At 44.7% G+C, this 57671-nt stretch carries 53 protein-coding genes (1 of these 53 cut by a window edge); 26 read left to right on the top strand and 27 right to left on the bottom strand.

Going from position 1 to position 57671, the window contains the following annotated elements; translation table 11 throughout:
* Window positions 1–164: the 3' portion of a metalloprotease TldD gene (gene tldD / locus VTH8203_RS01320; RefSeq protein ID WP_096992011.1), read on the top strand. 1276 nt of this gene lie to the left of the window's left edge; 164 of the gene's 1440 nt are visible here — the last part of the coding sequence; the start codon falls outside the window, past its left edge; its stop codon occupies window positions 162–164.
* A 63-nt stretch (window positions 165–227) separates the two neighbouring features.
* Here tldD and VTH8203_RS01315 read toward each other — a convergent pair whose 3' ends face one another.
* Window positions 228–1604, bottom strand: a complete 1377-nt coding sequence (locus VTH8203_RS01315) for a PhoH family protein (protein ID WP_096992010.1) — start codon at window positions 1602–1604, stop codon at window positions 228–230.
* A gap of 489 nt (window positions 1605–2093) precedes the next feature.
* Between VTH8203_RS01315 and rapA the strand changes: the two genes are divergently transcribed.
* From rapA to VTH8203_RS01300, 3 genes are read left to right on the top strand one after another with little or no spacing between them, the layout of a single operon-like run.
* Window positions 2094–5003, top strand: a complete 2910-nt coding sequence (gene rapA, locus VTH8203_RS01310) for an RNA polymerase-associated protein RapA (RefSeq protein ID WP_096992009.1) — start codon at window positions 2094–2096, stop codon at window positions 5001–5003.
* A gap of 59 nt (window positions 5004–5062) precedes the next feature.
* Window positions 5063–5800, top strand: coding sequence for a bifunctional tRNA pseudouridine(32) synthase/23S rRNA pseudouridine(746) synthase RluA (rluA, locus tag VTH8203_RS01305; RefSeq protein WP_096992008.1), 738 nt, complete (start codon window positions 5063–5065; stop codon window positions 5798–5800).
* Window positions 5801–5832: 32 nt separating this feature from the next.
* Complete coding sequence (locus VTH8203_RS01300; RefSeq protein ID WP_096992007.1) at window positions 5833–6795, top strand: D-2-hydroxyacid dehydrogenase; 963 nt, start codon at window positions 5833–5835, stop codon at window positions 6793–6795.
* Between the two features lie 36 nt (window positions 6796–6831).
* On the opposite strand, the gene VTH8203_RS01295 is transcribed toward VTH8203_RS01300, so the two are convergent.
* The 4 genes from VTH8203_RS01295 to argR all read right to left on the bottom strand — a co-directional run bounded on the left by VTH8203_RS01295 (window position 6832) and on the right by argR (window position 12041).
* A complete protein-coding gene (locus VTH8203_RS01295) occupies window positions 6832–7272 on the bottom strand; it encodes a universal stress protein (protein WP_096992006.1) in 441 nt (146 codons plus the stop codon).
* 125 nt (window positions 7273–7397) lie between these two features.
* On the bottom strand, window positions 7398–10013 hold the full coding sequence (locus VTH8203_RS01290; RefSeq protein WP_096992005.1) for a TRAP transporter permease: 2616 nt from the start codon (window positions 10011–10013) through the stop codon (window positions 7398–7400).
* Window positions 10014–10267: 254 nt separating this feature from the next.
* Window positions 10268–11236 (bottom strand): TAXI family TRAP transporter solute-binding subunit, encoded by a 969-nt coding sequence (locus VTH8203_RS01285; protein ID WP_096992004.1) that lies wholly within the window; start codon window positions 11234–11236, stop codon window positions 10268–10270.
* Between the two features lie 334 nt (window positions 11237–11570).
* Complete coding sequence (gene argR / locus VTH8203_RS01275) at window positions 11571–12041, bottom strand: transcriptional regulator ArgR (protein WP_096992003.1); 471 nt, start codon at window positions 12039–12041, stop codon at window positions 11571–11573.
* A gap of 326 nt (window positions 12042–12367) precedes the next feature.
* On the opposite strand from argR, the gene mdh reads away from it, so the two are divergent.
* Complete coding sequence (gene mdh, locus VTH8203_RS01270; protein WP_096992002.1) at window positions 12368–13303, top strand: malate dehydrogenase; 936 nt, start codon at window positions 12368–12370, stop codon at window positions 13301–13303.
* A 105-nt stretch (window positions 13304–13408) separates the two neighbouring features.
* Window positions 13409–13600, top strand: a complete 192-nt coding sequence (locus VTH8203_RS01265; protein WP_096992001.1) for a hypothetical protein — start codon at window positions 13409–13411, stop codon at window positions 13598–13600.
* Window positions 13601–13658: 58 nt separating this feature from the next.
* On the opposite strand, the gene ispB is transcribed toward VTH8203_RS01265, so the two are convergent.
* Window positions 13659–14630, bottom strand: coding sequence for an octaprenyl diphosphate synthase (gene ispB / locus VTH8203_RS01260; protein ID WP_096992000.1), 972 nt, complete (start codon window positions 14628–14630; stop codon window positions 13659–13661).
* Window positions 14631–14902: 272 nt separating this feature from the next.
* Between ispB and rplU the strand changes: the two genes are divergently transcribed.
* The 7 genes from rplU (at window position 14903) to folA (ending at window position 19969) form a co-directional block, all read left to right on the top strand.
* Window positions 14903–15214 (top strand): 50S ribosomal protein L21, encoded by a 312-nt coding sequence (gene rplU / locus VTH8203_RS01250; protein ID WP_006074830.1) that lies wholly within the window; start codon window positions 14903–14905, stop codon window positions 15212–15214.
* A 21-nt stretch (window positions 15215–15235) separates the two neighbouring features.
* Entirely contained in the window at window positions 15236–15493 is a 258-nt protein-coding gene (gene rpmA, locus VTH8203_RS01245) for a 50S ribosomal protein L27 (protein ID WP_004409945.1), read from the top strand.
* 268 nt (window positions 15494–15761) lie between these two features.
* The gene (gene cgtA, locus VTH8203_RS01240) at window positions 15762–16928 is read left to right on the top strand and encodes an Obg family GTPase CgtA (protein WP_096991999.1); all 1167 of its coding nucleotides are present in this window, start codon (window positions 15762–15764) and stop codon (window positions 16926–16928) included.
* Window positions 16929–17146: 218 nt separating this feature from the next.
* Complete coding sequence (locus tag VTH8203_RS01235; RefSeq protein WP_244181125.1) at window positions 17147–18121, top strand: FUSC family protein; 975 nt, start codon at window positions 17147–17149, stop codon at window positions 18119–18121.
* 108 nt (window positions 18122–18229) lie between these two features.
* The gene (locus VTH8203_RS01230; protein ID WP_096991998.1) at window positions 18230–18997 is read left to right on the top strand and encodes a threonine/serine exporter family protein; all 768 of its coding nucleotides are present in this window, start codon (window positions 18230–18232) and stop codon (window positions 18995–18997) included.
* Entirely contained in the window at window positions 18997–19470 is a 474-nt protein-coding gene (locus tag VTH8203_RS01225; protein WP_167385768.1) for a threonine/serine exporter family protein, read from the top strand. Before VTH8203_RS01230 ends, VTH8203_RS01225 begins: the two co-directional genes overlap by 1 nt.
* 19 nt (window positions 19471–19489) lie before the next feature.
* Window positions 19490–19969 (top strand): type 3 dihydrofolate reductase, encoded by a 480-nt coding sequence (folA, locus tag VTH8203_RS01220; RefSeq protein WP_096991996.1) that lies wholly within the window; start codon window positions 19490–19492, stop codon window positions 19967–19969.
* Window positions 19970–20015: 46 nt separating this feature from the next.
* Here folA and VTH8203_RS01215 read toward each other — a convergent pair whose 3' ends face one another.
* From VTH8203_RS01215 to lptD, 6 genes are all read right to left on the bottom strand, one after another.
* Window positions 20016–20822 carry a symmetrical bis(5'-nucleosyl)-tetraphosphatase gene (locus VTH8203_RS01215; protein WP_096991995.1) on the bottom strand — a complete coding sequence of 269 codons (807 nt, stop codon included), beginning with the start codon at window positions 20820–20822 and terminating at the stop codon, window positions 20016–20018.
* Between the two features lie 8 nt (window positions 20823–20830).
* Window positions 20831–21211: a Co2+/Mg2+ efflux facilitator ApaG/CorD gene (apaG, locus tag VTH8203_RS01210; RefSeq protein WP_096991994.1), complete on the bottom strand. Its 381-nt coding sequence runs from the start codon at window positions 21209–21211 to the stop codon at window positions 20831–20833.
* A gap of 92 nt (window positions 21212–21303) precedes the next feature.
* On the bottom strand, window positions 21304–22110 hold the full coding sequence (rsmA, locus tag VTH8203_RS01205; protein ID WP_096991993.1) for a 16S rRNA (adenine(1518)-N(6)/adenine(1519)-N(6))-dimethyltransferase RsmA: 807 nt from the start codon (window positions 22108–22110) through the stop codon (window positions 21304–21306).
* A complete protein-coding gene (gene pdxA / locus VTH8203_RS01200; protein WP_096991992.1) occupies window positions 22107–23093 on the bottom strand; it encodes a 4-hydroxythreonine-4-phosphate dehydrogenase PdxA in 987 nt (328 codons plus the stop codon). Before pdxA ends, rsmA begins: the two co-directional genes overlap by 4 nt.
* Entirely contained in the window at window positions 23083–24387 is a 1305-nt protein-coding gene (gene surA / locus VTH8203_RS01195) for a peptidylprolyl isomerase SurA (protein ID WP_096991991.1), read from the bottom strand. Before surA ends, pdxA begins: the two co-directional genes overlap by 11 nt.
* A 73-nt stretch (window positions 24388–24460) precedes the next feature.
* The gene (gene lptD / locus VTH8203_RS01190; RefSeq protein WP_096991990.1) at window positions 24461–26785 is read right to left on the bottom strand and encodes an LPS assembly protein LptD; all 2325 of its coding nucleotides are present in this window, start codon (window positions 26783–26785) and stop codon (window positions 24461–24463) included.
* 159 nt (window positions 26786–26944) lie between these two features.
* On the opposite strand from lptD, the gene djlA reads away from it, so the two are divergent.
* Window positions 26945–27793, top strand: coding sequence for a co-chaperone DjlA (gene djlA / locus VTH8203_RS01185; RefSeq protein WP_096991989.1), 849 nt, complete (start codon window positions 26945–26947; stop codon window positions 27791–27793).
* The gene (locus VTH8203_RS01180) at window positions 27793–28335 is read left to right on the top strand and encodes a DUF924 family protein (protein ID WP_096991988.1); all 543 of its coding nucleotides are present in this window, start codon (window positions 27793–27795) and stop codon (window positions 28333–28335) included. The genes djlA and VTH8203_RS01180 overlap by 1 nt, the downstream gene beginning before the upstream one ends.
* 41 nt (window positions 28336–28376) lie before the next feature.
* Here VTH8203_RS01180 and VTH8203_RS01175 read toward each other — a convergent pair whose 3' ends face one another.
* From VTH8203_RS01175 to leuA, 5 genes are all read right to left on the bottom strand, one after another.
* Window positions 28377–29168: a DUF547 domain-containing protein gene (locus VTH8203_RS01175; RefSeq protein ID WP_096991987.1), complete on the bottom strand. Its 792-nt coding sequence runs from the start codon at window positions 29166–29168 to the stop codon at window positions 28377–28379.
* A gap of 116 nt (window positions 29169–29284) precedes the next feature.
* Entirely contained in the window at window positions 29285–29887 is a 603-nt protein-coding gene (gene leuD / locus VTH8203_RS01170; protein WP_096991986.1) for a 3-isopropylmalate dehydratase small subunit, read from the bottom strand.
* A gap of 13 nt (window positions 29888–29900) precedes the next feature.
* Complete coding sequence (leuC, locus tag VTH8203_RS01165) at window positions 29901–31301, bottom strand: 3-isopropylmalate dehydratase large subunit (RefSeq protein WP_096991985.1); 1401 nt, start codon at window positions 31299–31301, stop codon at window positions 29901–29903.
* 60 nt (window positions 31302–31361) lie between these two features.
* Entirely contained in the window at window positions 31362–32450 is a 1089-nt protein-coding gene (gene leuB / locus VTH8203_RS01160) for a 3-isopropylmalate dehydrogenase (protein WP_096991984.1), read from the bottom strand.
* Window positions 32451–32569: 119 nt separating this feature from the next.
* Window positions 32570–34117 (bottom strand): 2-isopropylmalate synthase, encoded by a 1548-nt coding sequence (gene leuA, locus VTH8203_RS01155; protein WP_096991983.1) that lies wholly within the window; start codon window positions 34115–34117, stop codon window positions 32570–32572.
* Between the two features lie 401 nt (window positions 34118–34518).
* Between leuA and VTH8203_RS01145 the strand changes: the two genes are divergently transcribed.
* From VTH8203_RS01145 to VTH8203_RS01115, 7 genes are all read left to right on the top strand, one after another.
* Window positions 34519–35175, top strand: a complete 657-nt coding sequence (locus tag VTH8203_RS01145) for a TetR/AcrR family transcriptional regulator (protein ID WP_096991982.1) — start codon at window positions 34519–34521, stop codon at window positions 35173–35175.
* A 15-nt stretch (window positions 35176–35190) separates the two neighbouring features.
* Window positions 35191–36492: an efflux RND transporter periplasmic adaptor subunit gene (locus VTH8203_RS01140; protein WP_096991981.1), complete on the top strand. Its 1302-nt coding sequence runs from the start codon at window positions 35191–35193 to the stop codon at window positions 36490–36492.
* On the top strand, window positions 36489–39590 hold the full coding sequence (locus VTH8203_RS01135) for an efflux RND transporter permease subunit (protein WP_096991980.1): 3102 nt from the start codon (window positions 36489–36491) through the stop codon (window positions 39588–39590). Before VTH8203_RS01140 ends, VTH8203_RS01135 begins: the two co-directional genes overlap by 4 nt.
* Before the next feature lie 158 nt (window positions 39591–39748).
* Window positions 39749–40282, top strand: coding sequence for a phosphatase PAP2 family protein (locus tag VTH8203_RS01130; RefSeq protein WP_096991979.1), 534 nt, complete (start codon window positions 39749–39751; stop codon window positions 40280–40282).
* A 12-nt stretch (window positions 40283–40294) separates the two neighbouring features.
* Window positions 40295–41338, top strand: coding sequence for an MJ1255/VC2487 family glycosyltransferase (locus VTH8203_RS01125; protein WP_096991978.1), 1044 nt, complete (start codon window positions 40295–40297; stop codon window positions 41336–41338).
* Window positions 41339–41854: 516 nt separating this feature from the next.
* Entirely contained in the window at window positions 41855–42814 is a 960-nt protein-coding gene (gene leuO / locus VTH8203_RS01120; protein WP_096991977.1) for a transcriptional regulator LeuO, read from the top strand.
* A 204-nt stretch (window positions 42815–43018) separates the two neighbouring features.
* Complete coding sequence (locus tag VTH8203_RS01115) at window positions 43019–44830, top strand: AMP-dependent synthetase/ligase (RefSeq protein ID WP_096991976.1); 1812 nt, start codon at window positions 43019–43021, stop codon at window positions 44828–44830.
* Between the two features lie 64 nt (window positions 44831–44894).
* Here the strand turns inward: VTH8203_RS01115 and shyC are convergent, their stop codons facing one another.
* The gene (gene shyC / locus VTH8203_RS01110) at window positions 44895–46184 is read right to left on the bottom strand and encodes a peptidoglycan DD-endopeptidase ShyC (protein ID WP_096991975.1); all 1290 of its coding nucleotides are present in this window, start codon (window positions 46182–46184) and stop codon (window positions 44895–44897) included.
* A gap of 129 nt (window positions 46185–46313) precedes the next feature.
* On the opposite strand from shyC, the gene tyrS reads away from it, so the two are divergent.
* Window positions 46314–47501, top strand: a complete 1188-nt coding sequence (gene tyrS, locus VTH8203_RS01105) for a tyrosine--tRNA ligase (protein ID WP_096991974.1) — start codon at window positions 46314–46316, stop codon at window positions 47499–47501.
* A gap of 216 nt (window positions 47502–47717) precedes the next feature.
* Here tyrS and grcA read toward each other — a convergent pair whose 3' ends face one another.
* On the bottom strand, window positions 47718–48095 hold the full coding sequence (gene grcA, locus VTH8203_RS01100; protein ID WP_096991973.1) for an autonomous glycyl radical cofactor GrcA: 378 nt from the start codon (window positions 48093–48095) through the stop codon (window positions 47718–47720).
* Between the two features lie 372 nt (window positions 48096–48467).
* On the opposite strand from grcA, the gene nfo reads away from it, so the two are divergent.
* From nfo to VTH8203_RS01085, 3 genes are all read left to right on the top strand, one after another.
* Window positions 48468–49319 carry a deoxyribonuclease IV gene (gene nfo / locus VTH8203_RS01095; RefSeq protein WP_096991972.1) on the top strand — a complete coding sequence of 284 codons (852 nt, stop codon included), beginning with the start codon at window positions 48468–48470 and terminating at the stop codon, window positions 49317–49319.
* Between the two features lie 346 nt (window positions 49320–49665).
* Entirely contained in the window at window positions 49666–50340 is a 675-nt protein-coding gene (gene ung, locus VTH8203_RS01090) for a uracil-DNA glycosylase (protein ID WP_370739185.1), read from the top strand.
* 100 nt (window positions 50341–50440) lie between these two features.
* On the top strand, window positions 50441–50992 hold the full coding sequence (locus VTH8203_RS01085) for a hemerythrin domain-containing protein (protein WP_096991970.1): 552 nt from the start codon (window positions 50441–50443) through the stop codon (window positions 50990–50992).
* Between the two features lie 70 nt (window positions 50993–51062).
* Here the strand turns inward: VTH8203_RS01085 and VTH8203_RS01080 are convergent, their stop codons facing one another.
* The 8 genes from VTH8203_RS01080 to VTH8203_RS01045 all read right to left on the bottom strand — a co-directional run bounded on the left by VTH8203_RS01080 (window position 51063) and on the right by VTH8203_RS01045 (window position 57019).
* Window positions 51063–52250 carry a tetratricopeptide repeat protein gene (locus tag VTH8203_RS01080; RefSeq protein ID WP_096991969.1) on the bottom strand — a complete coding sequence of 396 codons (1188 nt, stop codon included), beginning with the start codon at window positions 52248–52250 and terminating at the stop codon, window positions 51063–51065.
* Window positions 52247–52873 (bottom strand): energy transducer TonB, encoded by a 627-nt coding sequence (locus tag VTH8203_RS01075; RefSeq protein WP_096991968.1) that lies wholly within the window; start codon window positions 52871–52873, stop codon window positions 52247–52249. The genes VTH8203_RS01080 and VTH8203_RS01075 overlap by 4 nt, the downstream gene beginning before the upstream one ends.
* On the bottom strand, window positions 52873–53277 hold the full coding sequence (locus VTH8203_RS01070; RefSeq protein ID WP_096991967.1) for an ExbD/TolR family protein: 405 nt from the start codon (window positions 53275–53277) through the stop codon (window positions 52873–52875). The genes VTH8203_RS01075 and VTH8203_RS01070 overlap by 1 nt, the downstream gene beginning before the upstream one ends.
* A complete protein-coding gene (locus VTH8203_RS01065; RefSeq protein WP_096991966.1) occupies window positions 53274–53852 on the bottom strand; it encodes a MotA/TolQ/ExbB proton channel family protein in 579 nt (192 codons plus the stop codon). The genes VTH8203_RS01070 and VTH8203_RS01065 overlap by 4 nt, the downstream gene beginning before the upstream one ends.
* Window positions 53842–55200, bottom strand: coding sequence for a MotA/TolQ/ExbB proton channel family protein (locus VTH8203_RS01060; protein WP_096991965.1), 1359 nt, complete (start codon window positions 55198–55200; stop codon window positions 53842–53844). The genes VTH8203_RS01065 and VTH8203_RS01060 overlap by 11 nt, the downstream gene beginning before the upstream one ends.
* Window positions 55200–55982 carry a DUF3450 domain-containing protein gene (locus tag VTH8203_RS01055; RefSeq protein ID WP_096991964.1) on the bottom strand — a complete coding sequence of 261 codons (783 nt, stop codon included), beginning with the start codon at window positions 55980–55982 and terminating at the stop codon, window positions 55200–55202. Before VTH8203_RS01055 ends, VTH8203_RS01060 begins: the two co-directional genes overlap by 1 nt.
* A 294-nt stretch (window positions 55983–56276) precedes the next feature.
* Window positions 56277–56462 carry a (2Fe-2S)-binding protein gene (locus VTH8203_RS01050; RefSeq protein ID WP_158296036.1) on the bottom strand — a complete coding sequence of 62 codons (186 nt, stop codon included), beginning with the start codon at window positions 56460–56462 and terminating at the stop codon, window positions 56277–56279.
* Between the two features lie 38 nt (window positions 56463–56500).
* Window positions 56501–57019, bottom strand: a complete 519-nt coding sequence (locus VTH8203_RS01045; RefSeq protein ID WP_096991962.1) for a hypothetical protein — start codon at window positions 57017–57019, stop codon at window positions 56501–56503.
* Window positions 57020–57671 lie beyond the last annotated feature (652 nt).

The following is a 57671-nucleotide window of genomic DNA, read 5'->3' as shown; positions in this document are numbered from 1 at the left end:
TTGGCTCTGGTATCGAAGCGATGCAGCAAGTCTCTATGGTGGGTAATGACCTGAGTATCGACCGCGGTGTTGGCGTCTGTGGTAAGGCTGGGCAAAGTGTGCCAGTTGGTGTTGGTCAGCCAAGCTTGAAGTTAGATGCACTAACTGTCGGCGGTACTGACTAAGTTCACAAGTATAAAGCAAAAACTACCGTCATCCCCTTTTCAAGGGGATGACGTCTCAGCCACTTACAAGTTTTCCTCTGCAAATTCGGCCAATCTACTTCTTACCACACCATTTAAGTGAATGTTGGCACTGCCTCCGAAGTTCTTAAAGCGCTCAACCATATATGTTAACCCAGATGTTACTGGCGTTAAGTACGGGGAATCAATTTGTGCTAAGTTACCCGAGCAGACAATCTTAGTCCCCTCACCACAGCGAGTAATGATGGTTTTAATCTGAGAGGCTGTTAAGTTCTGGCACTCATCGAGTAAAACAAACGCATTTTGGATTGAACGTCCGCGCATGAAGTTAATAGATTTGAACTGAATGTTTGCTTTATCACAGATGTATTTCAGTGAGCCCTCAGTGCAGTGATCGTTCTTGTGTAGCGCTTCGAGTGTATCGGTAATGGCAGCCAACCAAGGCATCATTTTTTCTTCCTCAGTACCCGGAAGAAAACCGATGGACTCGCCGATGTCGGGTGTATTTCGGGTGACGATGATCTTATCGAACATACCTCTCTCTATCGTCATCTCTAGCGCTGCAGCCATAGCGAGTAGCGTCTTACCACTACCTGCGGCACCTGTGAGAATCACTAAATCGATATCAGGGTCGAGTAAAGCATCCATGGCCATGCCTTGGTAGATATTCTTAGGGCGAATGTCCCATGCTTGTCGACACAATAGGCGTTCTTGGCTCAGATCTCGAATTGTCACTTTATCACTATCAATGTCGGCTACTCGTCCAGCAAAATCACTACTATCATCGATCAAGTATTGATTGATAAACGTTGGGTCAATCGCGGCTCTGTCGAAAGTGTGATACGTCTTGTTGGCGAGGGTTTTGGTTTCCACCTCGTCGATATGTTCCCAAAACGCCCCTTCAGATTTTTGAAAACCTTTTGTGAGGTACTGAACATCATCGATTAGTTGATCAGTACGGTAGTCTTCAACAAAGCGAACACCAGCTCCTTTAGCTCTTAAGCGCATGTTGATGTCTTTAGTTACTAAAACGACTTCTCGAGGAGAGCGTTTATTTTGCAAGTAGAGCACCGCATTGAGAATCCGGTTGTCGCCTTCCTTGTCGGCGAAAGCTTTGACTGTTTCTTGCAGCACATAATCTGCCAATATTGAAATGGTTCCTGTTGCTTCCATTTGGTGAGAGAAGGGAATTCCTTCAGAAATTTCATCAGGCGTCGCTTCTTTAAAGATAACTTCAAGAGCTCTAATTGCGACGCGTGCATCACGAGCAACATCGCGTTTGCTGTCCTTAATGCGATCGAGTTCTTCAAGTACGGTCATGGGTATGACGACGTCGTGTTCTTTGAACGAAAAAATGGCGTGGGGTTCGTGGAGAAGGATGTTGGTGTCGAGAACGAAAAATTTACGGTCGGTATCGCCCATAGAGTCTCCTTGCCGCAACTGGCGTTTGTCCTTTGCGGTTAACTCGGATTGGGAACGAGTCAGACTGGGGTCAATGCTGGCTCGAACTTCCTATCCTAGTGAGTCAACCTTGCTACGTTCAATCGATGGTAAGTCTAATTGAACCTGATACCCTTGTATCCGATTTTAATATGTCTTTCGATAACATATTATTAACGTTTACAATTTAAGTATAAGTGAAAAAACTCACTTTGTTCTTTACATTTGCCACTATTTTTTTGCAGTTTGATGTCAGCCACGACAATGCAAAAAAAACTTTGGATTTCCTTGTAATTGGCGTGACCTACATCACGCCTTCGAGTAAGATTAGCGACCTTTCACCCCTGGGTGAAAATGAGCAATATTTGCTCTATCACCTACTATTATTTGGGCGGAGTTTTGTGCTTGGTTATCCACTGAGTTACCGCTGAATAGCTAAAAGATATCGATACGAGTTGAGGTAGTCTTTCTATGACATTTGCTTTAGGGCAGCGCTGGATTAGCGATACGGAAAGTGATTTAGGTTTAGGTACGGTCGTCGCATTGGATGCGAGAACAGTGTCTTTTATGTTTGCTGCATCAGAAGAGAATCGCGTGTATGCACGCAGTGATGCGCCAGTCACCCGAGTCATCTTTAATGTTGGCGACGTCATAGATAGCCAAGAAGGTTGGACACTTCTAGTTGAAGAAGTGCAAGAAGACCAAGGCGTATTAACGTATATCGGTACACGCCAAGATACTGAAGAGCAAGGCGTGATGCTACGTGAGATCTTCTTGAGTCATCAAATCCGTTTTAACAAGCCTCAAGACAAATTGTTTGCAGGTCAAATTGACCGTATGGACAACTTTGTATTGCGCTATCGTGCTCTCAGCAATCAATACGAACAGCATAGAAGCCCAATGCGCGGCCTTTGTGGTATGCGTGCCGGTTTGATTCCTCATCAGCTTTTTATTGCCCACGAGGTTGGTCGTCGTTACGCGCCACGTGTATTGCTGGCTGATGAAGTAGGCTTAGGTAAAACCATTGAAGCCGGTATGATCATTCACCAGCAAGTGCTGTCAGGTCGTGCTCAGCGTGTATTGATCGTAGTGCCTGAAACACTGCAGCATCAATGGTTGGTCGAAATGATGCGCCGCTTCAATTTGCATTTCTCTATTTTTGATGAAGAGCGCTGTATCGAGGCTTACGCGGAAGCGGATAACCCGTTTGATACGCAACAGCTTGTTTTATGCTCTTTAGACTTTTTGCGCAAGACTCGTAAACGTTTTGAGCAAGCGCTTGAAGGCGAATGGGATCTACTGGTAGTGGATGAAGCGCACCACCTAGAGTGGAGCCAAGATAATCCAAGTCGTCAGTACCAAGTGATTGAAGCGCTGGCTGAAAAGACACCGGGTGTACTTTTGCTAACGGCAACACCGGAGCAGTTGGGACGTGAAAGCCACTTTGCACGTTTGCGTCTTCTCGATTCAGATCGCTTCTTTGATTATGAATCGTTTGTCAAAGAAGAAGAGCAATATGCGCCAGTTGCCGATGCAGTAACGGCGCTATTCTCAGGGGAAGCTCTGAGCAATGAGGCGAAAAACCAAATTACTGAGTTATTGTCTGAGCAAGACGTTGAACCATTGTTTAAGGTTCTAGAAAGCAACACCAGTGATGAAGAAAAGGCTACGGCACGCCAAGAGCTTATCGATAACCTAATGGATCGTCACGGCACAGGACGAGTGTTGTTCCGAAATACCCGTGCGGCGATTAAAGGTTTTCCAAAGCGCAACGTCAATCTTGTGCCGATGCCGATCCCACAGCAATACACCACTTCTATGCGTGTATCAGGCATGATAGGTGGCAAAATGTCACCAGAAGCACGTGCGATGAAAATGCTCTATCCGGAAGAGATTTTCCAAGAATTTGAAGGTGAGGACTCTAGCTGGTGGCAGTTCGACTCTCGTGTTAACTGGCTGATTGAAAAGATTACAGCCAAGCGCAGTGAGAAAGTCCTAGTGATTGCGTCACGTGCAAGCACCGCTCTTCAGCTTGAGCAAGCGCTGCGTGAACGTGAAGGTATCCGTGCAACTGTGTTCCACGAAGGGATGTCGATTCTTGAGCGCGATAAAGCAGCCGCTTATTTTGCTCAAGAGGAAGGTGGCGCTCAGGTCTTGATCTGTAGTGAAATCGGTTCTGAAGGTCGTAACTTCCAGTTTGCGAACCAACTGGTGATGTTTGATTTACCGTTCAACCCAGATTTGCTGGAACAGCGTATTGGCCGTTTGGACCGTATCGGTCAGAAGCGTGATATTGACGTACACGTTCCCTATTTAGAGAACACCTCTCAAGCGATACTGGCGCGTTGGTTCAATGAAGGACTCAATGCATTTGCGGAGACGTGTCCAACAGGTCGTATGGTGTACGACCGCTATGAAGAGAGCATTATCAATATGCTTGCGAGTGGCGACACGACTGAGCTAGATGAGGTGATTGAAGGTTCCAGACACTACAATCAAGAGCTTAAGCATGAACTTGAGCAAGGCCGTGACCGCCTACTTGAGATGCACTCTAACGGTGGTGAAGCGGCGCAACAGATTGTCGAAAAGATTGCAGCGACCGATGGCGATACTAACTTAGTCACATTCGCACTGAGTTTGTTTGACACGATTGGTTTAAACCAAGACGACAAAGGCGAAAACGCCCTAGTGGTGACGCCTTCTGAGCATATGATGGTACCGAGCTATCCAGGCTTACCGTATGAAGGCGCAACCATTACGTTTGACCGTGATACCGCGCTTTCTCGTGAAGATATGAACTTTATTAGTTGGGAACACCCAATGATTCAGGGCGGTATCGATCTCGTGATGAGTGAAGGCGTAGGAACGTGTGCCGTTTCGCTGCTGAAAAATAAAGCACTTCCAGTCGGTACTATCTTATTGGAGTTGGTATATGTTGTGGATGCGCAGGCGCCAAAACAGAGTGGTATTAGCCGCTTCCTACCACCAACACCGATTCGTCTGATGATGGATGCTCGTGGCAATGATCTCTCTTCACAAGTTGAGTTTGAAGGTTTCAACCGTCAGCTTAGTCCAGTAAATCGCCATCTAGGTAGTAAGTTGGTGACGTCTGTTCAAGCTGATGTTCATCGTTTGATTGAAGCGGGTAATGAAGCGGTTGAAGAGAAAGTCGTGGCGGTTCGCGAACAAGCGCACAAAGCGATGTACGCAAGCTTGAACGGTGAGTTAGAACGCTTACAGGCACTAAAAGCGGTAAACCCAAATATTCGTGACGAGGAAATCGAATCGATTGAAGCTCAGATTAAAGAGCTTGATGGTTATATTGCGACAGCTCAAGTTCAACTGGACTCGCTACGTCTGATCGTTGTCAGCCACAACTAATAACACAAAGTAGGACGCAGATATCTGCGTCCTACTTCATTGTGATGCGGTAAATTAATATGGTCATGCTTAGCTACACCCCTCCTACCGAACCTTGGATAGAGACGGTATTCGAAGACGAACATATCCTCGCAGTAAACAAGCCTTCAGGTCTATTGTCTGTCCCAGGTAAAGCGCCGGAGCACTACGACAGCATGTGGAGTCGCCTCGTTGAGGTGTATCCCGATATTCAAGTGGTGCATCGTTTAGATATGTCCACTTCTGGGTTGATGTTGTTAGCGAAAAACAAACAAGCAGAGCGTTCTCTAAAGAAACAGTTTCAATATCGGCTGACTCATAAAGTTTATTATGCGCGAGTATGGGGAACGCCTACCCAGCAAGAGGGTTTGATCGATCTGCCGTTGATTTGTGACTGGCCGAATCGTCCGAGACAGAAGGTCTGTTACGAACATGGCAAACCATCGCAAACGTACTATCAAGTGGTGAAACAAGAACAACAGACCAGCATTGTGCGCTTATTTCCGATTACTGGACGTTCACACCAATTAAGGGTGCATCTACTGGCATTGGGTCATCCTATCGTTGGTGATGAGTTCTATGCTCACGAAGAGGCAATGAAGCTCTCAGAGAGATTAGAACTGCATGCGGCAGAGCTGTGTTTTTATCACCCTGAAACCGAAAAACTGCAATCCATTTTCGTGCCATGCGATTTTCATCAAGTGCCTGAGCCGTTAGTGGTGCAACATTTTGACCCTGCGCCAGATTTACCGGATTATAAGACTTTGCCTCGGTCATAAAATGTGTGGCCGCACGACATCAAGGAGAAGTCATGGCCACCAAGAAAATTGTCTTTTTAGATCGTGATACCATTCCAGCGTCTATCACGATCCCGACACCACATTTCACACATCAGTGGTTCGAGTATGACTCGACCTCGCCTGAGCAAGTCATAGAGCGTATTCATGATGCGGATGTCGTTATCAGCAATAAAGTCTACTTAGGTTCAGAGGTGCTTGAACAGGCCAAACACCTTACACATATCGCTGTTGCCGCGACAGGCGTTAATAACGTAGACCTCGATTACTGCGTACAACGCGGCATTGCGGTCACCAACATTCAAGGCTATGCGACTCAGTCGGTGCCTGAGCATGTGGTTGCTCTGCTGTTTGCTTTAATGCGCAATATACCTGCCTACCACAACGATATTCGTAATGGAGAGTGGCAACGCCAGAATAAATTCTGCTTTTTCACACATCCTATTCAAGACATTGCTAATTCAACATTAGGGATTATTGGTAGTGGTGCGCTAGGACAGGCGACCGCTAGGCTTGCTCGAGCTATTGGTATGAAAGTGCAGTTTTCTGAGCGCAAAGGTGCGGTGCAATGCCGTGAGGGTTATGTGCCTTTTGAACGGTTTTTGAGTACAAGCGATGCCATTGTGCTACTTTGCCCTTTGACCAACCAAACGACGGATCTTATCGACGCTGAAGCATTATCGAACATGAAGCCTACGGCTATCTTGATTAATACTGGACGTGGTGGTTTGGTTAATGAAGCCGCATTGGTTAGCGCGTTAAAGCAAAAGCAGATTGCTGGAGCTGGGGTGGATGTATTTACCGAAGAGCCTGCACCAGAGACCAATCCTTTGATCGAGAATATGGACTTACCCAACTTAGTGCTAACGCCTCATGTTGCATGGGGCAGCCATTCTTCTATAGAGAAACTTTGCGCTATTTTAGTGAATAATATTGAAGCGGTAGAGCAAGGGCGAACCCAAAACAGAGTGGTATAGAAACGACTCGCCCCACTTTTAAGTGGGGCGATGGCATTAATCGGTTTGTGGTTTGACGACCAGTACATTAATGGGCGAATTTTGCACCACTTTGCTTGCCACTGAACCAAGAACCACTTTATCGATCCTGGAGCGTTTATGGCTAGGCATAACAATAAGATCTGCGCCTAAACGCTCAGCATGGTCAAGAATCGTCGCATACGTCTTTCCCTCTGCAACATGAACTTTATACACCACTTCATCAGGAATGTGTTGGTCAGCAAATGATTTGAGCTGTGCTTTGACATCATTTTTCATTTGCGAGGCGGCGTCTTTGGGGAAATATGTTGCGACCATAGACATATGGATGCCCGGAAGAACATTCAGTAAATGCACTTCAGCATTAGAGTGTTTGGCGTGCCAGACAGCGATTTCTACAGCTTTATCTGAAAAACCTTCTTCGTTTAAATCGACAGGAACAAGGATTTGCTTGTACATGTGTTTTCTCTTTTTGGTTTGTACCCTACTAGCATAGGGTAAAGCATACGCTTGGCTAGTGTTATCCGTTCCGTATTAAGGTCTTTAGGCTCTGAATTCAAAGGCGAATCCAGAGCCTGATACCTCTATGCGCTCAAGTTTTCACGACGAGCACGGCGTTTCTGATTCATTGCTAGAGCGAGAAGCAACAGCAAAGCTGGTACAAACACCCACTCTTTCATTGGTCTATCTGCATCCTGCACAATAGATTTAATTTCCCAGTCGAAGTCTAGACCAGACGCTTCTGCTGGGCTTCCAAACTCAACCATATCGATGATCATTTTATCAGCATCTTTGTCGAGCATGAGACCCATCGAAGCGATACGCTCTTCTGCGGTGACAGCGTTGTCGTCAAAAGGCAGTCGAACGGTCTTTTCAACGTACTTACCTTCGAGCGTTTCACCAGCAACACGCAACTCGATGGATTGTCCAACATTTAGCTTCTCAACAACTTGAGCTATCTCAACACCTGGCGAAAGAACTTTCGCAGGAAACGCCATATCCCACCAAAAACCCGGTCTGAAGAAGGTAAAGGTAAGGACTAGCAGTAAGATAGTTTCCCACCACTTGTTTTTGGTGAACCACCAACCTTGAGTAGCCGCTGAGAAGATGAGCATGGCAATAATCGCGGAGATAACCGTTAGTGCGAGGTGCCACCAGGAGTCAATACCTATCATTAACAACTGCGTATTGAAGATGAACATGAACGGCAGAATCGCCGTACGAATATCGTAGGTAAAACCTTGAATACCCGTTCGAATTGGATCGGATTTAGCAATCGCAGCAGCGGCAAAAGCGGCAAGACCCACTGGCGGTGTATCATCGGCTAAGATGCCAAAGTAAAACACGAACAAGTGAACGGCAATCAGCGGGATAATAAGACCGTGCGCAGCCCCCAATGTCACGATTACTGGTGCCATCAAAGTAGAAACCACGATGTAGTTAGCCGTTGTCGGCAGACCCATCCCCAGAATTAGGGAGATGATAGCGGTGAACAACAACATCAATATAATGCTACCGCCAGAGATAAACTCAACGAAGTCAGTCATGACAAGGCCGATACCTGTTAACGTCACCACACCCACGACAGTACCTGCCGCTGCGGTCGCTACACCGATACCAATCATATTTCTTGCGCCTGATACTAAGCTTTCCGCCAAGTCGACAAAACCTGCTTTGATCTCCGCTTGAACATCATTAGTTTTTGCCATAAAAGCGATTAATGGACGTTGGGTGATCAGAATAAAGATCATAAAGACAGTGGCCCAGAATGCCGATAACCCCGGAGAAAAGCGCTCCACAGTCAGACACCATACAAGAACCACGATCGGTAATAGAAAATGCAGACCAGATTTAATCGTTGGACCTGGGTCTGGCACTTCCGTAAGTTCTGCGTCAATTTCAATGCCGCCTTCTTTTGCGTATTTAGCTGAAATACGCAACAGTGCGATATAAGAGAGCAGTAGAGCCACCCCCACAATAGGTGTTGCTGCATCACCAAACACACCTTTGGTCCAACCGATACCATAATAAACGATAGCGCTAATGACGCAGAGGCCTAGGATAGTGCCCGTAAACGACAGCAGGCTTTGAATCAGTGTTGGGTTGTGACGGCGAGGAAGCCCCTTCATACCTGCTTTACATGCTTCAAGGTGAACAATGTAAATTAGAGCAATGTAAGAAATCAGCGCAGGTAGTAGTGCTGCTTTAATAACTTCAACGTAAGAAATCCCCACATACTCAACCATCAGGAATGCCGCAGCACCCATGATCGGTGGCGTTAGCTGACCGTTGGTTGATGCAGCCACTTCCACAGCCCCTGCTTTTGTCCCCGGGAAGCCAACACGTTTCATGAGAGGTATGGTAAAGGTACCTGTAGTTACTACGTTGGCGATGGAAGATCCAGAAACCAAGCCTGACAGACCTGATGCCACAACGGCCGCTTTTGCGGGACCACCACGCATGTGACCTAATAGAGAAAATGCGACTTTAATAAAGTAAGCACCCGCTCCGGCGCGCTCCAACATAGCTCCGAATAAAACGAATAAGAATACAAATGACGTTGAAACACCAAGTGCAACACCAAATACACCTTCTGTTGTTAGCCACAGATGTGACATCGCTTTGTTCAAGCTTGCGCCTTTGTGAGCGATAACATCCGGCATGTATGGACCGCCAAAGGTATACAACAAGAATACCGCAGCGACGACCATTAGAGGTGGACCTAAAGCACGGCGTGTTGCTTCAAGTAGTAGAATCATACCCGTACAGGCAACGACAATGTCCATTGTGGTTGGTGCGCCCGAGCGGCCTGCCAATTGAGTATAAAAGAGGTAAATGTAGGCAGCAGAAAAACTACCTGCCAGTGCTAAAATCCAGTCGATAGCAGGAATTCGATCGCGCGGTGAACCTTTCATCGCCGGATAAGCGGTAAACGCGAGAAAAATAGCAAACGTTAAGTGAATTGAACGTGCTTCTGTGTCGTTCAGTACGCCAAAGTTAAAAATAAACGGCAGTGGGGATGCGTACCAAAGTTGAAATAGCGACCAACATAGTGGAACAAGCCAGAGTATTTTGGCGGGAATCCCTTTTGGGCTTCTTGCTCCAGTGTCAGCTTGTGCGACCATTTCTTGCACATCTTGCACATCTTGCACATCTTGCACATCTTGCACATCTTGCGACGGTTGTGTTGTCTGCGTCATGTACTTTTTCCTTTATTATTTTATGGTCCAGTGTTTTTCAAACAAAATGAACGAACCATATTTCGCATTTAACATTGTAGTCAATGGATGCAAACGTGTGGTTTTAGTTGTGTTTCTTAAGGCTCTAAAAATGACGGGCTTGGAAAGAGAGCCCAAATAGCCACACCAATTGGGTCAACTGGTGTTGATTGTTTTGAGTGATACTCATATTAGAAAAGTGGTAGGGGAAGGGAGCCTTCCCCTACGGAGTCGTCTTACTTAAGAAGACCAACTTCTTTGTAGTACTTCTCTGCACCTGGGTGAAGAGGAATAGATAGACCAGCTTGAACCATATCTTCTTTCTTCAGGTTAGCAAATGCAGGGTGTAGACGTTTGAACGTATCAAAGTTTTCAAAGACAGCTTTTGCGACGTTGTAAGCCACTTCATCAGAAACGTCTGATGTGGTTACCATCGTTGCCGCTACACCAAAGCTTTTCACATTTTGGTCTGTGCCACGGTACATACCGGCTGGTACATTACTGTATGCGTAGTATGGGTTGGCCGCTACGATCTCATCGATCTGTGCGCCAGTTGCCGGAATGAGCTTAGCATCACAAGATGTTGTTGCTTCTTTGATAGATCCGTTTGGATGACCAACTACGTAGACGAATGCGTCGATTTTGTTATCACAAAGTGCTTGAGAGCGCTCTGAACCTTTTAGTTCTGATGCCAGTTTAAAGTCATCGTTAGTCCAGCCCATAGCATCCATAACAACACCCATTGTCGCACGGTCACCAGAGCCTGGGTTACCGATGTTTACGCGTTTACCTTTCAGATCAGTCACGTTTTCGATACCAGCGTCAGTGCGAGCGATAATGTTGAATGGTTCTGTGTGCAGAGAGAACACTGCACGAAGCTTTTTGTATGGGCCTTGCTCTTCAAACTTGCTTGTGCCGTTGTAGCCGTGATATTGCCAGTCAGATTGAACGATACCGAAATCTAACTCACCAGCACGCATAGTGTTGACATTGTAGATAGAACCACCAGTGGACTCTACTGAACAACGAATATTATGTTCCTTACGGCCTTTATTCACAAGCTTACAGATTGCACCACCAGTTGGGTAATAAACACCCGTTACCGAACCTGTGCCAATTGTGATGAACTCTTGAGCGTTAACAGCGCCAGCACCCATAACGGCAGCGGCAATAGCACCAATTTTAACAAGTTTCTTAAATGCCATGAATTTCCCTTCCTTATTCATTATTAGCTCTGGATTGCCATAGGTGTATCCAGAGGTTTCCTATGTGGAAACGGCATCTTCTTCAATCCATATGTTGAAAAAGTGGCGCAATCATACCAAAAAAATTGGCAGAAAATTACTAAATTGTTAATGAATGTAGGTGATTTGTCTGTGTTGGAGGATTTGAATAGACAACTGTTTTTAGTGTGTAATTCAATGAAAACAATTAATTAGAATGTAATTATTAGTTACTGTTCGATTTATCAAGGTGTGATATAAATCACGGAACAATCATGTTCCGTGATACTTTATTCTAATTGTTAATGTTTAAAACTTAACCTGCGTAATCAAACAGATCACAGACTGACTCAAACAGCTGTTGGGTAGAAATGTTAAGGGTCGGAGTAATGAAAATGGTGTCATCACCGGCAACGACGCCCAAGATACCTTCGGCTTTACCTAGTGAATCGAGTAATCGAGCAATAAGCTGTGCCGCACCTGGGCCAGTATGGATAACGACAATCGCGTTGTTGTAATCAATATCAAGAACTAATTCACGTAGTGAACTTGAGACAGTCGGTACCCCGAGTTCAGCGGGAAGACAGTACACCATCTCCATTTTTGCATTACGGGTCCTCACTGCGCCAAACTTAGTCAACATACGTGACACTTTTGATTGGTTGATGTTCTCAAACCCTTCAATTTTTAATGCGTCGACAATCTCGCCCTGTGAACCAAAACGCTCTTCTTTTAGTAACGCCTTAAACGCGCGAACCAGGTTGTCTTGTTTGTCATTATTGCGCATAAACGCCTCTTATATTTGTTCAACTAGCAGTGATCCGGCTATTGTGGCACAGAACCGCGATCTTGACCAAATAATCCATGGTTTATGCCAACGGTATCACTAATATTAATGCTGATAACCTCATAATTAGCAAGGGGTAAAATGGGTTCTCATCCTTGCGTTGTCATGTTAGCGTAGTAGCACGTAATCAGTGAGTTGCGCGAGCTCGCAAAGCTGAGGTTAATTGATTGTAATCGATTAGTGATTACTATAACTTTTTAGCTAATCGATGAAAAATTACCCTACAAAACTATTAATAAGAGATATCAATCTCAAGGAGAACTCCCATGAAAGTAGCTGTTATTGGTGCCGCAGGTGGCATCGGCCAAGCCCTAGCTTTATTGCTAAAAAATCGTCTTCCTGCTGGTTCTGATCTAGCCCTGTATGATATTGCTCCTGTCACGCCAGGTGTTGCGGCTGACCTAAGCCATATCCCAACGCCTGTCTCTATTAAAGGCTATGCGGGAGAAGACCCGACTCCTGCTCTTGAAGGTGCAGATGTGGTTCTGATTTCCGCTGGTGTTGCTCGTAAGCCTGGCATGGACCGCTCGGACCTATTTAATGTTAATGCTGGCATCGTTAAATCGTTGGCAGAGAAAATTGCGGTCGTATGTCCTACGGCTTGTGTCGGTATCATTACCAACCCTGTTAATACCACAGTACCTATTGCCGCTGAAGTCTTGAAAAAAGCGGGTGTGTACGACAAGCGCAGACTGTTTGGTGTGACGACACTCGATGTTATCCGCTCTGAGACATTTGTAGCGGATCTTAAAGCGAAAGATCCAGGTGAGGTTCGTGTTCCGGTTATCGGTGGCCACTCTGGTGTTACTATTCTGCCGTTACTGTCTCAAGTAGAGGGGGTGGAGTTTACCGCAGAAGAAGTTGAAGCCTTAACGAAGCGTATTCAAAACGCTGGCACTGAAGTGGTTGAAGCTAAAGCGGGTGGCGGCTCTGCAACCTTGTCTATGGGTCAGGCGGCATGTCGTTTTGGTCTAGCTCTGGTTAAAGGTCTTCAAGGCGAAGAAAACGTTATTGAGTGTGCTTATGTAGAGGGTGATGGTGAGCATGCACCATTCTTTGCACAGCCAGTTAAACTAGGTAAAAACGGTGCGGAAGCTATTTTAAGCTACGGTGAACTGAGTGATTACGAAAAAGCTGCACTGGATGGCATGCTAGAAACGCTCAATAAAGATATCGAAATTGGTGTCGAGTTCGCTAAGTAAATTCTTACATTAAAACTTAACGAACAAAAGCCGATCTCTTTAAGATCGGCTTTTTTGATCTATACCATATAACAGTCCGTAGCTAAAACAGCGGGAGGAAAGGGTATGGAAATAAAAGATGTGGTAAAAGGTATGTGGGTCGCCTCACGACACGGTGCTGGGAGAGTACTAGTGGTGGATGAGCTATCTCAATCTGTGTTGGTTGAGCCTATTGGAAGCGAAGAACAGTGGGCACTGTCAGTGGATGAAGTGGAAGAGGAGCTTCAGCTTCATAACGGCTGCGATAAATACTATTAAACTCAGCAGGCCTCAAGATTGAAAAAAAGGCAGTGACTTTTCGTCGCTGCCTTTTCATTTATGCCGTTCTTTTTACTGCCATGTAAGCAAGCGCGACCAAGGCTTGTTTATATTCATTGTCAGGCACGATAGAAAGCGCTTCAATGGCCTTGTCCGCCTCTTTAAAGGCCATGTCTTCAGTGTACTTCAATGAGCCAACACGATTCATTGTAGCCATAATGGTATCGAGCTTATCAATCCCATTACCTTTTTCAATCGCTTCGCGAATCATCGCACTTTCGTGCTCATCACCGTTTTGCATCGCATGAATTAGCGGTAAGGTCGGTTTACCCTCAGCGAGGTCGTCACCCACGTTCTTGCCCATGTCTTCACCAGTAGAGGTGTAATCCATGACATCATCAATAAGTTGGAATGCGGTTCCCAAGTATTTGCCGTAATTCTGCAGCGCCAGTTCGACTTCAGGAGAGGCGTCATTGAGGATGGCCCCGACTTGAGTTGCTGCTTCAAACAAACGTGCGGTCTTGGAGTAAATGACTTGCATGTAGCTTTCTTCAGAAGTATTTGGGTCATTGCAGTTCATGAGCTGCTGAACTTCACCTTCTGCAATCACGTTTACTGCTTCACTCATGAGTTCCAAAATGCGCAATGAACCAAGGACTGTCATCATTTGGAAAGAACGAGTGTAAATGTAATCGCCAACCAAAACACTTGCCGCGTTACCAAAGGCGGCATTAGCCGTCGCCTTACCTCTACGCATATCAGATTCATCGACCACGTCATCATGTAGCAATGTTGCGGTATGGATGAATTCGATAAACGCTGCAGCCGTTGTGTGTGCGTTACCTTGATATCCTAAAGCTTTCGCTGAAAGCAGTGCGAGCAGGGGCCTTAAGCGCTTGCCGCCACTACTTACAATATAGAAACCAAGTTGATTGATTAGACTAACTTCTGAGTTTAATTGTGCTTGTATTGTTTCATTCACTTTTGCCATATCATCGGCAGTCAGTGCTTGGATAGCTTCAAAATCCATTACGTACCCGGTTGAGCTTAGAGCCAATAAGGCTTAGTCGTTGGTTATAATCTGTGAATAATACACTAAAAAACGTTGATTAATACATGGTGAAAGGGCATTATTGCCGCACTTTTCATTGGCGATTAGTGTTTCGCCAATTTTTTCAAAATATGGCTTGTCATAGGGTAATCATTCGCGTAGAATCTGCGCCCTATTGATGATTAGTTTAGCGCACACCCTATTTGTTGAAATAACAATCAAAAGGCTGTGCGGAAAAAGCGGAGTAAAATATGTACGCTGTTTTCCAATCTGGTGGTAAACAACACCGTGTAAGCGAAGGTCAAACTCTTCGTTTAGAGAAATTAGACGTTGAAACTGGTGCAACTGTTGAATTTGATAAAGTTCTTCTTGTTGCTAACGGTGAAGACATCCAAGTTGGCGCTCCTCTTGTTGAGGGCGGCAAGGTAGTTGCTGAAGTGGTACAACACGGTCGTGGCGATAAAGTAAAAATCGTTAAGTTCCGTCGTCGTAAGCACTCTCGTAAGCAACAAGGTCACCGTCAGTGGTTCACAGAAGTGAAAATCACTGGCATCAACGCTTAATTCGATTAGGAGAGTTTAACAATGGCACACAAAAAAGCTGGTGGTTCTACTCGTAACGGCCGCGATTCAGAAAGCAAACGTCTAGGTGTTAAGCGTTTCGGTGGTGAGTCTGTTCTTGCAGGTAACATCATCGTACGTCAACGTGGTACTAAGTTCCACGCTGGTACTAACGTTGGTATCGGTAAAGACCATACTCTTTTCGCTCTTACTGAAGGTAAAGTGAAATTCGAAGTTAAAGGTCCTAAGAACCGTAAATTCGTTAGCATCGAAGCTGAGTAATTTAGCCTTAAGCTAAATTATGAATAAGCTTTCTAGCTGAATTTAAAAGCCCTGCCGAGTCGGCGGGGTTTTTTATTTATATGGGCAGTCGATAGAGACAAGTCTCTAGGCAAAGTTTTATTGGAATAACTGGCTTTGCGTGATGGGGAATCGTCTCTGTCATCTGCTAAAATGTAGTGATAATTGATTGAACCCACAAAGTGATTCTATGATCTTTTCGGTAGGATGGCTTTGGTGGTGGGTAGCGAAGAAGTAGTCGGAGTAAGAGATGAAGTTCGTTGATGAAGCGGTAGTAAAAGTCCAAGCGGGCGATGGCGGTAGCGGTGTCGTTAGTTTTTGGCGCGAAAAATTCGTAACGAAAGGTGGTCCTGACGGTGGCGATGGCGGCGACGGTGGCGACATCTATATCGAGGCAGATGAGAACCTAAATACGCTGATTGACTATCGTTTCCAACGCTTCTACGAAGCCGAGCGTGGTGAAAATGGTCGCGGTGGTAACTGTACTGGTAAGCGCGGTAAGGATAAGGTACTAAAAGTACCTGTCGGTACTCGTGCTGTTGATATTCATACCAATGAAATCGTTGCTGAAGTTGCTGAGCACGGCAAAAAAGTGATGGTTGCAAAGGGTGGCTGGCACGGTCTAGGTAACACTCGATTTAAGTCGTCTGTTAACCGTGCTCCTCGTCAGAAAACTCTAGGTACCAAGGGTGAAATTCGCGAACTGCGTTTAGAGCTATTACTGCTTGCTGATGTGGGGATGCTTGGTTTGCCAAATGCGGGTAAATCTACCTTTATCCGTGCGGTTTCTGCGGCTAAGCCAAAAGTTGCTGACTATCCATTTACGACGCTGATCCCTAGTTTAGGTGTGGTGAGTGTTGTTCCAGAGAAAAGCTTTGTAGTAGCGGATATCCCAGGCTTGATCGAAGGCGCTGCAGATGGTGCCGGTCTAGGTATTCGTTTCCTTAAGCACTTAGAGCGCTGCCGAGTATTACTACACATGATCGATATTATGCCTATCGATCAAAGTAACCCAATCGAGAACGCACTGACGATTATTGATGAGCTAGAGCAGTACAGCGAAAAGCTTGCTAATAAACCACGCTGGTTAGTCTTCAATAAAGTAGATCTTATGCCAGAAGACGAAGCGAATGAAGTGATCCAAGAGATCCTTGATGCGCTTGGTTGGGAAGACGAATATTTCAAGATCTCAGCCGTGAACAAGCAAGGCACTAAAGAGCTTTGTTATAAGCTTGCTGACTTTATGGAAACACTGCCTCGCACTGAAGAAGAGCTCTCTGAAGAAGAGAAAGTCGACTTCATGTGGGATGATTACCACAAAGATGCCATGTCAGGTAAAGACGTCATTACTGAAGACGATTGGGATGATTGGGATGATGAAGAAGATGATGGTCACGTTATCTATGCCCGAGATTAATCGTCGCTTATAACGATTTAAAAAGCTGCAAAGTTCCTTTGCAGCTTTTTTTGTACTTAAATAAATTGAGTGTCGCTGTTACTAGGGTGAGCGAAACAAGCTCTATTCTCCCTCTTGGCGCGAAAGGAGATTTCAAATGGATTTAAGTCGACGAATTTCGAATGTGGATGCCCTGATATTTAATATACTACCGCGTTGTGCATGGTGTACGAATTTCCGTGGCATTTGTATTGACCTTTGCTTTAACCTCTTACTTTCAGGTTCCAGAAAGCACCTGGATTCTTATTACGTTAGTTGTAGTGATTGGCCCTATATCCTATGTGGGTAATGTTTTTCCTCGAGCTTGGCAGCGCGCTATGGGAACGATGATTGGGGCATTATCAGGAGTTATCGCTATTTTTCTTGGTCAATGGTCAATATTGGCTATGTATGCGTGGTGTGGGATAGTGATGTTTTTTAGTGCCTATTTTGCGTTAGGTAAACGTCCTTATGTAGGGTTGTTGGTTGGGATTACGCTTGCGCTCACTATTGGTGCGTGTATTGATGATATTGAAGTCGCGTTATGGCGAGGCCTTGATGTAACGATTGGCTGCTTACTAGCGGTGTTGTTCTGTATTGTTTATCCCCAGAGAGCGTTTATTCATTGGCGTATGCGACTGGGAACCACGCTCGAACGGTTTGCGAAAATATACCACGTCTCTACCTCATTAAATCTGTTGGAGCAGCCAAGTATTGAGCGAGACCAACAAACACTCATGAAGGAAATGGTAACCTTGAGAAGTCTCATAGCACCTTCAGCTAACGAGTCAAAGCTAAGTGCACGATTATTAGAGGCGATTCAAGTTCAGCTTCGCAATATGCTTTACTCCCTTGAGCTTTTAAACACCTCTTATTGGAGCGATAGACAGACCCATTCGAATATGCTTTGCTCTGAAACTCTTACGGACTGTCATAACATCATTGAAAGAGAATTGGAGGAACTTGCAACACTCGTAACGATAGGGACATTAGATACCGAGCTTTCGGGCGAAAAAATTGCGATAGCAAGAGAGAGATTAAAAAACAGCTTACCAAAGATTGACGGTGAAGAGGTTATTATCAGTGGTTACTTGTGGCTCAATTTGAGGTTGATGGAGGATCTCGTTATCTTAAAACGACTTTTAGTCGACTCGCTGCATCCTCCTCAAACGTAGTTTTCATTATTTTGTTGTTCTTTGTCAATCGGGGTTGAGTTTTTGGTTCATCAGTCCTTTGAATGGCTCTAAAATGAGCTCCACATTGAATAACAACGAAAACTTGGAATGGATTCTAAACAACGAGCCGTCTCTCGGCTTATTGCGCAAGCAGGACAAATGCTCCTTGCTCACGGCGCGGAAAGTACCTTAGTTGGTGATATTACCCGAAGAATGGGAATCGCTGCCTCCATGGATGAAGTAGAGGTATCACTGTCCGCGAGTTCATTAGTGATTACTACGGTTTACCAAGAGCATTGTGTTACGACAGCAAGGCAAAGCCCTGATAGAGGGCTCAATATGCGTGTTGTGACTCAGGTCCAACGTATTTGTATCATGATGGAGAAGGGGATTCTCGATTATCACCTCGCCCAAAGGAAACTCAATCAAATTAGCCCTGAACGCTACAATCGTTGGCTAGTCGTTGTGATGATAGGTTTGTCGTGCGCTGCTTTTAGTCGCCTAGCCGGTGGTGATTGGTCAGTGTTCGGAATGACGTTTCTAGCCTCTGCCATCGGTATGACGGTTCGTCAAGAAATCGGTCATCGTCATTTTAACCCCTTGTTAAATTTTGCCGTTACGGCATTTGTCACGACACTTATTTCGGCGCAAGCTGTGATCTACAGTATCGGTGCGCAACCTCAGCTAGTCATGGCGTCATCAGTGCTCATGTTGGTTCCTGGTTTCCCATTGATTAACTCCTTCGCGGATATGATCAAAGGCTACGTAAATATGGGGATCGCTCGTTTTGTGTTTGCCAGTTTGCTCACTCTTGCCACCTGTTTGGGAATCATTGGCGCGATGAGTTTAACCGACGTTTTAGGGTGGGCTCAGTAATGACGTTGGTGGAATTATTGCTCGCTCTACTCAATGATATGTTTTTTGCCGCTATTCCTGCCGTCGGTTTTGCGTTGGTATTTAACGTTCCTCAGAATGCGTTAGCGTATTGCGCCATTGGCGGAGCCGTTGGTCATGGTTCTCGTTTTTTAATGATGCATTATGGCGTGCCGATTGAATGGGCCACTTTTTTTGCCGCAACGATTGTCGGTATGATAGGTGTTCACTGGTCCCATAAGTTCCTTGCTCACCCAAAAGTGTTCACTGTCGCCGCACTTATACCTATGGTTCCAGGAGTCTTTGCTTATAAAGCCATGATTGCTATGGTGGAAATCAATCATCTCGGTTATACCCCGGAGTTGGTCGAGATATTGATGGAGAACTTCCTAAAAGCGATGTTCATTATTGCTGGCCTGGCTATTGGTCTTGCTATGCCAGGGCTGTTATTCTATCGCAGCCGACCTGTCGTTTAATTAGGAAAACCGTACTTCAATGATTATCAGCATGATTGCCGCTATGGCAGAAAATCGAGTCATAGGCAAAGATAACCAAATGCCTTGGCATCTCCCTGCCGACTTTATGTGGTTCAAAAAGTGCACCATGGGAAAGCCCGTGATTATGGGCAGAAAGACGTATGAGTCCATAGGGCGCCCTTTACCGGGTCGTCAAAACATCGTAGTGAGCCGAAACTCTGATCTTCGTATAGATGGAGTAGAGACAGTGACGTCCTTGGAACAAGCTCTGAGCTTGGTGAGTAACCTCGAAGAGGTGATGATCATAGGTGGTGGTAGTTTTTATGAGCACTGTTTGCCGATAGCGAACAAGCTTTATCTTACCTATATTGATGCAAACGTTGATGGTGATACTCAATTTCCTGACTGGGGAGCCGGTTGGCGGCAAGTCTATAGTGAGCAATATCAGGCAGATGAGAAGAATGCTTACGACATGCAGTTTGTTATTCTTGAGCGTTAATAAAAAACTCCTAGGATAGGTTTCCTAGGAGTCCTTTGTAGCTTATTTAGCTTAAAGCTGACTGTTCAAAAATTTGCTTGTCTTCCCAACGAATCATGGTCAGGCGCCCTCCCCAAACACACCCGGTGTCGAGGCCTATGACTTGATCGCTAATATAGCCACCTAGCGCCGCCCAATGTCCAAATAGCACAGTTTTCTTGAGAGGAACGCGGCTTTCTAACTGAAACCAAGGAATATATTCTAGTGGGTTTACGTCGTTTGGAGGGAGCTTACAACCCATATCTAATCGGCCATCTGGATAACAAAAGCGCATTCTGGTGTAAGCATTAATGATGTAACGCCAGCGTTCGAAACCTGTTAGCTCAGGCTGCCAAAAGTCGGGTTCATTACTGTACATATTATGGATCAGTGCTTGCCAATTATTACCTTGTAGTTGCTGTTCAACCTCTCTGGCATTTGTTCTTGCCTGTTCTAACGTCCATTGAGGAGAGATGCCAGCATGGCAAACGGCAAATTCGTCATGTTCTAACAGCAGAGGTTGGTGTCTAAGCCATTCCAAGAGTTCTTCGGAGTCGGAAGCTTCCAAAATTGGTTGTGTTTTGTCTTTGGGTTTTGCTTTGTGTATACCTAGCGAGACCGCTAATAAATGAAGATCATGATTACCCAGACACACTTTAGCACTCGCACCCATCGACTTAACAAAGCGCAGCGTTTCCAGTGATTTTGGGCCTCTAGCCACGAGGTCACCGGCGATCCATAGGGTATCTTTTTGTTTATCAAAATGACTGTTCAATAACAGACGTTCCAATTCATCCAAGCAACCTTGAATGTCACCAACAATGTAATTAGCCACAAAAAACCTTAATTCAGAATATTAGGAATTGCTAAGCGAAACGGCTCAATTTCCGCGATAAATTCTTTACCGTTTGTATCAATCATCACGTAGTGACCTTGCATAACGCCAACAGGGGTTTCAATTGCTGTTCCGCTAGTATAAGTGTATTCGTCACTCTTCTCGATCACAGGTTGCTGGCCAATCACTCCTTCACCCTCTACGCTGATCTGTTTGCCATTTGCATCAGTAATGAGCCAACGTCGACTCAGCAGTTGTACCGTCTGTTGACTCAGGTTTTTGATGGTAATGACGTACGCGAAGACAAAACGTTTGTTATCCGGATCAGATTGTTCTTCAACGTATTTAGTATGTACTTGGCATTTCACGCATGGCGAAGTGGTATCCATATGATTCTCCTATGCTATTGAAAGGGCTGTGTATAAAGTTACTATGACAAAAAAAAACGCTCCTTAGCAAGCTAGTGAGCGTTTTTAATGGTCTAGCTATGACTCTCATCCAGCCAGTTAGCCATTGCAACAAATTGTGGCAAGGTTAGATTTTCTGGTCGCATAGATGGGTTGATGCCCAACTCTTCTAGTGTTTCTGCGGACATAAGAGATTTGTAACAGTTGCGAACGGTTTTACGGCGTTGGTTAAAACCGTCACGACATACTCTGTCGAGCCATTTTAGGCTTGTCGCAGGATAAGGAAGGTTCTCATAAGGAACCAGTCTAACGACAGCAGAGTCGACTTTTGGTGGTGGTACAAACGCTGTTGGTGGTACTTCAAGTACAGGAACCACTTTGCAGTAATACTGAGCCATCACCGTAAGGCGGCCATAAGCTTTAGTACCTGGACCCGCCGCAAGACGGTTAACCACCTCTTTTTGTAGCATAAAGTGCATATCTTGAATGTCTTTATGAAACTCAAATAAGTGGAACATCAACGGCGTAGAGATGTTGTACGGCAGGTTACCGAAGATACGCAGCTTGTTGTTTGGGTTAACAAGTTGAGTAAAGTCAAAACGCATCGCATCACCTTCATGAATAGTGAGTTTATCACCTAATTCAGGGTGGTTGCGTAGACGTTCAGCAAGATCTCGGTCTAATTCAATAACCGTAAATTTGTCAACTTCTTTGCCAACAGGCTCAGTAATTGCACCTAGACCTGGGCCAATTTCGACTAGGTTTTGACCTGGGCGCGGATTGATCGCTGATACAATTCCATCGATAACATAAGGATCATTTAGGAAGTTTTGACCAAAACGCTTTCTTGCTTTGTGCCCTAAGTGGACATCATTTCTCATTGTCTGCTCTCTACTAAATCTATTGCGTACGCCAGTGCTGTCTCAAAGCTGCCAAAATCTGCTAGGCCAGTGCCAGCAAGATCTAATGCAGTGCCATGATCGACCGATGTCCTTATAAAGGGTAGACCAAGAGTAATGTTTACTGAACGACCAAAACCTTTGTATTTAAGTACAGGAAGAACTTGGTCGTGATACATGCCTAAGACAGCATCCGCATCGCGTAAATATTTATCATTAAATATCGTATCGGCAGGTAATGGGCCGATAAGTTGATAATCTTTTTCTGTGCTAAGTTTCTCTAGGGTCGGAGTGATAGTGTCTATCTCTTCCATACCTAAGCAGCCATCTTCACCTGCATGAGGGTTAAGGCCACAGACATAGATATTAGGTTTGGCAATACCAAACTTGGTGACTAGGTCGTGATGCAATATATCAACAATGCGTGTCACACGATCTTCGGTGATGGCAGCAGGTACTTCCGATAATGGAAGGTGTGTCGTGACAAGTGCGGTTCTTAATCCTTCCGTCGCAAGCATCATCACCACTAATGGTGTATTGGATACTTCGGCAAAGAACTCGGTATGGCCACTAAAGCTGACACCAGAACGATTGATCACCCCTTTATGCACAGGGCCGGTGACAATAGCATCAAATTCACCTTTCATACAGCCTTTTGCTGCTTTTTCTAAGGTATTTAATACGTATTGTCCATTAGCTTCATCTAGCTTCCCTGCTTGGGCTGGGTTTTGCAGCGGCTCATGTAAAATAACTAAGCGGCCTTTGCTATGCGTATCGTGAACCGTGGGATCATAATCGATGAGCTCGACTTCAATCCCAAGTTGATGTGCACGTTCAGCAATCAAGTGTTTATCAGCACAGACAACGACCTGATGAGGCCAGTCTCGCTGTGAAAGAGCGACAGCAAGATCGGGGCCGATGCCCGCTGGCTCACCAGCGGTAACAACAATACGCTTAGTTGGCATTGTCCTCATCCTCATCACTGTTCACCATCTCTACAAAAGCACTGGCGCGAAGTTCTTGACTCCACGCAGAGGCTTCTTCATTGAATTTGCGATTAAACAAGATGCGGTATGCGCGGTTTTGCATTGCTGAACCTGTCTTATCGACGTCTCGACGATCCAAAACTTCGACAATATGCCAGCCATGCACCGTTTTAAAAGGTTTACTAATTTGCCCAATAGGTAGCGTTTCTACTTGATGCTTAAACTCAGGCACGTAGAGTTCAGGAGTTTGGTAGCCCAATTCACCACCTTGAACCGCTGAACCAGGGTCTTGGCTATATTGCTCGGACATTTCAGCAAATGTAGAGTCGCCAGATTGAATCTTCTTGATGATGTTGTTGAGCTCTCTTTGTACCCCTTCATCACTTAAAATGACGGTAGGCTTGATAAGAATATGGCGCGCGTTCACCTCAGTAACAGACACCGTCTCTAACCCTTTAACGTCTTCAATTTTTAATATGTGAAAACCAACACCGCTGCGGAACGGACCAATAATGGTACCTTTTGTTTGCATCTTAATTTGGTCAGCAAAAATGGTTGGCATCTCTTCTTTACGCATCCATCCCCAATCGCCGCCTTCAAGTGCTTTTGGCCCTTTTGAATAGGTATAAGCCATGGTCGCGAAGTCTTCACCTGCTTTTAGGCGGGTAACAAGTTCTTTCGCCTGTTTTTCTTGAACACTTTTATCTTCGCCATCGTTAAAGCGTAATTGAATGTGACGAATTTTATAGGTCACCGTGGCATCGCTTTCTTTAGCAAGTAGTTCTGCAAGGTTATCGACTTCAGCGGGCAGGATATTGATTCGTTGTCTTACCATCGCGTTGCGAGCTTCGCTGGCGGCGATTTCATCACGAATTTGCTCACGAAACGCTTCCCATGTTAAACCTTCCTCGCGCACGGTTTGGCGAAGCTGCTCGATGGTTTGGTTGTTGTTTTTAGCGATATCGTTAAGTGTGCTTTCCAATCGGGTATCATCGATACGCACACCGATACGGTCAGCTTCTTGAAGCTGCAACTTCTCTAAGATCAATTTATCAAGGATCTGTTCTTGGATAATATCAGCAGAAGGCAGCTCTTGATTATTCTTACGAGCATTGGCTGTGAGCGTCTTAGTCGTAGAATCAATATCACTTTGCAGGATAACGCCATCGTTGACGATAACACGAACGCGATCAAGCTCAACGGGCTCAGCAACAGCTTGCCAAGCCACTGCCGCGAGAAGACAGATTGAAAGGAGTTTGCTTATAAATTTCATCGATATTCCTAGTGAAAACTTCACAGACTAAGAGTCTGTGAAGTTGATAAAGTTCCTAATTCTCGTAGAACGATCAGTTGTTCAGGATAAATGGACGGCTGTAGCCTAACGCATTGCCACTTGGTGATGGAGGAGGAGCGGTACTACCACCTAAACCTGTTATCCCAAAATTTACTCTGACATTCTGTTCAAATATTGGGTTGTTACCAATACCGTTCTCCCACGATCTAAGCTGCTTGCTAAAATCAAATCCAAGATACCAGCAGTCGGACTCATATTGAATCTGGGCTAGCCATTCCATCGCTACACTCTCAGTCGTGTCATAAAAGTACTGCCCTTGAACAACCCACTTGGAACCAAAACGATATCCACCCATCAGCCCTATTTGTGAAATGCCATTTCGAGTATTAGTTTGCAGGTAGTCTTCACTATAGTTTAATGTGCTTTTTATGTAATCACGGGAAACGTATCGATAATTGGCTTGAATGTAGTCCCCTCCGACTCGATATTCGAGAGCAGAATTACCAATAGACACTTGAGAACCATCCAAATCGTACTGAATACCGCCTCGGTAGAACACTCTGTCGTTGAAGTTTACATCGGTTTCTATCGCCCAGGCAGAGTAATTGGTCTCAATATCGCTAGGATCGTTCTTCACGTCTTTAGTGGCTACATCTAAGTAATAAATTTGCCCAAATGAAACCGCTAAACGCTCTTTGTTGAGGTTGTCATAGAATCGAGTAGAAGCTCCGTAACTAATTTGATTCGCTGGTGCTATATAGTCAACCCCACTGTATTTACGGGCACGAAATAGGCCGTAGTAATCGGTTTGTAGTAGGGCAGTATCGTACCTGTATATCCCATCTTGGTTTACATTGGGGATATATAAGTACTGTATTTGAGGTTCTAGGGTTTGAGTATAGTCTTGAACGAATGTAGTCTGTCGATCAAACACGATAGAGGCATGACTTCTGAATTGAGGAACGGTTCGAGACACGTTTTCTTTAAACTCTGTCATATAATCGGGTTTTTTGAAGTCGTCCTGTTTTCGTTGATCATAATGTGTGTACATTAATCTCGCTTCATTAGTCCATGAGCCCCAAGTGGTGGCAACAGGAAGCGTCAAACCTGGCTCAAGGTGAACACGGATCGCTTCTGGCTTGTTCTGATCTTCAGTAGTAAAATTAGAAATATGACTGATAAAGTCAAAATTTAGATTCTTATACACTTCAGGTAAGTAGTAATTCGCTGCAAATTGAGGCGCTAGTCGAAACGGTGCGCCTGCTGATGGTTGAAGAATTTGGAAATCTCGAACCCTAAGAGCGGTATCCCAGTTAGCATTTCGATAGGTCACGGAGCCTTCTTGTAGCAGTTGACCGTCTGAGCGATTACCAAGATTAGAGTCCATATCAGTAAAGTATGTAATGTCGCTAACTTGAGAATAATCGACATTTAAGCCCCAATTGGCATTGAAGCTTGTTTTATTAGTAAACTGTGAAGCCCAACGCGCACCTTTATCTTCGAATTTCTTATCTTTGCCTAATACCTCAGCTCGCAGTCGGCCGGTACTATTTGATGTCAGATATCGAAAGTCACCTTTAAGCTGAAGGCCACGATTTTGCATGTAGTTGAATGTAGTCAGCAGATCATAGTTTTCAGCTAGGTTCCAATAGACAGGAAGTGAAAACTCAAAACCATTCTTTGAACCTAGAGACACTGAAGGCCTTAAAACCCCTGTTTTGCGCTTATCACCAATAGGCATCTGCATATAAGGCAGATAGAAGATAGGTACATTTTGTACTTCAACTCGAGAGTTATACAGGGTAGCGACTTCCTCATCCGGATTTATATCGATATCGGAAGCTAGGAAGCGCCATGAGTTGTTGCCTTCAGGACATGAGGTGATGGAACCATCTTCAATCTGATACAGTTTCTTGCCTGTCTTGGAGACAAATACGGCCTCACCGCGACCTGGGGTGCATAAAAACTGATACTGAGTATTTTCTAAGGTAATTTCATCTTTATCTAGATTATTGGTGGCTTTATCTGATACCGCACGGATTTCACCATCATTCATGATGACGTTGCCTTCTGCGACAACGGTATTTTCTTTTTGATGGAGTGTGACTTTATCAGCCGTTATAGTTTTATTACCTTGAACCACTATAACATCGCCTTTATAAGTCGCGCGTTGCCCATTTACGGCTTCCAAAGAGTCTGCTTCTATATTGATTGGCTCTTGATTGGAATCAGAACTTTGTGCAGTATCAACAGAGCACTGCTCTGCTGGTGGCATAGATTGGCCACTATTTTTCGATGTTTCTTCGGCATGTGCATAAGACGCTAGCAGCGCAGCACCTATTGAGGCCGCTAGATATGTGCGGGAAAAACGTGACATCGAGTTGTACTATCCTGTTTAACTTGATTCATTCAGTTGAATTCGATTGATATTGAATCGTTTATAAGACGGTCTCTATCATAAAGGAAATTGACCTTAACGACACTAGTAGACTGCGAATCAGCGCAAAAATTCATAAATAAAGAGCACATAAATCACATGATAGGTAAAATTTTAGGCGTATTTTTCGGCATGTTATTTGGCGGACCTTTAGGTGCGCTGTTTGGTTTGTTCATTGGTTACCAATTTGATAAAGCGAGACGAATAAACCAAGGCGGCTTCTCTCGAGGTGGTTTTGGCGGTGCAGACCAAGCTAAACGACAAGAGGAGTTTTTGACTTGCGCGTATGCCGTAATGGGGCACGTTGCGAAAGCAAAAGGGCAAGTCACCAAGCAAGAAATCCAACTAGCGACCATAATGATGGATCGTATGAACCTTAATAGTGAGCAAAAAAGAGCTGCTCAAGAAGCGTTCCGAGAAGGAAAGTCTACGGACTTTCCGCTAGATCGAACTCTGGACAAGGTTCGTATTTCATCAGGAGGTCGACATGATCTTCTGCAATTCTTCTTGGAACTGCAAATCTCAGCGGCTTTCGCTGACGGGAGTATCCATCCTGCTGAACGTGAAATGTTGCACCGTATCGCACAAGGGCTTGGTTTCTCTGCTCAGCAATTAGAGCAGCGCCTGAGAATGCAAGAAGCAGCATTCCGCTTCCAGCAGGGCGGTAATTTCGGGGGCGGCCATTATCAAGGTGGTCAACAATCAGGAAGCTGGCAACAAGCAAGCAGCGCATCACAGCTTTCTGATGCTTATGATGTGCTTGGTGTGTCTGAAGAGGCTGATGCGAAAACGCTCAAGCGAGCTTATCGCAAACTGATGAACGAGCATCACCCTGATAAACTCATGGCCAAAGGCTTACCACCTGAAATGATGAATATGGCAAAAGAAAAATCGCAAGAAATTCAAAATGCCTATGAGTTAATTAAAAAGGTGAAGGGGTTCAAATAATGCAGACAGACAAGGATGTGTTGGACTTTTGGTTTGGTGAATTAACGCCAGCAGATTGGTTCTCCGGCGATGAGGCATTAGATGTTCGTATTAAGCAGCGCTTTTTGGCGCTGCATAATAAAGCAGTACTCGGTGAGTTGTACATGTGGCGTAAAGGTCCACAAGGACGCTTGGCTGAAATCATCGTATTGGACCAGTTTTCTCGGAATTTATATCGCGGACAACCGCAGTCATTTTCGTCAGACCCTATGGCGTTGGCGCTCGCCCAAGAAGCGGTAGCATTAGGTGAAGATATGCAGTTAAGCGAAGAGCAGCGTAGCTTCTTATACATGCCTTATATGCATAGCGAATCTTTGGTTGTTCATGAAGAAGCTGTGCGCTTGTTTAAACAAAGCGGTCTTGAAAATAACTTGGATTTTGAATATCGGCACAAAGTGATTATCGAACGATTTGGTCGCTACCCACATCGGAATAAGATTTTAGGGCGACCATCTAGTGAGGAAGAGTTGGAGTTTCTTACTCAGCCCGGTTCTAGTTTCTGAGAAGCAGTAGGTCTAGGTAAGCAAGCCTAGACCCCTAACCACTATTTTTTATTTAAATCCCAATTGTAATCGTAGTCAATTGTGCCATCAAACTCGGTTAGCTTAGGGTTGTACTTTGCCATATGAGCGATGATGCCCCCTTGCGCTTCGAAATCTTTTGCAAACCAGTCATAAATCGATGAAAGCGTGGCTTTATCACCGTTGATATCTACACCTTTTTTTGAGTTTATAAAGGTGTTGGCCGCCCGCTCTAATAAAGCTTCTGTATTGGCTGAGGTGAAGGCTTGGGATTGCAGGTTTGGACACCCTAAACTGGCGCAGTTAACGGCGTAATGGGTTCTTGGATCATTCCAGATAGGACGAAGGATTCTATGCTCAATATCATTAAGCGTCAGCGTCTGACCTGTAATCGTAATCACATCGTCTCCCCAAGGTCCAAAGCTAAACAAACCACCTAGCTTAGTAATCGATTTTACCGGGTAATTATCCAAAATTAGCTCAACAGTAATCGCATTGTAGAGGTTAACCCAGTAAGCATATTGTTCCGCTTTATTCAGTGTTCTAGGATCGATGGACGCGAGTTCCGATAGATAACTTTTTAGCTGCTGCTTATCATTTTGAGAGACTCGAACGTAACGTATCAAGGTATTGTCACCGTCTACCACCAAGTATTTATCGAGAAAGGCCTGCCAGCTTTGGTGTGACACGTTTTGAAGGTTTGCTTCATTACTTGAGTTCCAGTAAGCCCACAGCTCAGATTTAGGTGCGGAAAACGCAGTAAAACTCAACAATAAGAGAGAAGTTGTGAGTGCTGTAAGCAGTGTTTTGACCATAGCAACGATCCATTTTATGTAAGACTAATCCATCAGACCTGTAAAGGTGCCGAGTTATTTCAATTGAGTGAAAAAAATCCCAGCGCTTGGCTGGGATTTATCATTCGTTTTGGCATTTATTTTAGGAAGCTAGGAATGTTGGCTTCATAAGCGGCAATTTTGTCTTCGTGCTGCAAGGTTAAACCAATGTTGTCTAGACCATTTAATAGGCAGTGTCGACGGAATTCGTCAATCTCAAAGCGATAAGACTTACCGTTAGCAGTTACTTTCATTGCTTCTAGATCGACAGTAATCTCAGCGCCTTCGTTGGCTCCAACGTATTGGAACAGTTCATCGACCTCTTGCTCCGTTAAACGAACTGGAACCATTTGGTTGTTGATAGAGTTGCCATAGAAGATATCAGCAAAGCTTGGAGCGATCATTACTTGGATGCCGTAATCAGCCAGTGCCCAAGGAGCGTGTTCACGCGAAGAGCCGCAACCAAAGTTTTCGCGAGCAAGTAAAATGCTAGCACCTTGATAACGAGGAGCATTCATGACAAATTCTGGATTGTCTTGCTCGCCTGCGTCGTCCAAGAAGCGCCAGTCGTGGAATAGGTGTTTCCCAAAACCAGTGCGGGTGACCTTCTGTAAAAACTGCTTAGGGATGATGGCGTCAGTATCGACATTCGCTGCATCTAAAGGTACGACTAAGCCGGTGTGTTGTTTAAATCCTGACATGTAGGTTTCCTTCTTAGTCTAGCTCTCTGATATCAACAAAATGACCTGCGATAGCCGCTGCGGCTGCCATTGCAGGACTCACTAGGTGCGTGCGACCGTCACGGCCTTGACGGCCTTCAAAGTTACGGTTACTGGTAGAGGCGCAGCGCTCATGGGGACCTAAGCGATCATTATTCATAGCAAGACACATGGAGCAGCCAGGCAAGCGCCATTCAAACCCCGCCTCTTTAAAGATAGAGTCTAAGCCTTCTGCTTCTGCTTGCGCTTTGACCTGCTCTGAGCCTGGGACAATCAAAGCCTGTACATTGGCGGCGACTTTACGGCCTTTAGCAACAGCGGCTGCAGCACGCATATCTTCGATACGAGAGTTAGTACAAGAACCCACGAATACTTTGTCTACTGGGTAGTCTTTAAGTGATTTACCCGCTTCGAGACCCATATAAGCCAGCGCTTTTTCTGCAGATGCTTTTTCTACTGGGTCAGCAAAGCTTTCTGGTGATGGGATAGGTTGATCTACGGCAATAACTTGGCCAGGGTTAGTACCCCAAGTCACCTGAGGTTTGATATCAGCGCCGTTTAACGTAACAACAGCGTCAAACTTAGCATCGTCATCGGTTTTAAAGGTTTTCCAGTATTCAACGGCAGCATCCCAGTCAGCACCTTGAGGAGCGAACTTACGACCTTTTAGATACTCAAACGTCGTCTCATCAGGAGCGATAAGGCCTGCCTTTGCACCAAGTTCGATAGCCATGTTACACACCGTCATACGGCCTTCCATAGAAAGGTCAGTAATCGCTTCACCACAGAACTCAACCACATAACCTGTCCCGCCGGCTGCTGTAGTTTCACCGATAATAGCGAGTACGATATCTTTTGCCGTTACACCAGGGGCCACTTTACCTTTGACTTCAATCTTCATCGCTTTGGCGCGAGACTGTTTTAGTGTCTGGGTCGCTAAGACGTGTTCAACTTCCGAGGTACCAATACCAAATGCCAATGAACCAAATGCACCATGAGTGGCGGTATGCGAATCACCACATACAATGGTCATTGCTGGTAGCGTAATACCAAGCTCTGGACCCATAACATGAACAATACCTTGGTATTTGTGATTGATATCGTAAAGTGTTACCCCAAACTCTTCGCAGTTCTTCGACAATGTTTCCATTTGGATACGCGCCATTTCACCAGAAGCGTTAATATCTTTGGTCGTTGTCGAAACGTTGTGATCCATCGTTGCGAAGGTCTTACCTACTTGGCGCACTTGGCGGCCCTTTTCACGCAGACCATCAAATGCTTGAGGAGACGTCACTTCATGAACTAAGTGACGATCGATATATAAGATAGGGTTTTCACCTTCCGCTTTTACAGCAACGTGTGCATCGTAGACTTTTTCGTATAGTGTTTTTGACATTGCTAAATTCCTTGCCTCTCTCACTACATCACTAAAGGCGCAGCGAAAGTGATGGTTTAATTATGAGTTCAATACGTAGTTGGCGATCTTGTCACCCATCTCCGAGGTGCTTAGTGCTGGTTTGCTACCTGCTAGATCCGCTGTTAATTCGCCGGCGGATAGTGCTTTGCTTACCGCTGCTTCAATATCTTGCGCTGCGGCTTCTTCACCCAAGCTGTAACGAAGCATTAGCGCTGCAGAAAGAATTTGCGCCACTGGGTTGGCAATGTTTTTGCCTGCAATGTCTGGCGCGCTGCCGCCCGCAGGCTCGTAGAGACCGAATTGACTTTCATTCAGGCTTGCTGAAGGCAACATGCCCATAGAACCTGTGATCATCGCACACTCATCAGAAATGATGTCGCCAAAGATGTTAGAACAGAGCATGATGTCAAACTGAGCCGGATCTTTGATTAACTGCATGGTCGCGTTATCGATGTACATGTGGTTTAGAGTGACATCTGGGTACTCTTTTGCCACTTCTTCAACGACTTCACGCCATAAGATAGAGCTTTGTAAAACATTTGCTTTATCGATGGAGTAAACGTTTTTGTTGCGAAGACGTGCTGACTCAAAAGCAATCTTGGCAATGCGTTCAATTTCAAAACGGTGATAGACCTCAGTATCAAATGCTTTTTCCGTTGGGCCTTCACCTTCACGGCCTTTTGGTTGACCGAAATAGATACCACCAGTTAACTCACGTACCACCACAATGTCGAAGCCTTTTGCAGAAATATCAGCACGAAGTGGTGAAAAGTCTTCTAAGCCTGCGTGAATTTGCGCTGGACGCAGATTACAGAAAAGTTGAAAGTGTTTGCGAAGTGGAAGTAGTGCGCCACGCTCAGGTTGATCGTTTGGTGGAAGGTGTTCCCATTTTGGACCACCAACAGAACCAAATAGGATAGCGTTCGATTCTTCACAGCCCTTGACTGTGCTCTCAGGAAGAGGGCAACCGTGATTATCGATGGCGATACCACCTACATCGTATTCTTCACATTCTAGTGTAATGTTGTGCTTCTCTGAAATCGCATCCAACACTTTATGTGCTTGAGCCATAACTTCTGGGCCAATACCATCACCTGGTAGAACTGCAATCTTGTAAGTACCTGCCATGGGGCTAATTTCCTTAAATGTTGTATTTGCTTATATTATTAGGCCCCTTAAACACAGCAGCATGGATATCAACTGCAAGAGGCCAAAATTTCTTATGGTCTGGGGAATGAACGCTTACCTTAGACCACTTCAACTTTTTTCTGCTTCATCTCTTCAATCTGATCAGCGCGATGAATACTATTGATAACATGAAGTAGGGCTTGACCAGAAGCTTCAACGATATCGGTTGAGACACCAGTGCCGTGATACTTGCGACCTTTGTAGTTAGCAATAATATCCGCTTGGCCTAAACCATCTTCGCCTTCACCTTTTGCAGTCAAATCAAACTTATCTAGAACAATGTCGTAACCAGTTACGCGGTAAATACATTGATACAGCGCATCGACAGGACCGTTACCCACCGCTGCCTCGCATTTCTCTTCATCACCACATTGGATCTTAATGCTTGTCGTCGCCATGATGCTGCCAGATTGAACGCTTAGATAGTTCAACTTAAAGAAGTCGTCTTCAGCACGCAAGTTCGCAAAGTGCATTAATGCTTCCAAATCGTAATCAAAGACCTGTCCTTTGCGATCTGCTAGCTTCAAGAAGTCTTCGTATAGCGTGTCTAAGTTGTATTCGTTCTCGTTGTAACCCATCGCATCCATATGGCTCTTAACGGCAGCTCGACCAGAACGGCTCGTTAGATTCAATGCTTTGTCTTTAAGGCCAATGGATTCTGGCGTCATGATCTCGTAGGTATTTTTGTTTTTTAACATACCGTCTTGGTGAATACCTGAAGAGTGGCTAAAGGCGTTCGCGCCAACAATGGCTTTATTGTCTTGAATGGGCATGTTACATAGTTGGGAAACCAGTTTGCTGGTGCGATGGATTTCTTGATGTTGCAGACCAGTATGGACACCTAGAAGCTCTTGACGCGTTTTAATAATCATCGCAATTTCTTCTAGAGAGCAGTTACCTGCACGCTCCCCGATGCCATTAATGGTGCCTTCAATTTGGCGAGCACCAGCTTGTACCGCTGCGATAGAGTTCGCCACCGACATACCTAAGTCGTCATGACAGTGCACTGAAATGACCGCCTTATCGATGTTAGGGACGCGATTGAAAAGGGTTTGAATGATGCCACCGAATTCGTTTGGAACCGTGTAGCCTACTGTGTCTGGAATATTGATGGTGCTTGCGCCAGCGTCAATCGCGGCTTCGACCATGCGGCAGAGGTTATCGATTGGGGTGCGTCCTGCGTCTTCACATGAAAACTCAACATCATCAGTGTAATTACGTGCATGTTTCACCGCTTTTACGCCCATTTCGACCACATCGTCATAGCTGCGACGCAACTTATCTTGAACGTGAACGGTTGAGGTAGAAATAAACGTATGAATACGGAACGCTTCTGCGACTTTTAACGCTTCAGCGGCGGCATCAATGTCTTTAGCCACTGCGCGCGACAAGGCACAAACTCGGCTATTTTTGATGTGTTTTGCGATGGTTTGAACTGACTCGAAGTCGCCTGGAGAGGAGATAGGGAAGCCAGCTTCAATAACATCAACACCTAGACGCTCGAGCGCATAAGCAATTTGCAGTTTCTCTTTAACTGTCAGACTTGCTGAAAGTGCCTGCTCGCCGTCACGCAATGTGGTGTCGAATATTATCACCTGATCGTTCATATTTGCTTCCTCTCTATACAGGTTAATCGTTTACGTCCAGTTCAATCGATATAAAAAAACCCGCTTGTTGCAAGCGGGTTTTTTAGAATTCTTAGTGGTGTTTTTCGTCCACAACCTACCCGCGCGATGTTTTCACGATAAGGAGGAGGTTCAGGAGTAGAGAAAAACGTAATGACACTGTTATGCATTCCACAAGATTAAGTTACAAGATTAGTACCGTACTCAAGCTCATGCGTCAAGGATTAATCTTGATTTTTCTTGGATATCGGATCAGTGAGATAAGAAATTACGATGCTTCATCAGTAATTAATCAAATGATTAAATGTTGATGAATTAATATTATGCGCGTACGGGAGTGAACAAATCTATAATTAATCAGTGATTAATAAAGAGTTTAAATTATGCAGCCTGTTTTGGAACAAAAAAGAAAAGTTGGTCGTCCGAGAAAACAAACTGATGCTCGTAAAAAACTGCTCGAACATGCCCGTGACTTATTTGTCGTTATGCCTTACGACAAAGTTTCAACTCGCCTAATTGCTCAACGTGCAGGGGTCAATATCGCGATGATCCGTTATTACTTTGGCAATAAAGAAGGACTCTTTGAGACCATGGTGCGAGAGACGGTGACACCAATGAAAAACAAAATGGATGAAGTGTTCTCTCAAGGTGATCATCGTAACTTTTTTGAGTTTATGCGTATCTACTATCAGGAGATGAACAAAGTACCTCAGTTTCCTCGTCTGGTTGCTCAGGTGATGCATATGCCGCCTTCTGCAACTCAACGACGTTTGTTTGAAAAAGTGTTCATGGATCTCGCACGTCCAGAACACGATTTGATCTTTGGTAAGCTTCAGCAAGCGGGTTACATGCGAGAAGATATTGATCCCAAATTGTGTAAAGTCTCCTTCATATCACTCATGGTTTTCCCATTTGTTGCGCCGCCAGCCATGTTGCAATTGCACGGTATTGAGCTCAATGAAACCTTCTTAGACAAGCTACTCGAACACAATATTTCCTTATTGTCGCGCGCGTTATTACGTGCCCCCTCTAACGACTAAACAGAACGTAACCTTATGAAGCCTAAAAACAAAAAAATGTTATTTTTTCCTGCTTTTGCCGTTGGAGTCGTTGCGCTGATTGCTGCGATAAACCTAAGGCCAGATGTGCCGACGAAACCTGCGGGAGACCGTTCAAAAGTGGTAGACATTATCCGCCTTGAGCCGAAAATGTCAGCGCCAGTGGCGGTGGGATTTGGTCGGGCTGAACCCAAAGTAGAGTGGAAAGCCATCGCAGAGGTAACAGGAGCAGTTGTATACAAACATCCGAATTTAGAGAAAGGTACCGTGATAGCTGCGGGAACGGAAATTCTTCGTATTGACCCTTTAGATTACGAACTTAAGCTGTCACAAACAATCGCTGACTTGAAATCAAGTGAGACTCAACTGACTAGTCTTGACCAAGAAGAGATTAACCTAAAACAAACCCTCGCCATAGAAATTAACCGCTTACAACTGACGGAAAATGAATATCAACGTCGAGTGGATCTTAATCGACGTGGTTTAACCTCACAATCCGATGTCGATATTCAAAAGCAAAATATGTTGTCGCAGAAAAAGCTGGTTCAGGAGATTGAAAACCAATTAGCGTTAATGCCGGATGAAAGAGGTGTTTCTCAAGCCTTGGTCAAAGTGAATCAAGCTAAGGTGGATGAAGCGAAGCGTTCACTGGACAAAACACGCATCGTTCTTCCGGTAACAATGCGTGTGTCTGAAGTCGATGCTGAACTCAATCAAGTGGTAAATTTACAGCAAGCAATGGTCATAGCGCACCTCAACGACGTCATGGAAGTGGAAGCGCAGCTTTCCATACACGATTTGCAGTTGTTGTCGAATAGCTTGAAGGGAGGCGAGAGCCCAAATGGCCATGTTGAACTAAACAAATTGCACGCCACCGTCGAATTGAGTAGTGGTAATCTCACCGCGACATGGCCAGCAACGGTAGCACGTGTCAGTGAAACCGTTGATGCGAACCAAGCAACAGCGGGTGTGATTTTAGAAGTGACGCAGTCGCCAAGCAGTAACGGTCTGGCAGGCACACCGGTATTGGTTAACGGAATGTTTGTGAAAGCCGTCATTGAGGGGCAGAAGCAACTGTCTTGGGTCGTGCCAGAGCGTGCCATTCATGGCGATAAAATCTATTTGATGAACGCTGACAATCGTCTTGAAATGCGCGCGGTGCAGATCGCTTATCGTAGAGATAATCAAGTCATCATTACTGGTGATCTACAACAAGGCGAAAAAGTGATTCTGAACGATATTTTGCCAGCAATCGAAGGCATGCTAGTGCGAGAAAATACGGATGAGGCAGGGCAATGATTCGATTCTTCTCTAAACATCCGACGGCTGCCAACTTGTTGATGTTGGCGTTGTTAATATTAGGGCTCTCGTCGCTTTCTACCATAAAGCGAGAGACGTTCCCCGAGTTTGACCCTCCTTATATTATGTCGGCTATTACTTATCCAGGGGCATCGCCACAAGAGGTAGAAGAGAGCCTTTGCGTACGAATGGAAGATGCCGTCGATGGCTTATCTAACATTGAAGAAACCAAATGCGAAGCGATAGAAGGCTCTGCCCGTTTGACGCTTAAACTCAACGAGCGAGCTGACATCGGTCGTATGTTGGTCGATGTTCAAACTCAAATTAACGCTATTAACGACTTTCCGGATGAGATTGAATCCCCAATCGTCCAAGAGCTGGATTGGAATGAACCTGTCGTAGATATTGCCATCACCGCCAATACCAGTTGGCCAGAGTTAAAAGCCTACGCAGAGAAGCTCAAGCGCACTTTAAAACTTGATTATGGCGTGTCGCTTGTGGAAGTCAGTGGGTTTTCTGATCACCAATATCGTGTCGAATTAAATACTCAAGTCATGCGTCAGATGGGGTTGAGCGTCAGTGATGTTGCAGTGCGAATAGGTAATCAAAATATCAAATTACCTAGTGGTAACGTTGAAACGGAAGACAAAAACTTCTTAATTCGCTTTGATGAACGCCGAATTACACCACAAGAATTAGAGTCTATCGTGGTTGGTTCCAGTCCCAATGGTGCCGTCATACGTCTCAAAGATGTGGCGACGATAACCGATCGCTTTGAGTTGGATGAACAAAAAATCTTGTTCAATGGCCAGCCATCAGCGGTATTAAAGATCAGCAAAAACAAAGAAGACGATGCTCTGCGTATAAAAGAGCAAGTCACTAGGTTTGTGGATGCACAGCGACTTATTGCACCTGAAGGTGTAACCCTAGCCATGACCAATGATATGTCGTCAGTCCTTTGGGATCGCCTGACTATGATGGTCAAAAATGGTTGGCAAGGGATCTTATTGGTCTTTGCCACCATGTGGCTGTTCTTTAGTTTCCGTTATTCGTTTTGGGTCGCTGCTGGATTGCCTGTTGCGTTCCTTGGAGGGCTATTCTTAATGGCCAACCTTGGTCTGTCGATTAATATCATGTCGCTGGTAGGGCTGTTGATGGCGATAGGTATTATGATGGATGACGCCATAGTGATTGCCGAGTCTATCCAATCTCACCTTGACCGAGGGCAGAAGATCGACGATGCCGTTATCAATGGGGTTAACAAGGTACTTCCCGGGGTTATCTCTTCGTTTTTGACTACAGTGTGTATTTTCGGCAGTTTGCTCTTCCTGAAAGGGGAAATGGGCGCGGTATTGAGAGCAGTACCACAAGTCCTGATTCTAGTGTTATCGCTTAGTCTCGTTGAGGCATTTTTGATTTTGCCTAACCACTTGTCTCATTCGCTGCATAAGCACAACAAAGATAAGCCGCCAGTAAAGTTTAAACGAGCGCTATTGGCACGCTTTGAGCACTTTCGTAATACGACATTGGTCAACGCGGTGGATAGGGTTGTCTCCTACCGTTATGCCTTCATGGGTAGTGTTTTTGCCATGTTACTTATCTCGGTAAGCCTAATTGCTGGTGGAGTGGTGAAGTTTCATCCTTTCCCTTCGCTGGATGGCGATATTGCCGAAGCAAGAATCATTTTGCCACCCGGCGCATCCTTGTCTCAAACGGAACGTGTTGTCGATAAAATTGTGGCTTCGGCAGAAAAGCTCAACAAGCAGTGGAGTGATGACATGGAAGGAGGCGAGCCCTTAGTTCAACAGATTACTAGTCAATTTAATACCAACCGAGATGCCAATGAATCAGGTCCGCACATTGCCACAGTCAGGTTGGATCTACTCAGTGCCGAACAGCGCAATACCTTGATCGACGATTTCATTAGCGCATGGCGAGATGATGTGGGAGAGCTGGCCGATCCTATTTCATTGGTCTTTAAACAACCAACAATGGGACCCGGTGGTCGTGCATTGGAAATGCGTATTAAACACGATGATCTAGACATGTTAAAAGCCGCCTCCGTTGAAATACAGCAATACTTGAATGAGTTCGATGGCGTTAGTGGTGTTTTGGATGATATGCGCTTGGGCAAAGAAGAAATTCTAGTCAAGTTGCGCCCTGGTGCAGAGAGCTTCGGCGTCAACGGACAACTGATTGCTAGTCAACTTAGAGCTGCGTTTTTTGGTCAAACTGCTGATGAAATTCAAGTGGGCGTAGAAAACATTAAAATTGAGGTGAAACTCAATAAACAAGACATTGGTGATATCCAACAACTGGCCAATTTCCCGATATTCCTTACAGATGGCTCACAAATTCCATTGGCGTCTGTCGCAACACTCGATTTTCAGCGTAACTACGTACGTATACAACGTGTCGATGGCTTGAGAACGGTGAGTGTGTTTGGTGATGTTGATGCATCTAAAGCCAGTTCGACCGATATTATTGGTCAGTTTCGAGCTGAAGAAGTCAGTAAGTTACAACAAGAGTATCCCGGGTTAAGGTTCGACTTTGAGGGTGAAACCAAGGACAGTGCAGAAACTGGCGCGTCAATGGCAAAGGGCTTCTTGCTCGGGTTGTTTGGCGTGTTCACGATTCTTAGCTATCAGTTCCGAAGCTATCTTGAACCTTTTGTCGTGATGTTAGCCATACCTTTGGCCTTTATTGGTGTGGTCTGGGGGCACTTGTTATTAGGGCATTCAATGAGTATGCCAAGTATCATGGGGTTCGTGTCGTTAGCGGGAATCGTAGTGAATGACTCAATTCTTTTAGTGCAATACATACGTCATCATATCGATGAGGGCGACTCAGTGCATGATTCTGTGGTTAAAGCGAGCCGGGAACGTTTCCGAGCGGTGTTCTTAACCTCTATGACTACCGCGGCGGGCTTATTACCTCTGCTTACTGAGACCAGTCTGCAAGCTCAAGTCATACAACCATTGGTTATTTCCATCGTGTTCGGCATTTTTGCTTCGACCGTGCTGGTGCTATTTATGATTCCATCGGCGTATGCCATTTTGGCGGACTGGGGACTTGTCCACAAGCATGAGGAAATTTAGTCAGTCTAAGCTGATACGCTCGAGTTAATTCTAAAAGTTGGTGTGCTGAGGTTCTCAGCCACTAACTTTCATCATTTATCCAATAAATCGTCACTTGATTGTCATTGTTGCTGACTACTTTTTGATTATGAGTTACTCGTTATCACAAGGAGTGAGCTATGAGAACCATTGAGCCGATTGTGCGAATGGATTTAGCCTTTTCACTATTTTGCCTACAACATCGTTTTAATACTCCAGTTGCGAAGATAAGTCGCTGGGTGTCTAAAACCGGCGATGGCCATCTCTACCTAGTGCTAGAGTTAGTGATCTGGTACATGGATGATGTGGTTGGGCGATTTTTCTTTGCCGCAGCATTGCTGGCTTTCGCTATTGAACTGCCCATCTATTGGTTAACAAAAAACAGCTTCAAGCGGCGCCGCCCAGAAGAATTTTCTCACCTTCTGCAAGCTTTTATTACGCCTTCTGACCGTTATAGCCTGCCTTCGGGACATACTGCCGCTGCATTTTTAATGGCCACAATCATCGGACATTTTTACCCTTCTTGGTATGACGGAGCATTAATATGGGCGCTACTGATTGGTGTATCACGAATTTTACTTGGTGTTCACTTTCTTACCGATGTAGTCATTGGTGCCATCTTAGGTGTATTCGCAGCACATATATCGATCCGTTACGTACTTACGTTAGTTTAAAAGGTGACATTGATGAAGATTCTTTACGGTGTTCAAGGAACAGGTAATGGGCATATAGCTAGATCGAGAGCAATGTCTCAGGCTTTAAAATCTCATGATGTCGAGGTGGATTTCCTGTTTTCAGGGCGAGATAAAAACAAATATTTCTCTATGGAACAATTTGGTGACTATCATACACGGCGAGGGTTTAGCTTTGTGACCCAAGATGGCAAGGTCAACTATCGCAGAACGGTGATGGAGAACAGTTTGCACCACTTTTATGGTGAAGTTAAGCAGCTGGACGTTTCTCACTACGACTTAGTATTGAATGACTTTGAACCCATAACAGCCTGGGCTGCTCGATCTCAAAAAGTACCGACAGTCAGTATCAGTCATCAAAATGCGTTTCTGTTTGATGTGCCTCAGAAAGGGTCCAATTGGATTGATAGTTCCGTGATTCAACACTTTGCGCCTTCACAGTATCAAATTGGCTTGCATTGGTATCATTTCGGTCAACCGATATTACCACCAATCGTTCACACCAATGGGCATGAAGTGACCTCGGCAAACTTTGTTCTTATTTATCTGCCTTTTGAGAATATACGAACCATCATTGATGTGCTCGTGCGCTTCGTTAATCAACCGTTTATCTGTTACCACCCCGAAATTGGTGATCAAAAACAAATTGAAAACATTCAGATGATGCCTCTCAGTCATGAAGGGTTCCAACGAGACCTTCATCGTTGCCAAGGCGTGATTGCAAATGGAGGCTTTGAACTTCCTTCTGAGGCACTCAGTTTAGGAAAAAAGCTGTTGGTGAAACCTCTGGATGGCCAATTTGAGCAGCAAAGCAACGCAGCCACACTAGAGAGTTTGGGGCTGGCTCAGTCTATGGACTTTCTCGATGCCTCGGTCATTCGTACGTGGTTAGACGAGAAACAAGCAGAGCGAGTCACCTATCCTAATGTCGCCGCTGAAATTGCACAATGGATAGTGGCGGGAAAATGGGACTGTAGCCAACAATTGCGTCAGAGCCTTTGGGAGAGAGTCGACTTTCCTAGTTACGCCTCGATTTGAAATAGAAAAATCACAGTTAATCAAAAGCCGCGTAATGCGGTTTTTTTAGTCTGTGTGGCGGATAAATTATCACCGTTGGTATTCATTTTTCTTATGAAATGGATGTGAGTTATATATCTTATGTATCTGATAGTTTAATACTTCGCTTGATTAACCATATTGGTTTTAGATATAGATAATACGTGGTAAAGTGGCGGTTACATACTCATTAGTTATGTTTTTAGATATTTCTGCGCACAAAAGTTATTAAAAATGTAATTTATCTTTTTTTATACATAAACTAACTTATTGTTTATTATCGAATATCTATTTTCTTCGATAAAATTTGCTGATTCTTTGTCAAACTTGTTGGTATTGGGTTTGTTATTAGTGGATAGTTTGTTTTGTCCTCGAACTATGCAGAGGGTTAATAGAATGTTGTAAGGTAAACAGCGAACCGTGAGTGGAGAAATATTGGTCGTTGGTGATTAATCCTTATTCACATATTCGAGATTGAAATTAAACGAGGCTTACTAAATGTTAGACAAAAAAGATGCTATGAGCGCTATCGCTAGCTACCGCATGGAAAGCACACTTCGCGGCGTAGATCTAAACCTTTTGACTGTTTTCGACGCAGTGATGCAAGAGCAGAATATCACTCGAGCTGCACACAATCTTGGTATGTCGCAACCAGCAGTTAGTAATGCCGTTGCGCGATTAAAAGTGATGTTTAATGATGAGTTATTTATGCGTCAAGGTCGTGGTATTCAACCTACGCAACGCGCTCGCCAGTTGTTTGGACCTGTTCGCCAAGCTTTACAGTTAGTGCGTAACGAACTTCCAAGCTCTATCTTTACCCCAGAAACATCGACACGTTTGTTCAAAATGGCGATTTGTTCTCCTTGCGATATGCGTTTCGCCCCAAAGATCATGCATACCATTTCTGAGCAAGCTCCTCATGTACAATTGCATTTAGACGCAGAAGCAGACCGTCAGTTGGCGGATCGCATGCGTTATCAAGAGATAGATTTTGTCATTGATTATGCGCGTTACGATGCGCAAGGGTTCTCTAGCACAGAAATCTTCCAAGATGAATTGGTTGTTGTGGCTGCGAAGAATCACCCACGTATTCACGGCGTAGCCAGTACGGCTCAATTGGCTCATGAAAAGCATGCCAAATTGTCTAAAGTCCATGGCGTTCGCAGCTTTTCTGAGCAAGCCTATCGTGAATTGGATTGCCAAGCGTCATATGAGGGAACAAGCTTAAGCAATGTTCTTTATGTCGTCGGGCAATCTGAACTCGTGACCATCGCTCCTCGTTGGTTGGTAGAAAATGCGGTAAATAAAGACCAATTACAAGTACTTCCATTGCCGCTAGAACAGTCCAAAATCAGTGGATATTTAAGCTGGCACGAGTCGAGCGAAAAAGACAAAGGGCACATTTGGTTGCGTGATCAGCTGATGGTTATTTGCGGTGAAGTTGTCGCTTTGTCATAGTCTATTACAACTTTTTAAAGCGAGCCCTGAACAGTCTCTGGACAGGGCTTTTTCAATTTTTACAGAGAGTTATTATCATTGAATGATTAAACCGATAACTATTGTTGATATCTTTGATATAGGTCGGTTGCCTTTTTTTCGCGCAGAGGTACACTTGTGCGCTCATAAAGCTTACATATGTAAGCTAAAAGGTAAAGATAGAACATGGCTAATTTAGATTTCCATATTGTAAAGAAGATTCGTGACCGAATCGCACAAGGTGGCGATAAGATCGCCTTACGACATAAAATCAACAATGTGTGGCAAGGGATTAGCTGGAAGGAGTTCGGAGTTAACGTTGACGCGTTATCTTTGGCTCTCCTTGGAAAAGGAATTCAACCTCAAGAAAAAATCGGCATTATTTCCAATAATATGCCGAAGTGGACTATCGCCGATTTAGCCGCATTGCAAATTCGTGCGGTAACGGTACCCCTTTATCCTACAAACACTCCGGCTCAAACGAGTTATATCGTTCAGAATGCCGACGTTCGAATTTTATTCGTCGGTGAACAAGCGCAGTATGATGCTGCTTTATCTATATACGAAGAGTGCAGTCAACTGGAGCTTATCGTCGCAATGAGTGACGATATTGTCTTGGTAGACAATGATTTTAGTGTTAGCTGGCAGAGTTTTCTTTCGGACGCCAGCATTGAGCAACAAACGGTGCTGACAGAGCGACTGGAACAAGCAAATTATGACGACTTGCTGACACTGATTTATACCTCAGGTACAACGGGTCAGCCAAAGGGTGTAATGCTGGATTACGCCAACATTGCTGCTCAATTAAAAGGCCATGATGCAAGATTAAGCCTAAGCGAACGTGATATCTCGTTATGTTTCTTACCGCTGTCTCATGTGTTTGAGCGTGCTTGGACTTTTTATGTTCTTTATCAAGGCGGGACTAACTGTTATTTACAGGACACGATACAGGTCCGTGACGCTCTAAGTGAGATTCGTCCTACCGTAATGAGTGCGGTTCCTCGCTTCTACGAGAAAATTTTCTCAGCGATTCATGAGCGCGTTTCTAAAGCACCTATTCATCGCAAGATTATGTTTACCTGGGCGGTCAACATGGGAGCGAAAATGGCACAATGTCGCCAAGACAATGTGACGCCTTCATTGCTTTTGAGAAAAAGTCATGCGCTTGCAGATAAATTAGTTCTGAGCAAGCTACGTGAGTTGCTTGGAGGACGTATTAACTTTATGCCTTGTGGTGGCGCTAAACTGGATGAAACTATCGGTCGCTTTTTTCAAGCTATCGGTATTAACGTCAAGCTTGGCTACGGCATGACAGAAACCACGGCAACTGTCTCGTGCTGGGACGACACCTGCTACAACCCGGACTCTATCGGTATGCCGATGCCTGGCGCAGAAGTGAAAATTGGCGAGAACAATGAAATCTTGGTTCGTGGACCGATGGTAATGCGTGGTTACTACAAATTACCGGAAGAAACCGCGCAGACGTTCGACGCGGATGGTTTCCTAAAAACAGGAGATGCCGGCCAATTTGATGAGCGTGGTAATTTGTTCATTACTGACCGCATTAAAGAGTTGATGAAAACCTCTAATGGTAAGTACATTGCACCACAAGCAATTGAAGGTGCGATTGGTAAAGACCATTACATTGAGCAGATTGCGGTTATCGCGGATACTCGCAAGTTCGTTTCAGCACTCATTGTGCCGTGTTTTGATACGCTTGAAGAATATGCCAAAGAGCTAAATATTAAATATCATGATCGTCTTGAGCTGATTAAGCACAACGAGGTGGTTGAGATGTTTGAAAAGCGCATTGGCGAACTGCAAAAAGAGTTGGCGAAGTTTGAACAAGTGAAGAAGTTTAAGTTATTACCAACAGGCTTCTCAATGGATAAAGGTGAATTGACGCCAACACAGAAACTGCGCCGCAAAGTGATAAACGATCGTTATCATGATGAAATCGAAGAGATGTATCGCGATACGCCAAACAAGCATCACTAAAAGCTCTGTTTAGTCGATAAAGAAAACCCCTAGCCGTTGCTAGGGGTTTGTTGTTTATGGGCGGTTAGTTGTTAGCGTAAAGCAACTCGCTGTACCTATCTAAAGTATTAAGGCGATTTTCCGCATTGGCTAAGAAAGTCTGTTTTTCCTGGCCCGTTAACGACTTAGATTGCGGCAGTTTTACCGTTCTTGGGTTTTTATGTACACCATTGACCAAGAATTCATAATGAAGGTGAGGACCGGTGACACGACCTGTTCCGCCAAGCGTACCAATCGTTTGACCTTGTTTTACACGTTGTCCGGTTTTGACGGTTCGTTTCGTTAGGTGTAAATACTTGGTGATATACGTATTGCTGTGCTTGATGAAGACGTAATTGCCATTGAACTGGTTATAACTGGACTTCTGTACAATACCATCACCGGCGGCCCAAATTGGCGTCCCAACAGGAGCAGCATAGTCGGTGCCGCGGTGGGCTCGTACTTTACCGGTCACTGGGTGACGGCGCGTCGGGTTAAAGTTTGACGTGACGCGACGAAAATCAAGCGGTGAACGTAAGAAGGCTTTCTTCATGGCGCGACCATTTTCATCGTAATAGTTACCCGTCTTATCGTCCAATATTGCCTTGAAGGTATCCCCTTGGTTTTTGAAAATCGCTGCGATAATTTTGCCACGGCCAACCACTTCGCCTTCTACGACTTTTTCTTGGTAAAGCAATTGAAAACTATCACCAGAACGAATATCTAACGCAAAATCGATATCCCAGCCAAAAATACCCGCCAGTTCCATAATTTGATTGGCGGTCAACCCTGCTGCAATCCCAGCGTTCCAGAAGTTTGAGGAAATCTGTGCTTGAGCATAGTTGTACTGATAGTCGACCTCTTTCTTATCCCAAGTGGAGGTAAATCCATCATCAGTACGAGTAATTTTGAAGGTCTCGTAGTCGTTAATCTTGCGTTTTAACTGGATAAAGTCATGGTTCTCGTCAAACCCAAATATCAGCTTATCTCCAGGTCTTAATTTGGAGAGCTGGCGTTTAATATCATCATTGGTATAGATAAGCTCATGCAGCAGGCGTGGCGACAATCCTAAGCGCTGAAACAGAAGAGCGGCACTTTCTCCTGAGCGGACAGTATGCTCCTCCCACTTGAGGACAACAGTTGGTGGGATCTCGTCACCAATAGGAAAAGCACTATTGTTAATTGTTAGGGCGTAATGCTTACCAACTTCAAGTCGATCCTGCCCATCATCCAGCTCCTGAACATCCGGCAAAAACAAGGCAACAACGATGAGTGCTGTAAAAAAGGCGATGAGCGCACGGTGAAGCCAAGGCAGGCGCTTAAAAACAGATAGCATGAGAGTTCAATTCAACATTATTTTTGAAATTTCCTAAACCAATTAGTCTAACTGGTTTCAAAAAACATCGCTATTCAAGTAAGATGTCCAACTATTATATTTTTGCCAAATCTGTGGGAGTGAACAAGAATGGCGAACCTTGAAGCAGCGTTGGCTGAGATCAAACGTGGCGTTGACGAGCTAATTCCAGAAGAAGAACTGATTGCTAAGTTAAAAGAGAACCGTCCTCTACGCATCAAATTGGGTGCCGATCCTACAGCACCAGATATTCACCTAGGGCACACGGTAATTTTGAACAAGTTACGTACCTTCCAAGACCTAGGCCATGATGTGACGTTCTTAATCGGTGATTTCACTGGTATGGTTGGTGACCCAACAGGTAAAAACACAACGCGTCCACCGTTAACTCGTGAAGACGTTTTACGCAATGCTGAAACGTACAAAGAGCAAGTGTTTAAGATCCTAGATCCAGCCAAAACGACTATCGCATTTAACTCTGAGTGGTTATCCGAACTCGGCGCGGAAGGCATGATTCGCCTTGCTGCGAATCAAACTGTAGCTCGTATGCTAGAGCGTGATGACTTTAAAAAGCGCTATGGTAACAACCAGCCAATCGCAATTCACGAGTTTATGTATCCACTGCTACAAGGTTACGATTCAGTCGCGATGGAAACAGACGTAGAGCTTGGTGGTACCGACCAGAAGTTCAACCTGCTAATGGGTCGTGAGTTGCAAAAGTCACACGGTCAGAAGCCTCAGGTCGTACTTACAATGCCGCTTCTAGTAGGTCTGGACGGCGAGAAGAAGATGTCTAAGTCTGCGCATAACTACATTGGTATCAGTGAAGCACCTTCTGAGATGTTTGGTAAGATCATGTCTATCTCTGATGAGCTCATGTGGAGTTACTACGAGCTATTATCTTTCCGTCCTCTGGGCGAGATTGAACAGTTCAAAGCGGATGTTGAAGGCGGAGCAAACCCTCGTGATATTAAGATCCTGCTTGCCAAAGAAATCATTGCACGCTTCCACACTGAAGCGGACGCAGAGGCGGCTGAGCAAGAGTTTATTAATCGTTTCCAAAAAGGTGCGATGCCAGATGAAATGCCAGAGTTTGAGTTTGAAGCTGGCTTGCCAATTGGTAACCTTCTTAAAGAAGCGGCGCTTGTTAACTCAACATCGGATGCAATGCGCATGATTCGTCAAGGTGCGGTGAAGATCGATGGCGAGAAAATGGAAGATACGAAGTTAGTTCCAGCGGCGGGGCAAGCCGTTTACCAAGTCGGTAAGCGTAAATTTGCTCGAGTGACACTGAAGTAATCGGTGATACTGTAAGCACATTAATTAGTTCCCTGCCAGAGCAGGGATGACATGTCTAAAATAGATGGCATGACTGAAATATTAGCGTGTGCTTGATGTACTTTGAAAACCTCTCTCGGGAGGTTTTTTTGTATGCGTCGCACACCGTTTTACATACATAAAAAAACAGACGCTTGCGCGTCTGTTTTTCAGTATTTGCTTACTTCACGTCTCTAATTATAGAGACTCAGTAAAGGTACGAGCGATAACGTCACGTTGTTGTTCTGGCGTTAGCGAGTTGAAACGTACAGCGTAACCAGAAACACGGATCGTTAGCTGTGGGTAGTTCTCTGGGTGTGCCACTGCGTCTTCTAGTGTTTCGCGCTTAAGCACGTTTACGTTTAGGTGTTGACCACCTTCGATACGAGGTGCAGCTTCGATTGCTACTTCTCGGCTTTCATATTCGCCTAGATCGCTAACAGAGATAACTTGGTCAGCTTCAAAACCAGCATTTGCTGCAACGCAACGTGCTTCGTTTTTTTCGCCGTCGATCAACCAGATTGAGTTAAGTAGATCGTCGTTTGCTGCTTTAGTAATTTGGATACCTTGAATCATCACTATCTCCTAATCCACTTTCAGAGTGGCATTTTTGTGGTGTTAATTTTCAATTCTTGTCGAGCTGACCTATATATAACTCGTTGTGGGTATTTTAGTGTTGATTTAGATCAAAATACAACAAAAAACATTAATGACGTTGTGGTTAATTTCTTGATTAATGTCAATCAAACCTTTAAAAATGGTGATTTAAAATAATATTTTAATAATTAAAAATTATTTTAAATCACCATTTGTTGTAATAAAACTACAAAGAGTGCATAAAAAGCCATCGATACAGCGAAAATCAATGGCTTCCATAACCAAAACTGAAAGTATAAGATCGCTAAATAACAGTTCGAAAATTGTGAAGTTGATCAGGTGGTCAAACAGATGAAAAAATTTATTGGTGCCCATGTCTCCGCTGCTGGTGGGGTTGATAATGTGCCACAGAGAGCGAATGAAATTGGTGCGAATGCATTCGCACTTTTTACTAAGAATCAGCGACAGTGGGTTGCAAAACCGTTGACCGAAGAGGTTATCCAACGATTTAAATCGGAATGCCAAAAGTACAGCTTTCGTGCTGAGCAAATTCTTCCGCATGATTCCTATCTTATTAATTTGGGTGCGCCAGAGTTGGATAAACTTGAAAAGTCTCGAGCTGCTTTTATCGATGAGATGGAGCGGAGCCAACAATTAGGGCTTACACTGCTTAACTTTCATCCGGGAAGTCATTTAAAAAAGTTGTCGGAGAGTGATTGTTTGGACCGTATTGCTGAGTCTATTAATCTGGCACATCAACAAGTCCCGGATGTTATCGCGGTCATTGAAAACACGGCAGGTCAGGGCACTAACCTTGGCTGGCGCTTTGAGCATTTAGCTCACATCATTGATAAGGTAGAAGATAAATCTAGGGTCGGCGTATGTCTTGATACCTGCCATACCTTTACTGCTGGCTACGATTTACGAACTAAAGAGGCATGTGAGCACACGTTCGCAGAGTTTGACCGAATTGTTGGGATGCACTATTTGCGAGCTATGCACCTGAATGACTCAAAAATCCCATTAGGAGGCAAGGTGGATAGGCATCATTCGCTTGGCAAGGGGGAGATTGGGTGGGCGTGCTTTGAATACATCATGCAAGACGCTCGATTTGATTCTATCCCATTGATTTTAGAGACAATAGAACCCGCTATTTGGGGCGATGAAATCCAACAATTGAGGCATTTCACAACAAATTGCTGATTTTTTGATAACTCACATAGCATTTTGGCATCTTTCTTTCATACTAAGTAACATGCATGTTGCATAAATGTGTGACTCAACAAGGTAGGTGCCATTATGACTCGTCCATTAACTCCTAGACCCAGTACAGCACGTTCTACTCGCTTTCCGACCCCAAACCGACATATTCACGGTCAAGGTCATTATCGAACACCGCAGATCAAACATCCTAACCATTGACCGGTAAATAAACTAATAAGCACTGACTCTGGTGGGAAACGTGCATGGCGATATGCCAAATTGACAGTAGTGGTGACCCTTCGTTGAGTGATAGACTACCTGAAGTATTCATCTTCAGGGATCCATAATGACAACATTCACATGGCACGACGTAATCGGTAACGAAAAGCAGCAAGAATATTTTCAACAAACCATGGCGTATGTTGAAGAGCAGCGTAATCAAGGAAAAGTCATTTTCCCTCCTACGCAGGACGTATTTAATGCATTTCGATTTACCGAGTTTTCTGATGTGAATGTGGTGATGCTGGGCCAAGATCCTTATCACGGTCCCAATCAAGCTCACGGCCTTTGCTTCTCTGTTTTACCTGGCGTAAAGACACCCCCTTCTTTGGTCAATATGTATAAAGAGCTCGCTCAGGATATTGAGGGCTTTGAGACTCCTGCGCATGGTTATTTGAAAAGCTGGGCTGAGCAGGGGGTGCTGATGTTAAATACGGTTTTAACGGTGGAGCAAGGGCAGGCCCACTCTCACGCTAAATTGGGTTGGGAGACATTTACCGACCGTGTAATAGAGGCATTAAACCAAAATGGTGAAGGCATTATTTTTCTTCTTTGGGGCTCGCATGCTCAAAAGAAAGGAAAAATGATAGACCGTACAAAACACCATGTGTTGACGGCACCTCATCCTTCACCCTTATCTGCGCATAGAGGCTTTTTTGGAAGTGGACACTTTTCAAAAACAAATCAATTACTTAAGGGTATGGGCAAACAGCCGATTGATTGGCAGCCGCAGCTGGATTAGACCCTTTTAGGTAATTGGCGTATTTTTGACCGTTCTCAAAACATGATCCTTGGTTCTCTTATACACTTATAAAGTGTATGGAAATGAGGGGGAGAGGATCATGATGATCGAAAGGATTAGACGCGAACATGGTTATATGGTGCGGTTACTGGCGATCTTAAACCGAAAATTACATTTGCTAGAAAGCGAGCAGCCTATCAATTACAACATCGTCAAAGAGATTGTCGATTACCTAGCTAACCATTCCGAGAAAATTCATCATCCCAAAGAAGATATTCTCTATCGCTACTTTATTGATAAGTATGGCGCACAAGAGCCGGTAGAGAATCTTGAATCAGACCATCTTGAACTTTCAGAAAAAACGCATGATTTTTTAGACGTGGTGGAAATGATTCTGCAAGACTCTGTTGTGCCCCAGCAAGTCTTTACCAGTCGTTTATCGCTATTTATCCAAGACCAGAAACGTCATCTCGATTTTGAAGAACAAGCAGTATTGCCGTTAATCGAGAAGCGCTTTACTACTCAAGATTGGCAAGCGGTAGAAAGTCAGTGGACAGTTGTGGAAGATGATCCTGTCTTTGGGGATACGATAGCCGATCGCTATAAGCAACTGGCGGCTCGAGTTCGGCAAAATGAGCTCGAAAACGTGTAATGACGCCATTAAAAGACCCTAATAATTGCAGTCCAATTATTAGGGTCATATCACTAAGCTTGGCTTTTATTCAACGAGATTGACTCATTTGTTCAAGGTACTGCAACCAGTCAGCGGTTTGTGTCGTTGGTTTTTCACGATGAGCCGCTTGCGCAACGTCTGTAGCCTTGGCGTAGTCTTTTAAACCGACATAAGCTCTGACTTGTAGTAACAGTTTTTCTTGTTTGTTGATGCCAGTGACTTTATTCAGTGAATTAAGTGCTTGCTTAAAGTCACCTTGTTGTAACTCTAGCCTAGCTACCTCTTCGTAGTATTTGCCATTAAGTCTTGCTGCGGCAAGCCACGCCTTTTGAGCGTTTGACCACTCGCGAGCCATTTGCCAATGTCGAGCTTGCTTGATGATGGTGTTGATATCACTTGCTTCGACTTGTAGATTGGCGTAAGACTGCGCTGCTTTTTCTGGGACACCTTGTTGTGAGTACAGCTGAGCTTTACTGACTTGGAGATTTTCAGGAAGTTCAAGACCCGCTCGCTCTGCAGAGACGAGAGTGGCCAGTGCCAGTTTATACTGCTTGGTTTGCATGTAGAGAGAGCTTAGTTGTTGCCACCACATTAGGTTATCTGGTTGCAGTGCCAGAAGTTTTTGAGTAGTGAGAATACCGCTCTTCAGGCGTTTTAATTGCAGCTCTGCGGTTAGCTGGAGAGTTAATGGTTGCAGTTTAGGTGTTGCATCTAGTTGGTGATAATGGTTGATAGCCGCCAGAAGAGGTTTCCATTGCTGCAATAAATAGTGTGCTCTTGCTTTATTAAGCCAGACACCTGTGATCTGCTCTTTGCTAATGTTGTTCGCTTCAGCGCTTTGGGTCAGTTTATCAAGGTGCACCAAGGCTTGCTCTGGTTTATCTTTAGACAATAGAAGCTCTGCCAACATACGCTCGGTTTGCCAATCTTGTTCATCTTCAAACGCGTTGGTGTTCACCGCAATTTGCAACTGTTTAATCGCTTTTTCAGGCAGTTCTGCTTGCCAATAGTAGATACCCAGCATACGAGCCACATAAGCTTTATCGTAGTTCGCACTGGGTTTGATGCCTTCAAGAAGCGTAATAGCTTGGTTCAACTTATCGTCTTGCTCTAGTTCATAAGCTTTAGATACTTGAGTAGCAGTGCGCATACCTAACTGAGGAGCTGCGGCTACGCTAGTGACAACGAGCATTGAGCACAGAGCTAGCGCTGAGGTAATAAATAGACGCTTTATCATTGATTCAACTTAAACTCTAATTTGACGGTTTGACCAATACGAGGGGTCGCTTTGCCATTCACGATCATAGGTTGGTATTTCCACTGCTTTAGCGCCACCATGGCTTCACGTTCGAACATGCGTCTTGGTTTCGCTTCTACCACTTGAATATCAGTAGGACGACCACTTTCATCAATGGTAAAGGACATGACCACAAACCCTTCAATGTTGCGTTGCAAAGCTCGACGCGGGTAGCGAGGCTCTTTTCGATGTAGTGGCATAACTTGTTGGTTTTGACCGATATCAGGCACGATAGGCGCGTTCAGCGCGACTCCTGCCACCTGAGTGGAAACGGAAATATTGGATAGCTGCGGTGTACTCGGCGTTTGTACGCTAGACACTTGCGAGCTTTGTTCCACGACAGCTGCAGAAGGTGGGGTCGAAGGCATCTTAGGCGGTTCTGGTAACACGCGTTGACGCCTTGCTGTTTCACTATCAGGCCCAACCATAACCAAGTCATAGCTGAGCCTTGGCTTATCATCAGGCTTCGATTTCGGGCCAATATCGATCATCCAACTCATGAATGAGAACAAAGCAAACGCTAAGGCGATTGCGAGGGGAATACTCGCCAGTAGTCGAAGCATTATGGGCTCTCCGTCGCCAGAGCAATTTTAGTCACACCCGCACCTTTGGCACTGTCCATCACCTGCACAACGGTGCCATTAAAGGCATGTTTGTCGGCTTGAATAACCATCGATGCGTTAGGCTGTTCCAATAAAAGCTTTTCGATGGTGGCTTGTACTCGTTCGACATCCACACGACGTTTGTCTATAAAAATATCGTTCGCTGATGTAATGGCAACAAAAATGCCGGCGTTTTTTTGACTGACTGCATGACTGGCTTGCGGTCGGTTAACATCAACCCCAGATTCACGAACAAATGAACTGGTAACGATAAAGAAGATCAACATGATAAATACAATATCGAGCATGGACGTCATATCGATATTGGCTTCTTCGGTCTGTTTTTTTCGATGACCTAATCTCATTTAGAATCTCCTGAGCGAGCAGTGCTTGACGGCAAATGGCGTTCACTTCTAATTAACTGCTCAAGTTGGAGTAGGCTTTTACTACTCCATTTTTGAATTCGTGAATAAGCGAGCATGCCTGGCAAGGCTGCAACCATACCCGCCATGGTTGGAATGGTCGCCATGGAAATGCCGGCGGCCATCAATCGAGGTTGAGCGCTACCCTGAGCGGCTAGCGTGTCAAACACAGTAATCATACCGGTAACGGTCCCGAGTAATCCGAGCATCGGACACAAGCTCAACAAACATTTCAATAGGTTGAGATGCTGGTTTAGCTTGTTTTCAGCTTCGCTTAGCATGGCATTGCGTTGGGATTGTGCGTACCAAGAGTAGTGATCTTGGCGCGCCGCCCACTTCTTGCCCCAGCTTTTTCTCTGGGTAGGGAATACTTTGGCAAAATAGATAACGCGTTCAAATGCCACCAGCCAAAAGACGAAGACTACCGCGGCGAGCCACCAAAGGATTGGCCCACCTTGTGTCATAAACTGGTTCAGATGCTCGCTACCTGGCAGCCAACTGAATAAGTTATGCGGCATACGCGTCTTCTTGCTCCGAAGTTTGCGCTTCGGCTTGTTCTGCAACAAGACCGACACTTTGTCGCTCCAAAATATTGCGAATTGCTTCAGCTTTTGAACTCAGTAGGTTATGTGCCAGTAGGAGAGGCATCGCGGTAATCAGACCCAATACGGTGGTGACCAATGCCATTGAGATACCGCCAGCCATAACACGTGGTTCTGCATTACCAAATTGGGTAATGACTTGGAATGTTTCTATCATACCAGTAACGGTACCGAGTAGACCCAACATAGGCGCGAGAGCGGCAAGTAGCTTCAGCATGCTAAGTCCGCGCTCTAGATGCTGTTGTTCATCCATAATGGACTCTAATAAGCGTAATTCTAGAGTTTCAACATGAAGTTGCTTTTCACTGTTATACACACTAAGTACACGGCCAAGAGGGTTGTCAGTTGGTGTATCTGGCGTTTTCAGTTGCTTGTTGATTTTCTGTTCTGTTGTGACAAGAACAACGGCGCGATAAAGGGCAATGATCATCCCAAGAGCAAATAGCCCTGCAATGATTTTTCCAACAATACCACCCTGCTCGAATCGTTCACCGAGTGTTGGGTTATCTGCTAATTGCTTATAAATATCACCGCGACTTGGGTCGATGAAAGCCGCCGTTTGTCCGGTCACAATGCCAGCTGCATCTGTCGAGGTTGGCGCAGATTGTGGTAGGCGAGGAAAGTCACTCGCCAGTTTGCCATCCCAATCAACTGGGCCATGGTCGGAAAGTAGGGCAAAATTACCTAAACGAACAACGTCAAGCTTGGTTATTTCGCCATTGCCTGCCACAAAGGGTACTTGAAGCTCTGCATAGGTAGCGCTACTCGAAATTTGAGCTTGATAAGCTCGCCATAAACCCGTGAGCTCTTCGATGGAAGGTAATATTTTCGCTGCAACAATGTCATTAATCGCCGCAATTTGCTCGGTTTGCTCAGTGTTAGCGACAGAGTGTTCAAGTTCAACTTGGACTTCTTTGGCCGATTGCCTGACAACACCAAATAACTCACCTAAACTGCCCGTTTCTAAATGAAGTTTTTTCTGTTGTTCAGCCAGAGCTTGCTCATTATCGGAAAAAGCAGTGCTGAGTGATTCTATGCTGGCATCTAACTGAGCTTTGCGTTTTTCAAGTTCGGCTTTGCGTGCTGCGAGCTTTTGCTCTTGTTTGTTAAACTCTGCTTCACGCTCGGCATTATGCTGTTTCTCTTGTTGCTGAGCGGCTTTTGCTTTTGAGGTTAAGGTGTCAGTTGCGAATGACGGTTGTGCTAATCCAAGGCTTAGCAGCGCAACCATAAGCGGTAGTTTATGGAGTGAAAACGGACGCATTAGCTAGGATCCTTTATTTGAGTCACTGGAGTTAATGAAATCGGAAGCTCAAGCAGAGATGGTGAAGCCTGTTTGTTCGCGATAGCAAATGCTTTATCGATTTGTGGTGCTAAAGTGCTGTCGACAGCGACCCAACGTTTTTGGTTAATATCCCAAGACCAATATTGATGTCTGTCTAGGCTACGAGCGACTAAAGCAAGTCGGCCTAGGTACAGCTGCTCCGCCTCGATGTCACTACCGACGTTGATCAAGCTGCGGTAACTGCCGAGTTTAAGGCCGTAGTCCATCTCAATTTGATAAGCTTCTAAGATACGACGGTATTTTTCTGCGTCGCTCACATCGGCTTGTGGCATCAATGATTTCAATTCATCAAGCCTGGCTAAACGTGTTTCAATTCGAATCGGTTTGTCTTGTTTGATTTGCTCTTCAAGACCTGCCAGCATTTGGTACATAAGTGGCACGACGCCCTTACGTGTTGCATTGATCTGGTGTAGCTGTGTCTCGATGCTAGTCATCTCTTCTTCTTGATTAGCAACAACGGCTTGCAAATGTTTTTCGTACACTTCTAAATTAGCCACTTCTTGCTCAAGCATCGCAATATCAGACTTTAGCTCAAACGCCTTATCACTACTTTTGTTGATACGTGTTTGGCTTTGAGCGCTTTGTGTGATGATTTGCGCTTCGACATTTCGAGCACTATTAAGGTCGTTAGCGGTCGCCAAGTTGCTTATGGACAGCAGTGGGAGCGAACACAAGGTCAGGCGAAGAGCCGTTTTGTTCATTTCAAGAGCCTTCTGCTTTCTTGTAGAAAGTACCAGTTATTAGTTGAAGTTAGATTCCAAAGATACGTTATAGAATTCATCATTCGGTATCTTAAAACTCGATGCTAAGAGCCGTTCTCAAAGACGTTAATCGGTTTTGGAAGCGTGGATATTGTATTGCAACTCATTTAAGAAATACAGATTAAATGATATTGATATGAGTTATCATTTGTTATCTCTTATTCATATTGTTGTAACGAAAAGTTATGAGTTTTTTTGCTAAAATCTCGCTTTATGCAATATGTCGTCGTTAAGTCAGTTTCTTTGTTGGGGGCAACCTTGGCAATAGTCGCCATCGGCACGACGATAGTGCATACAACAAGCGCTTCGTTGGACAAAATACTCCCCATCACAAGTGACATCTAATCGACCAAAACGCGTCAAAGGCAGCTTTAGTGCTTGTTGCCAGTGCTGGAGTTCGTGAGCAAAAGTTGGATGCATCTGTTGTTGTTCTAAGAGACGGCAGCTTACCATGTGTTTTAAACCGCGTAACAGCATTTCCATAATGGGATCGGCGAGAAGCTTTTCTCTAGTCGCAGGGCTGATGCGACAAACATGATTGAGTTGCTCAGCAAGTGGGTCAGTAACAAGGTGAGTTGCTTCGCTGCGTGCTCTCGTCTTTGGTGCTGATCGCCCAATTGCCACTCGTGACAACTAAAATCAAATTGTCCGACCACGCCATTTTGACGGTTAAATCCTTGAACCATTGTACTAATCGGTGGGACGGCTTGGGTGTAATAGGTGGTGACAAGAGCAATGGTTACCGGCTGCCAAATCAACATTGTCCATGTTCGGGTGAACCAATATATTGGCCCCGCTTCCGGGTAGTTCGCTTTCCAGTATTGATATAACTCGTTGACATCAGTTGATGCGCTTGTGCCAGGGACAATAATGCGGCTTCCCTCCGTCACTTGAACTAACAAAGGAGAAAACTGCTGTGAGATATGCGTTAGCGTATGTAACTGCGTTAAATGGTCGCTATCTAGAGTCTGTTGCATTATTGTCCTAAATAAAGAGGCTTCAGCATTGCTGCTGAAGCAGGTTTATGGGTTTTGGTTATAAATCAAATTTTACATTCAGTTGGACAGTTGGCTGATACACCTTTGAGTGACAGCGTTGCCTGTCCTAAGTCATAACCAATGGAAAGATCAACCAATGTGCAATTACTGCAATGAGTATGCTTACGTCCACTGCGATTGGACTAAGCTTGGTTTTTAATATAATAGAAAAAGAATCTTAAGAAACATGTAAACGCCATTGATAATTGCTTTTATTTGCATTTTAAAGATTGTGATTCTGAGATAGTTAACCATTTGATGCAAGTGTTAAGTTGGTCTGAAACTGACCTCAGAATTAAAACCAAACTCCAAAACAGTATCCGTGACTTATTGGTCGCTTTTTGGCAGTTGTTCAGCGACGCGGCTTAACATATTGGGCGAGGTTATAGTTGGCTTGTGTGCAGAGACTACAACAACGGCAAAAGTGTTGAAGCATCACACTATTTGACACTTTCGTGATTGAAGGTCGAATAGAAGGCACATCTAGGTAAAACAAAGCCCTCATTTAAGAGGGCTTTGTATACTCACACCAATAAAGCTTCAGGCTTCTTTATAGGTGAAAATTCTCAATTAAAAAACAGTTTACGATCGA

Source organism: Vibrio thalassae, assembly GCF_900089835.1.
In the GTDB taxonomy this organism is placed as follows: domain Bacteria; phylum Pseudomonadota; class Gammaproteobacteria; order Enterobacterales; family Vibrionaceae; genus Vibrio; species Vibrio thalassae.
The sequence above is the reverse complement of the archived record's forward strand: the minus strand, read 5'-3'. Positions and strand labels throughout refer to the sequence as shown.

Excerpts from the sequence above, each read along its gene's own strand:
- VTH8203_RS01295 (WP_096992006.1), bottom strand. The coding sequence starts at position 7,272 with ATGTACAAGCAAATCCTTGTTCCTGTCGATTTAAACGAAGAAGGTTTT.
- djlA (WP_096991989.1), top strand. The coding sequence starts at position 26,945 with ATGATAGGTAAAATTTTAGGCGTATTTTTCGGCATGTTATTTGGCGGA.
- VTH8203_RS01135 (WP_096991980.1), top strand. The coding sequence starts at position 36,489 with ATGATTCGATTCTTCTCTAAACATCCGACGGCTGCCAACTTGTTGATG.
- VTH8203_RS01175 (WP_096991987.1), bottom strand. The coding sequence starts at position 29,168 with ATGGTCAAAACACTGCTTACAGCACTCACAACTTCTCTCTTATTGTTG.
- cgtA (WP_096991999.1), top strand. The coding sequence starts at position 15,762 with ATGAAGTTCGTTGATGAAGCGGTAGTAAAAGTCCAAGCGGGCGATGGC.
- lptD (WP_096991990.1), bottom strand. The coding sequence starts at position 26,785 with ATGTCACGTTTTTCCCGCACATATCTAGCGGCCTCAATAGGTGCTGCG.
- leuA (WP_096991983.1), bottom strand. The coding sequence starts at position 34,117 with ATGAACGATCAGGTGATAATATTCGACACCACATTGCGTGACGGCGAG.
- VTH8203_RS01265 (WP_096992001.1), top strand. The coding sequence starts at position 13,409 with ATGGAAATAAAAGATGTGGTAAAAGGTATGTGGGTCGCCTCACGACAC.
- VTH8203_RS01145 (WP_096991982.1), top strand. The coding sequence starts at position 34,519 with ATGCAGCCTGTTTTGGAACAAAAAAGAAAAGTTGGTCGTCCGAGAAAA.
- VTH8203_RS01130 (WP_096991979.1), top strand. The coding sequence starts at position 39,749 with ATGAGAACCATTGAGCCGATTGTGCGAATGGATTTAGCCTTTTCACTA.
- leuC (WP_096991985.1), bottom strand. The coding sequence starts at position 31,301 with ATGTCAAAAACACTATACGAAAAAGTCTACGATGCACACGTTGCTGTA.
- folA (WP_096991996.1), top strand. The coding sequence starts at position 19,490 with ATGATTATCAGCATGATTGCCGCTATGGCAGAAAATCGAGTCATAGGC.
- VTH8203_RS01125 (WP_096991978.1), top strand. The coding sequence starts at position 40,295 with ATGAAGATTCTTTACGGTGTTCAAGGAACAGGTAATGGGCATATAGCT.
- leuB (WP_096991984.1), bottom strand. The coding sequence starts at position 32,450 with ATGGCAGGTACTTACAAGATTGCAGTTCTACCAGGTGATGGTATTGGC.
- VTH8203_RS01065 (WP_096991966.1), bottom strand. The coding sequence starts at position 53,852 with ATGCCGCATAACTTATTCAGTTGGCTGCCAGGTAGCGAGCATCTGAAC.
- VTH8203_RS01080 (WP_096991969.1), bottom strand. The coding sequence starts at position 52,250 with ATGATAAAGCGTCTATTTATTACCTCAGCGCTAGCTCTGTGCTCAATG.
- rluA (WP_096992008.1), top strand. The coding sequence starts at position 5,063 with ATGGTCATGCTTAGCTACACCCCTCCTACCGAACCTTGGATAGAGACG.
- VTH8203_RS01230 (WP_096991998.1), top strand. The coding sequence starts at position 18,230 with ATGGATTCTAAACAACGAGCCGTCTCTCGGCTTATTGCGCAAGCAGGA.
- surA (WP_096991991.1), bottom strand. The coding sequence starts at position 24,387 with ATGAAATTTATAAGCAAACTCCTTTCAATCTGTCTTCTCGCGGCAGTG.
- apaG (WP_096991994.1), bottom strand. The coding sequence starts at position 21,211 with ATGGATACCACTTCGCCATGCGTGAAATGCCAAGTACATACTAAATAC.
- VTH8203_RS01285 (WP_096992004.1), bottom strand. The coding sequence starts at position 11,236 with ATGGCATTTAAGAAACTTGTTAAAATTGGTGCTATTGCCGCTGCCGTT.
- grcA (WP_096991973.1), bottom strand. The coding sequence starts at position 48,095 with ATGATTCAAGGTATCCAAATTACTAAAGCAGCAAACGACGATCTACTT.
- VTH8203_RS01290 (WP_096992005.1), bottom strand. The coding sequence starts at position 10,013 with ATGACGCAGACAACACAACCGTCGCAAGATGTGCAAGATGTGCAAGAT.
- VTH8203_RS01300 (WP_096992007.1), top strand. The coding sequence starts at position 5,833 with ATGGCCACCAAGAAAATTGTCTTTTTAGATCGTGATACCATTCCAGCG.
- tyrS (WP_096991974.1), top strand. The coding sequence starts at position 46,314 with ATGGCGAACCTTGAAGCAGCGTTGGCTGAGATCAAACGTGGCGTTGAC.
- VTH8203_RS01085 (WP_096991970.1), top strand. The coding sequence starts at position 50,441 with ATGATGATCGAAAGGATTAGACGCGAACATGGTTATATGGTGCGGTTA.
- VTH8203_RS01045 (WP_096991962.1), bottom strand. The coding sequence starts at position 57,019 with ATGCAACAGACTCTAGATAGCGACCATTTAACGCAGTTACATACGCTA.
- shyC (WP_096991975.1), bottom strand. The coding sequence starts at position 46,184 with ATGCTATCTGTTTTTAAGCGCCTGCCTTGGCTTCACCGTGCGCTCATC.
- VTH8203_RS01140 (WP_096991981.1), top strand. The coding sequence starts at position 35,191 with ATGAAGCCTAAAAACAAAAAAATGTTATTTTTTCCTGCTTTTGCCGTT.
- argR (WP_096992003.1), bottom strand. The coding sequence starts at position 12,041 with ATGCGCAATAATGACAAACAAGACAACCTGGTTCGCGCGTTTAAGGCG.
- VTH8203_RS01115 (WP_096991976.1), top strand. The coding sequence starts at position 43,019 with ATGGCTAATTTAGATTTCCATATTGTAAAGAAGATTCGTGACCGAATC.
- VTH8203_RS01055 (WP_096991964.1), bottom strand. The coding sequence starts at position 55,982 with ATGAACAAAACGGCTCTTCGCCTGACCTTGTGTTCGCTCCCACTGCTG.
- VTH8203_RS01060 (WP_096991965.1), bottom strand. The coding sequence starts at position 55,200 with ATGCGTCCGTTTTCACTCCATAAACTACCGCTTATGGTTGCGCTGCTA.
- pdxA (WP_096991992.1), bottom strand. The coding sequence starts at position 23,093 with ATGCCAACTAAGCGTATTGTTGTTACCGCTGGTGAGCCAGCGGGCATC.
- leuD (WP_096991986.1), bottom strand. The coding sequence starts at position 29,887 with ATGTCAGGATTTAAACAACACACCGGCTTAGTCGTACCTTTAGATGCA.
- VTH8203_RS01225 (WP_167385768.1), top strand. The coding sequence starts at position 18,997 with ATGACGTTGGTGGAATTATTGCTCGCTCTACTCAATGATATGTTTTTT.
- ispB (WP_096992000.1), bottom strand. The coding sequence starts at position 14,630 with ATGGATTTTGAAGCTATCCAAGCACTGACTGCCGATGATATGGCAAAA.
- rsmA (WP_096991993.1), bottom strand. The coding sequence starts at position 22,110 with ATGAGAAATGATGTCCACTTAGGGCACAAAGCAAGAAAGCGTTTTGGT.
- VTH8203_RS01070 (WP_096991967.1), bottom strand. The coding sequence starts at position 53,277 with ATGAGATTAGGTCATCGAAAAAAACAGACCGAAGAAGCCAATATCGAT.
- mdh (WP_096992002.1), top strand. The coding sequence starts at position 12,368 with ATGAAAGTAGCTGTTATTGGTGCCGCAGGTGGCATCGGCCAAGCCCTA.
- VTH8203_RS01075 (WP_096991968.1), bottom strand. The coding sequence starts at position 52,873 with ATGCTTCGACTACTGGCGAGTATTCCCCTCGCAATCGCCTTAGCGTTT.
- rpmA (WP_004409945.1), top strand. The coding sequence starts at position 15,236 with ATGGCACACAAAAAAGCTGGTGGTTCTACTCGTAACGGCCGCGATTCA.
- VTH8203_RS01180 (WP_096991988.1), top strand. The coding sequence starts at position 27,793 with ATGCAGACAGACAAGGATGTGTTGGACTTTTGGTTTGGTGAATTAACG.
- rplU (WP_006074830.1), top strand. The coding sequence starts at position 14,903 with ATGTACGCTGTTTTCCAATCTGGTGGTAAACAACACCGTGTAAGCGAA.
- leuO (WP_096991977.1), top strand. The coding sequence starts at position 41,855 with ATGTTAGACAAAAAAGATGCTATGAGCGCTATCGCTAGCTACCGCATG.
- ung (WP_370739185.1), top strand. The coding sequence starts at position 49,666 with ATGACAACATTCACATGGCACGACGTAATCGGTAACGAAAAGCAGCAA.
- rapA (WP_096992009.1), top strand. The coding sequence starts at position 2,094 with ATGACATTTGCTTTAGGGCAGCGCTGGATTAGCGATACGGAAAGTGAT.
- nfo (WP_096991972.1), top strand. The coding sequence starts at position 48,468 with ATGAAAAAATTTATTGGTGCCCATGTCTCCGCTGCTGGTGGGGTTGAT.
- VTH8203_RS01315 (WP_096992010.1), bottom strand. The coding sequence starts at position 1,604 with ATGGGCGATACCGACCGTAAATTTTTCGTTCTCGACACCAACATCCTT.
- VTH8203_RS01050 (WP_158296036.1), bottom strand. The coding sequence starts at position 56,462 with ATGCATCCAACTTTTGCTCACGAACTCCAGCACTGGCAACAAGCACTA.